Source organism: Maribacter sp. MAR_2009_72, assembly GCF_007827235.1.
Taxonomy (GTDB): Bacteria; Bacteroidota; Bacteroidia; order Flavobacteriales; family Flavobacteriaceae; genus Maribacter; species Maribacter sedimenticola.
This window is the reverse complement of record NZ_VISB01000001.1, coordinates 288,357-346,027: the sequence shown is the minus strand read 5'-3', so window position 1 is coordinate 346,027 and position 57,671 is coordinate 288,357. Positions and strand designations below refer to the sequence as shown.

At 37.9% G+C, this 57,671-nt stretch carries 39 protein-coding genes (2 of these 39 cut by a window edge); 29 read left to right on the top strand and 10 right to left on the bottom strand.

Features of this window, described 5'->3' with window-relative positions; genetic code table 11:
• A protein-coding gene (locus tag JM81_RS01295; protein WP_089261316.1) for a S24 family peptidase crosses the window boundary here: on the bottom strand, window positions 1-177 show its 5' end (the start). Its footprint begins 186 nt before the window's first position; 177 of the gene's 363 nt are visible here — the first part of the coding sequence; its start codon is at window positions 175-177; the stop codon falls past the left edge of the window.
• Between the two features lie 265 nt (window positions 178-442).
• Between JM81_RS01295 and JM81_RS01290 the strand changes: the two genes are divergently transcribed.
• From JM81_RS01290 to JM81_RS01240, 11 genes are all read left to right on the top strand, one after another.
• Window positions 443-784 (top strand): hypothetical protein, encoded by a 342-nt coding sequence (locus JM81_RS01290; RefSeq protein WP_144800381.1) that lies wholly within the window; start codon window positions 443-445, stop codon window positions 782-784.
• Window positions 785-858: 74 nt separating this feature from the next.
• Window positions 859-1,632 carry a Ku protein gene (locus tag JM81_RS01285; RefSeq protein WP_089261318.1) on the top strand — a complete coding sequence of 258 codons (774 nt, stop codon included), beginning with the start codon at window positions 859-861 and terminating at the stop codon, window positions 1,630-1,632.
• Window positions 1,633-1,635: 3 nt separating this feature from the next.
• Window positions 1,636-4,056, top strand: coding sequence for a DNA ligase D (gene ligD / locus JM81_RS01280; RefSeq protein WP_144800380.1), 2,421 nt, complete (start codon window positions 1,636-1,638; stop codon window positions 4,054-4,056).
• Between the two features lie 215 nt (window positions 4,057-4,271).
• Complete coding sequence (locus JM81_RS01275) at window positions 4,272-6,332, top strand: ATP-dependent helicase (protein WP_089261320.1); 2,061 nt, start codon at window positions 4,272-4,274, stop codon at window positions 6,330-6,332.
• 6 nt (window positions 6,333-6,338) lie between these two features.
• Window positions 6,339-7,721, top strand: a complete 1,383-nt coding sequence (locus JM81_RS01270) for an exonuclease domain-containing protein (protein ID WP_144800379.1) — start codon at window positions 6,339-6,341, stop codon at window positions 7,719-7,721.
• Between the two features lie 237 nt (window positions 7,722-7,958).
• Window positions 7,959-10,382, top strand: a complete 2,424-nt coding sequence (locus JM81_RS01265) for a TonB-dependent receptor (RefSeq protein WP_144800378.1) — start codon at window positions 7,959-7,961, stop codon at window positions 10,380-10,382.
• A gap of 61 nt (window positions 10,383-10,443) precedes the next feature.
• Entirely contained in the window at window positions 10,444-11,571 is a 1,128-nt protein-coding gene (locus JM81_RS01260) for a PepSY-associated TM helix domain-containing protein (RefSeq protein ID WP_144800377.1), read from the top strand.
• A gap of 162 nt (window positions 11,572-11,733) precedes the next feature.
• Complete coding sequence (gene uvrA, locus JM81_RS01255) at window positions 11,734-14,565, top strand: excinuclease ABC subunit UvrA (RefSeq protein WP_144800376.1); 2,832 nt, start codon at window positions 11,734-11,736, stop codon at window positions 14,563-14,565.
• 38 nt (window positions 14,566-14,603) lie between these two features.
• The gene (locus tag JM81_RS01250; protein ID WP_089261325.1) at window positions 14,604-15,290 is read left to right on the top strand and encodes a TIGR00730 family Rossman fold protein; all 687 of its coding nucleotides are present in this window, start codon (window positions 14,604-14,606) and stop codon (window positions 15,288-15,290) included.
• Window positions 15,291-15,352: 62 nt separating this feature from the next.
• The gene (locus JM81_RS01245; protein ID WP_261374927.1) at window positions 15,353-18,148 is read left to right on the top strand and encodes a metalloprotease; all 2,796 of its coding nucleotides are present in this window, start codon (window positions 15,353-15,355) and stop codon (window positions 18,146-18,148) included.
• 157 nt (window positions 18,149-18,305) lie between these two features.
• Window positions 18,306-20,717 carry a thiamine pyrophosphate-dependent enzyme gene (locus JM81_RS01240; RefSeq protein WP_144800375.1) on the top strand — a complete coding sequence of 804 codons (2,412 nt, stop codon included), beginning with the start codon at window positions 18,306-18,308 and terminating at the stop codon, window positions 20,715-20,717.
• A 68-nt stretch (window positions 20,718-20,785) separates the two neighbouring features.
• Here the strand turns inward: JM81_RS01240 and JM81_RS01235 are convergent, their stop codons facing one another.
• Window positions 20,786-23,566: a M16 family metallopeptidase gene (locus JM81_RS01235; RefSeq protein ID WP_144800374.1), complete on the bottom strand. Its 2,781-nt coding sequence runs from the start codon at window positions 23,564-23,566 to the stop codon at window positions 20,786-20,788.
• A gap of 119 nt (window positions 23,567-23,685) precedes the next feature.
• Here JM81_RS01235 and JM81_RS01230 point away from each other — a divergent pair, with 119 nt between their 5' ends.
• Window positions 23,686-25,971 carry an aminotransferase class III-fold pyridoxal phosphate-dependent enzyme gene (locus tag JM81_RS01230; protein ID WP_144800373.1) on the top strand — a complete coding sequence of 762 codons (2,286 nt, stop codon included), beginning with the start codon at window positions 23,686-23,688 and terminating at the stop codon, window positions 25,969-25,971.
• A 5-nt stretch (window positions 25,972-25,976) separates the two neighbouring features.
• On the top strand, window positions 25,977-26,354 hold the full coding sequence (locus tag JM81_RS01225; RefSeq protein ID WP_144800372.1) for a DoxX family protein: 378 nt from the start codon (window positions 25,977-25,979) through the stop codon (window positions 26,352-26,354).
• Between the two features lie 2 nt (window positions 26,355-26,356).
• On the opposite strand, the gene holA is transcribed toward JM81_RS01225, so the two are convergent.
• Window positions 26,357-27,358: a DNA polymerase III subunit delta gene (holA, locus tag JM81_RS01220; protein ID WP_144800371.1), complete on the bottom strand. Its 1,002-nt coding sequence runs from the start codon at window positions 27,356-27,358 to the stop codon at window positions 26,357-26,359.
• 26 nt (window positions 27,359-27,384) lie between these two features.
• On the opposite strand from holA, the gene JM81_RS01215 reads away from it, so the two are divergent.
• The 3 genes from JM81_RS01215 to JM81_RS01205 all read left to right on the top strand — a co-directional run bounded on the left by JM81_RS01215 (window position 27,385) and on the right by JM81_RS01205 (window position 29,798).
• Window positions 27,385-27,831: a type I restriction enzyme HsdR N-terminal domain-containing protein gene (locus tag JM81_RS01215; protein ID WP_144800370.1), complete on the top strand. Its 447-nt coding sequence runs from the start codon at window positions 27,385-27,387 to the stop codon at window positions 27,829-27,831.
• Between the two features lie 12 nt (window positions 27,832-27,843).
• Window positions 27,844-28,845, top strand: coding sequence for a glycosyltransferase family 2 protein (locus JM81_RS01210; RefSeq protein ID WP_144800369.1), 1,002 nt, complete (start codon window positions 27,844-27,846; stop codon window positions 28,843-28,845).
• 98 nt (window positions 28,846-28,943) lie between these two features.
• Window positions 28,944-29,798: a flagellar motor protein MotB gene (locus JM81_RS01205; protein WP_089261334.1), complete on the top strand. Its 855-nt coding sequence runs from the start codon at window positions 28,944-28,946 to the stop codon at window positions 29,796-29,798.
• A 75-nt stretch (window positions 29,799-29,873) separates the two neighbouring features.
• On the opposite strand, the gene JM81_RS01200 is transcribed toward JM81_RS01205, so the two are convergent.
• Together JM81_RS01200 and JM81_RS01195 are read right to left on the bottom strand one after the other, a co-directional pair.
• Window positions 29,874-30,494 (bottom strand): L-threonylcarbamoyladenylate synthase, encoded by a 621-nt coding sequence (locus JM81_RS01200; RefSeq protein ID WP_144800368.1) that lies wholly within the window; start codon window positions 30,492-30,494, stop codon window positions 29,874-29,876.
• A gap of 45 nt (window positions 30,495-30,539) precedes the next feature.
• Entirely contained in the window at window positions 30,540-32,867 is a 2,328-nt protein-coding gene (locus JM81_RS01195; RefSeq protein ID WP_144800367.1) for an ATP-dependent helicase, read from the bottom strand.
• 206 nt (window positions 32,868-33,073) lie between these two features.
• Between JM81_RS01195 and JM81_RS01190 the strand changes: the two genes are divergently transcribed.
• The 4 genes from JM81_RS01190 (at window position 33,074) to JM81_RS01175 (ending at window position 37,347) form a co-directional block, all read left to right on the top strand.
• Window positions 33,074-34,384 carry an amidohydrolase gene (locus JM81_RS01190; RefSeq protein ID WP_144800366.1) on the top strand — a complete coding sequence of 437 codons (1,311 nt, stop codon included), beginning with the start codon at window positions 33,074-33,076 and terminating at the stop codon, window positions 34,382-34,384.
• Window positions 34,385-34,389: 5 nt separating this feature from the next.
• On the top strand, window positions 34,390-35,967 hold the full coding sequence (locus JM81_RS01185; protein WP_144800365.1) for an FMN-binding glutamate synthase family protein: 1,578 nt from the start codon (window positions 34,390-34,392) through the stop codon (window positions 35,965-35,967).
• Window positions 35,968-35,972: 5 nt separating this feature from the next.
• On the top strand, window positions 35,973-36,743 hold the full coding sequence (locus JM81_RS01180) for a hypothetical protein (protein WP_143815210.1): 771 nt from the start codon (window positions 35,973-35,975) through the stop codon (window positions 36,741-36,743).
• An 85-nt stretch (window positions 36,744-36,828) separates the two neighbouring features.
• Window positions 36,829-37,347, top strand: a complete 519-nt coding sequence (locus JM81_RS01175; protein ID WP_144800364.1) for a hypothetical protein — start codon at window positions 36,829-36,831, stop codon at window positions 37,345-37,347.
• Between the two features lie 39 nt (window positions 37,348-37,386).
• On the opposite strand, the gene JM81_RS01170 is transcribed toward JM81_RS01175, so the two are convergent.
• The gene (locus tag JM81_RS01170) at window positions 37,387-38,301 is read right to left on the bottom strand and encodes a patatin family protein (RefSeq protein WP_089261341.1); all 915 of its coding nucleotides are present in this window, start codon (window positions 38,299-38,301) and stop codon (window positions 37,387-37,389) included.
• 1 nt (window position 38,302) lies between these two features.
• A complete protein-coding gene (locus JM81_RS01165) occupies window positions 38,303-40,381 on the bottom strand; it encodes a M1 family metallopeptidase (RefSeq protein WP_144800363.1) in 2,079 nt (692 codons plus the stop codon).
• Window positions 40,382-40,492: 111 nt separating this feature from the next.
• On the opposite strand from JM81_RS01165, the gene recG reads away from it, so the two are divergent.
• The 5 genes from recG to leuB all read left to right on the top strand — a co-directional run bounded on the left by recG (window position 40,493) and on the right by leuB (window position 47,474).
• Window positions 40,493-42,598: an ATP-dependent DNA helicase RecG gene (gene recG / locus JM81_RS01160; protein ID WP_144800362.1), complete on the top strand. Its 2,106-nt coding sequence runs from the start codon at window positions 40,493-40,495 to the stop codon at window positions 42,596-42,598.
• A gap of 105 nt (window positions 42,599-42,703) precedes the next feature.
• Entirely contained in the window at window positions 42,704-44,122 is a 1,419-nt protein-coding gene (gene leuC / locus JM81_RS01155) for a 3-isopropylmalate dehydratase large subunit (RefSeq protein ID WP_144800361.1), read from the top strand.
• Between the two features lie 83 nt (window positions 44,123-44,205).
• Window positions 44,206-44,802, top strand: a complete 597-nt coding sequence (leuD, locus tag JM81_RS01150) for a 3-isopropylmalate dehydratase small subunit (protein WP_089261345.1) — start codon at window positions 44,206-44,208, stop codon at window positions 44,800-44,802.
• Between the two features lie 26 nt (window positions 44,803-44,828).
• Window positions 44,829-46,343, top strand: a complete 1,515-nt coding sequence (locus JM81_RS01145) for an alpha-isopropylmalate synthase regulatory domain-containing protein (protein WP_144800360.1) — start codon at window positions 44,829-44,831, stop codon at window positions 46,341-46,343.
• 75 nt (window positions 46,344-46,418) lie between these two features.
• Window positions 46,419-47,474 carry a 3-isopropylmalate dehydrogenase gene (gene leuB, locus JM81_RS01140; RefSeq protein WP_089261347.1) on the top strand — a complete coding sequence of 352 codons (1,056 nt, stop codon included), beginning with the start codon at window positions 46,419-46,421 and terminating at the stop codon, window positions 47,472-47,474.
• Between the two features lie 74 nt (window positions 47,475-47,548).
• Here the strand turns inward: leuB and JM81_RS01135 are convergent, their stop codons facing one another.
• Window positions 47,549-48,817 (bottom strand): serine hydrolase domain-containing protein, encoded by a 1,269-nt coding sequence (locus JM81_RS01135; RefSeq protein WP_144800359.1) that lies wholly within the window; start codon window positions 48,815-48,817, stop codon window positions 47,549-47,551.
• Between the two features lie 347 nt (window positions 48,818-49,164).
• Between JM81_RS01135 and JM81_RS01130 the strand changes: the two genes are divergently transcribed.
• Together JM81_RS01130 and JM81_RS01125 are read left to right on the top strand one after the other, a co-directional pair.
• A complete protein-coding gene (locus JM81_RS01130; protein ID WP_144800358.1) occupies window positions 49,165-50,298 on the top strand; it encodes an FIST signal transduction protein in 1,134 nt (377 codons plus the stop codon).
• Window positions 50,295-52,070: a PAS domain-containing hybrid sensor histidine kinase/response regulator gene (locus JM81_RS01125; RefSeq protein WP_144800357.1), complete on the top strand. Its 1,776-nt coding sequence runs from the start codon at window positions 50,295-50,297 to the stop codon at window positions 52,068-52,070. Before JM81_RS01130 ends, JM81_RS01125 begins: the two co-directional genes overlap by 4 nt.
• 74 nt (window positions 52,071-52,144) lie before the next feature.
• On the opposite strand, the gene JM81_RS01120 is transcribed toward JM81_RS01125, so the two are convergent.
• Complete coding sequence (locus JM81_RS01120; RefSeq protein WP_089261351.1) at window positions 52,145-53,344, bottom strand: MFS transporter; 1,200 nt, start codon at window positions 53,342-53,344, stop codon at window positions 52,145-52,147.
• 251 nt (window positions 53,345-53,595) lie between these two features.
• Here JM81_RS01120 and JM81_RS01115 point away from each other — a divergent pair, with 251 nt between their 5' ends.
• The gene (locus JM81_RS01115; protein ID WP_144800356.1) at window positions 53,596-55,749 is read left to right on the top strand and encodes a TonB-dependent receptor; all 2,154 of its coding nucleotides are present in this window, start codon (window positions 53,596-53,598) and stop codon (window positions 55,747-55,749) included.
• A gap of 108 nt (window positions 55,750-55,857) precedes the next feature.
• Window positions 55,858-56,496 carry a hypothetical protein gene (locus JM81_RS01110; RefSeq protein WP_144800355.1) on the top strand — a complete coding sequence of 213 codons (639 nt, stop codon included), beginning with the start codon at window positions 55,858-55,860 and terminating at the stop codon, window positions 56,494-56,496.
• Window positions 56,497-56,526: 30 nt separating this feature from the next.
• Here JM81_RS01110 and JM81_RS01105 read toward each other — a convergent pair whose 3' ends face one another.
• Window positions 56,527-57,671 carry the 3' portion of an NADP-dependent glyceraldehyde-3-phosphate dehydrogenase gene (locus tag JM81_RS01105; RefSeq protein WP_089261354.1) on the bottom strand. It continues 442 nt past the right edge of the window, so the window shows 1,145 of its 1,587 coding nt (coding positions 443-1,587); its start codon lies off the right edge, out of view — the gene reads right to left on this strand; its stop codon occupies window positions 56,527-56,529.

Genomic DNA, 57,671 nt, shown 5'->3' with positions numbered 1-57,671 from the left:
ATCGTCTGCCACCCTAATAAAAAAGGTGGCGGACGAATTGCTTACCAGTGTTTCGTTCAAATCTATTCTGGGTTCATTATAATGCGTTGCAGGACTTGAAAATCCCGTTTGGGAAGGCCGCTGCACCCTATAACTTTTATCCGCTTTCTTAACTAACCGTAATTCTTCGTCCCTCATAAAAATTCCTGACTCATTAGCAAAATTTAAAATACTATCTAAATATTTGGATTTATTCCAAAATTAAGGATATATTCCAAATAATATAATTATTTTTATAAAGAGTTATTCACTAATCCTGATAAGGGAAACTAAAATAAATTGATTTTAATTAAAGTAGAACTATACAATCCCATAACGGATACGGTTAATTATTAAATAGTTAGAGGTAGTGTAATGCACGGTACAATAGTAACTTCACCGATAAAACATAAATAATAAAGTTATGGGTACTAAATATAAAAATGACGAATTAGGCTTAACCAATGAAGTTCAACAAAATCAAGGATTAAAAACAACTGAGGATGTGGACAGCACAAATAAAAAAGAGGTAGGTAATCCTGTAAATAATGGTGGAGTAAATATTGATGCTGATGATGTTCATCTAGAAAAACAATGGTTGGCGGTAAGAGATGAATACCTTGCCAAATTTCCGGAATTAAATGAAATGGAAGAGGAATTTAAAACGGAGAACATTGGTGCGCTCATTCAAAGTATAGCACAAAAAAGAAAACAATCTCCACAGGTCATTGCGGAAGAAATACGTTCTTGGGAATTATCTCACTAAACACTAAAATAATAAATGTTAGTTGTAAAAAAAGTTAGCAATACACTGCTTTCAATAGATAAAATATATGCTATATGAGATCAATTTGGAATGGTTCCATAAGTTTTGGACTGGTATCTATACCCATAAAATTATTTTCTGGGTCTGAGGACCGAAAATTGGATCTGGATATGTTGGACAGCCATGATGGTGCAAGGATACGATATAAAAGGGTCAATGAGGATACGGGAAAGGAAGTTGAGTGGAAAGATATAGTCAAAGGATATAAAAAGGATGATACCTATATCGTTTTGGAAAAGGAGGATTTTGAGAACGCCAATATGAAAAAAAGTAAGACTATTGATATTGAACAGTTCATCATGGAAGACGAAGTGTCCGATGTGCTTTTTAAAAAACCGTATTTCATTAAACCGCAAAAGGGAGGTGAAAAGTCTTATACACTATTGCGAAATGCATTGAAAAAAACAGAAAAATTAGGAGTGGCCACCTTTGTAATGCGCCAAAAGGAACACCTTTCCCTAATTGGGGTATATGAAGATGCGCTGGTACTACATGTAATTAGGTTCGAGGATGAAATAAGGGATACTGGGGAATTGGAGCTACCCAACACCAAAATTGCCAAAAAGGAATTGGACATGGCAATTTCATTAATAGACCAATATACGGAAGAGTTCAATTTTGCAAAGTTCAAGGATGTATACAACGAGCAACTTTTAAAAATCATTGAATCTAAAGCTACCGGTAAGACAAGTAAAGCAGAAAAATTCGAAGCAAAACCAACGCCTGCAAAAGATTTAATGGCACAATTAAAAGCAAGTTTGAAAAAACGTGAAAAACAAGCATCGTAACCTTTGAGTCTAAAGATATATAATGATAAAAGAGACTTTACCGCTACCCCCGAACCCAAAGGGGAAATAGTAAGTGGTGCCCACACCCAACGATTTGTAATACAACGACATCAAGCCTCTCATTTGCACTACGACTTACGATTGGAAATTGATGGCACCTTAAAAAGTTGGGCAATTCCCAAAGGGCCATCCATGAATCCGTCAGATAAACGATTGGCGGTAAGAACGGAGGATCACCCTATACCCTATCTTAAATTTCAAGGCACAATTCCAAAAGGTAATTATGGTGCAGGTATAATGAAAATATGGGATGATGGCATATTTGAGATTGATCACCTGGAAACTGATAAACCGCTTTTGGAACAATTGGCGTTAGGCAATCTTAAATTATTCTTCCATGGAAAAAAAATTAAAGGTCGCTTTGCTTTGGTACGTACTACCCCAAAGGGAAGCAGTGAGCAGTGGTTGTTATTAAAGAAAAAAGATGCGTATGCCATTGATGCTTTCTATAATGCAGAAACATTGGTTCCGGTAACGGAGCGCAATATAAAAGAATACCCACAAAATCTGCATCCTGGTCGCGTTGTACAACCCATGTTGGCTACAAGTACCAAAACCATTTTCAATAATCCCAATTTCATCTATGAACTTAAATGGGATGGCTATAGGGTTATTGCACATGTAGCTGAAAGTGGTATCCTTTTACAATCCAGAAACGGTATTAACTACAATACCAAATTCTCCAAATTATATGATGAACTTCAATTATTGGACAATGAAGTTATTTTAGATGGTGAAGTAGTTTTGGTTGATTACAACGGTGTGTCGCAATTTGGGGAACTTCAAAATTATCCTGATGCCAAAGGAGAATTAAGATATTATGTATTTGATATGCTGTATTTGAACGGACACAGTATGTTGGACTTAACGTTACGTGAACGAAAAAGCCTGATACCCGAAGTACTTGAAGATTTAAAGATCAGCAAGTATTGTGACCATGTGGAAGGAATGGGAACTGCATTGTACCAAAAGGCAATTGAAGTAGGTATGGAAGGAGTAATAGCTAAGGAAGCTAATTCTACATACACCCTTGGTTATAGAACGGACAAGTGGTTAAAGATAAAAGGAATTCAAAGCCTGGATGCCTTTATCTGCGGATATACGGAATCATCTAACAGTGCGGAACGTGTAGGCTCCCTTATTCTTGGAACAGAAGAGGATGGCAGGTTAATCTATGTTGGTAATTGTGGTTCTGGGTTTTCCACTGCACAGCGTAATGAATTATATAATGCACTTATACCACTGAAAACCTCTGAATATCCGTTTGATAAAAAAATATCTTTAAAGGGAAAAAAGGCACATTTTGTGCTACCGCTTGTAGAATGCGAGGTAAAATTTACGGAACGTACTAAAAATGGTTTATTGAGAAATCCGGTATTTAAGCGCCTAAAGAGCACAATATCAACAATGGGCCAGGAGCCAAAAGCCGTACATAGTTCAACTGGCCCCAAAACTGTTGGAAAGGAGACGATAGTAGTCGATGGCTTTAAAGTACCCATTAGTAATTTGGATAAAATATATTGGCCTAATTCCGGATTAAAAAAGTATGATCTAATTGATTACTATGTGCAGATTGCAACCTACATTCTACCACATTTGAAAGATAGGCCCCAAAGTCTACACAGGCATCCCAATGGCATACAACAAGAAAGTTTTTATCAAAAGGACAATGAAAATTTGCCAGATTGGATAGAAATTATCCCTATATATTCCAAATCATCCAATAGGGATATCAATTATCTATTATGCCAGAACACGGCTACATTGCTATATATGGCCAATTTAGGTTGTATTGAAATTAATCCTTGGAGTTCAAGAATACAGCATTTGGATTATCCAGATTATGGAATAATTGATTTGGACCCCCCTAGGGAAATGGATTTTAAGAAGGTGGTAAAGGTGGCAAGGGAATTTAAAAACCTACTTACCGGGATAGCCGCCCCAAGTTTTTGTAAAGTTTCGGGATCAAGGGGCATTCACATTTATATTCCCATGCAGGCTGCCTACACCTATGAAGAGGTGCGTAATTTCATAAAACTATTGTGCCATGTCATTGAAGAACGGTTGCCCTCATTGACTACCATGGAGCGTACCATAAAAAAACGTGAAGGAAAAATTTATTTGGACTATTTACAAAATAGAAAGGGACATACGATCGCCTCTGTACATTCCGTAAGGCCTATTGCCAATGCCCCTATTTCCGCACCTATTTATTGGGAAGAATTGAATGACAAATTAAACCCCCAACGCTATGTTATGAAGACCTACCCTAAACGACTAGAGCAAGAAGGAGACCTATTTAATCTTATAAACAATACTGAATTTGATATGGCAAAGGTATTGACGGAATTAGAATTTAGATAATGAGCAAATTAAAACTATATTATTAAGTCCATAGTTTGCCAAACCTTTAACCACTACCCCGTCATGTATATTTTAATTAATTTTGTAAACAAATCAACCTCACCAAAAAATTCACCAATTCTATTTAAACAGAGCACGTTTTCACTGTTTATGATAGCATTTTTTAACGTACGGGCATATTGCTCTGCGGTCATTTATGTACTGAACAAACTTAAATGCACTTAAAGGAAGAATTAAACAAGGGCCAATTAAAGGCCGTAACCTATGCAGGTAAACATTTACTTGTACTTGCCGGTGCAGGTACAGGAAAAACGCGCACCATAATTGCACGGGCATCCTATCTAATTGAGAATGGGGCCGATCCGTCAAAAATTCAAATTCTGACCTTTACAAAGAAAGCGGCCAATGAAATTGTTGAACGTGTAAAGGCCGGTCTGCCACAATCCAGTGGACGCACATTGAACGGAGCTACCTTTCATTCTTGGTGTAACCAATTGATCATTAAATACCCCAATCTATTTGGGGCGGCCAGTTTTACCGTAATAGATCCTGACGATCAATTGGGAGTCATGAAAATGGTTGCCGGTCATCATAATGAGGCTTACGGAAAACTACGCATAAAACCTCAACAATTACTGGATGTCTATTCCTATGCCCGGAATACTAAAAAAAATCTGACGGAATCATTACGCACTTTGATTTATAAGGGTAAACAGGACAAGGATACCGAATATGAGATTACGGCAATGAAGCCCAATGTAGAACTGTTGCTCCGAGCTTATCAAAAGAAAAAAATGGAGCAAAGGTATTTGGATTATGACGACCTGTTGCTGGTTGTGGCCACACAACTAAAAAAGAATCCCGAGGCAAGAAAACTACTTTCCCAAGATCTGGATTATCTCTTGGTAGATGAAATGCAGGATACCAATCCGCTGCAATGGGAACTGTTATCACCTTTTATTGAAATCTGCAGTTTGTTCTGTGTAGGAGACGATGCGCAGTCCATCTACTCTTTTCGAGGAGCTGACTTTAAGAACGTACATCAATTTAAAGAACGTGTAAAAGAATCTGAAGTCTATAAACTGGAGAAAAATTACAGGTCTACCCAAGAGATATTGGATATTTCCAATTGGTTATTGGATAAATCGCCAATTGCGTATGATAAAAGATTACAATCTATTAGAGGAAGCGGTGAACTGCCTATTTTATTAAATGTAAGTGATGAATGGCAAGAAGCCAATTGGGTTGCCGATGAGGTCTTAAAAAATTATACGGATGAGGACAGAAAATTTTCTGACCACCTCATTTTGTCCCGTTCACAATTTTACACCAAATCATTACAGGCCGTATTCATTAGACGAAAAATACCTTACATCACGTATGGGGGGCGTAAGTTTTTGCAGGCCGCCCACATAAAAGATTTAGTCTCCTTGCTACGTATTGTCAATAATCCATACGATGAGATTGCATGGGTTCGCTTTTTAACCTTTTGGGAAGGTATTGGCGAGGTAAGGGCATCTAGGATTATGGCCGTTATCATTGCAGATGAAGGTAAGACCGAAATACCAACTTTGTTGGAAAGTGCGATACCCGGTAAGGATGGACAAAAAATATCCCAATTGTATCATGCCGTACAAAAAGAAAAGGGCAAGGTGGGAAAAATGGTGGATATTGCATATGAGGCCATGTCATTGGGCCTAGCCTTTAGATATAGAAAAGATTGGGTGGAAAAACGAAAGGGTGATTTTCCTGTGTTAAAATTATTGGCGGATAGTTATGCAAGCCTTGGTGAGTTTATTGGCGAGGGCCTTCTGGACAATGCCGAAAAAATGAACGGTGCACCTGTGTTGAGCGAATCTCAATTGGCAACTTCCGAGAATAAGGACCATGTAATAATATCAACCATTCATTCTGCCAAAGGTCTTGAGGCAGATGTATGCATTGTATTGAACGTATCTCCAAAATCATTTCCGTCAGCATGGTCATTAGATGATACGGATGCCATTGAAGAAGACCGGCGGGTCTTATATGTAGCACTTACAAGAGCCAAAAACAGATTGATCATCACTAGAAATACGGCTTCCATTGCCGCTATTCACGGTAAATCAATTCCGTCCAATACAGGACAGGCTACAGATGATGCCGAAACCTATTTTCTTACCGGACTACCGGAAAAACTGGTTGAACAACAAACCATTGGCCAAGATTTCAATAAGGTAAAGGACGCACCGGAACCCAATCAAATAGATCTTTCCTCTGGAATGGATTTTAGTTAGTAAACAATGCCAGATAAAAATTTTGCCGTCATTTCCATGACCGTCTTTGGGAAAAAGCCTAACCCGCTACGAATAGTACAACTAGAAATACAAAAGGTAAACGGGGAACATGGTACAAAAACATTTTCCTCCTATATTAACCCAGAGCAAAAAATCCCTTTTTATATAGAACAAAGAACCGGCCTTACTGATGAAATATTGTTAAAGGCCCCTACTTTTAGGGAAGTATCGGAAACCATTCTGTTAGAATTGGAAGATTGTATCCTAGTAGGACATAACGTCTCTTTTCTACATTTTGCGTTACAATCAGAATTTAAATTTTTGGGTCATCTATTTAAAATGCCACAAATTTGTACGCAGCGACTTTCAAAAAAACTACTGCCCCATATGGTGAATTATGAGTTGCCATACCTCTGTAATGTACTCAACATTCCCTTTTTTGACAGGTTTGATATTCATGAAGAAAATGATGCGGTAACCACTTTGTTCCAAAGGCTGTTACGGTTAGATGAAGACGATAATTATATCGATACATTCTTATATCAGAAAAATAAAAAAGAAGTATTTGTTCCCAAGTCTACCGCATATAAGTATGTAGAACATTTACCCCCTTTACCTGGCGTTTATAAATTTCAAGATATACATGGGGAAGTAATTTATGTAGGGAAGGCCAAAAATATAAAAAAACGTGTGCAAAGCCATTTTTATAATTCTTCGGAAAAAGAATTGCAATTATGTACGGCCACACAAAGTATAGATTTTGAACTTACCGGCAGTGAATTACTGGCCTTGTTAAGAGAGGCAGATTTAATTCAAAAATTGGATCCTGAGCACAATTACATTCAAAAGAAAGCATATATAACCTATCATATTGTACCCCAAAAAGACAAAAAGGGGGTCTTACGTTTAAAGATAGAACGGCGCCCTTATCAACATACACCCACGGAAATCTTTTTAAAACGTGGGGATGCCATTAACCGATTAATTGAGCTTACTGAAAAATTTAACCTATGCCCTACCGCAACTGGTTTAACAAGTAAATTGGGCAAATGCTCGCCCATAAGTTATATTACTTGCAAAGGAATCTGTAAAGGACTGGAGGAACCCTCCGTATATAATGCCAGAGTATCCCAGGCTTTGGACTTTTTAAATAGGGAAAATGAAAATTATGCGATTTTTGAAAAAGGTAGAACGCGATCAGAACGTAGTTTTGTACTTGTACTCCATGGAGTGTATCAAGGCTTTGGTTTTTTGGACCCTTCCATGGCAATTGCATCCATCCAAGACTTAGAAGGGTTATTGATGCCCAAGCGCCATACGTACCATACCGCTAAAATTGTTATGGCCTATAAAAAGAAAAATCCCCATAAAATTACATATTTAAATTAGGCGTAAGAAGCTATATTCACCTAACTACAATAGAAAAAATTCCTTTTGACACCAATATATAAATCTATATTTCTCTGATATCCAAACTATTACTAGCATATAGACAGTGAATCAAAATATAATACATTATAATAAAGTATTTGCTTATTTAGATTTAATATAAATAATTTGGCAAAACAATTCCGTCCTAATATATTTGCCAAAATTATTATTTTTAATTAGTCTAAATAAAAATCAATGAACAAACTATACATATTACTCGGTATTATATTCATAACGCATAGTGCATATGGACAATCATCCAAAATTACTGGAACGATTACAGATATCAATTCAACACCCTTATTTGGTGTCAATGTTCTGGTAAAAAATAGCACTTTGGGTACGCAAACGGATGAAAACGGAAATTTTAGCATTCAACCTACATCCAACGAAAAAATCACCCTGCAATTTTCATATTTAGGTTTTAAAAGCAAAGAAATAAAGTTAGACTCCAACAGTAACCAACACATAGATTTGGGCAACATTATCCTCTATGAAGGAAATGAAATTTTGAACGAAGTAATTGTTGAAGGAGAACGACTAAATAAATTTTCTCGAAAAAAGACTGCATACGTATCCAAGTTACCTCTAAAGGATATAGAAAACACACAGGTATATAGCACAGTAACGACAGAACTTTTAAAATCCCAATTGGTCGTAAATTTTGACGATGCCCTTAAAAACGCAACTGGGGTAGAAAGTCTATGGTCGTCCACGGGTCGTGGAGGTGACGGTGCAGGATATTATTCCCTAAGGGGTTTTTCCATACAGCCCCAACTGGTTAATGGCCTGCCAGGGCTAACGAATGGTACCATAAATCCGGCCAATATAGAACGGATAGAAGTTTTAAAAGGTCCATCTGCAACATTGTTCGGGAATGCCGTTAGTTCTTATGGAGGCTTGATCAATGTAGTTACCAAAAAACCTTATGTAGGTACCGGTGGTGAACTTACCTTTACTTCCGGAACGTATGGTCTTAATCAAATTATTGGTGACTTTAACACTGCTCTAAGCAAGAAGGACGACATCTACTTTAGAATCAATACGGCATATACTACGGAACAAAGCTTTCAGGATGCAGGTTTTAGAAAATCCTTTTTTGTGGCCCCATCACTTTCCTATAAGGTGAACAATAAGCTTTCATTCTCGTTTTATGGTGAAATAACACAGGCCGAACAGACCAACCCTACCTTTTTATTCTTGAACAGGGCGGCACCGTCCGTAGCCACAAATCTTGAAGAACTTGGGTATAAGAATAAGCTATCGTTTACCAGTAATGACTTAAGTTTGGAAAATCCCACCCAGAATTATAGGGTTGAAATGGATTATAAACTTTCAGACACATGGCAATCCCAAAGTTTACTGTCCAAAAGCTCTACTTCTACCACAGGGTATTATACCTATCTTTATGATTACGGCATTTTAGAAGGAAATACCTTTTCCCGTTACTTGAACAAGCAAAACTCCAATACACAGACTACTGACATTCAACAGAATTTTATTGGCGATTTTAAGATAGCCTCTCTTCGTAATAGAATGGTCATAGGTGTAGATTATTTTAACCAGACCCAAACGGATAATAGTACGGGTTATGGGTTTTATGGCAACGTTACGCCAAATGGCGGTTCTAATGGTGATAATCCGTTCACGCCTGAGGTAGAGACAGATGCATACCCCCTTTCAACATCTGGCGTAGATGCCGTATTGGCTGCACAAGGGGTAAATAACATTAAGTCCAAGTTTCATATCTATAGCCTTTATGCTTCAGATGTTCTGAATTTAACCGACAATCTATCCGCAATGATCGGTTTACGATTAGACCATTTTGACAACGAAGGTAACCTCTCAAACGAAGAGGATGATTATAATCAAACCACAATCTCCCCCAAATTTGGTCTATTATACCAACCTATAAAGGATCGTTTGACTGTTTTTGGCAACTATCAAAATGGATTTACCAATGTTGCCCCCGTATTGGTTGGCGACCCCAATGATGGACAGCAGACACTAAAGACCTTTGACCCGGAGCAGGCCAATCAATTGGAGTTCGGCGTAAAGACCAATATGTTCAATGGCAGATTAAATGCAACGGTAAGTTATTATGATATAACGGTGAAGGACCGCGTAATAACCGACCCAGCTTCTCCTTTCAATAAAATTCAAGGCGGAGAAGTGGTGAGCAAAGGCATAGAAATTGAATTGAACGCAAATCCCGTAAAGGGATTGAACATAAGGGCCGGATATAGTAATAACGATAGTGAAACCACGGTCTCTGACAATACTGAAATTTTAAACAGAAGACCCTTGGAGGCAGGCCCGGAAACTTTATACAACCTTTGGGCCAATTATGAATTCCAATCAGGCCAATTTGATGGTTTTGGCCTAGGTTTTGGTTTAAATGGATCAAGCGAGCGTTTTGCAATTAATTATGCATCTACCGGTGAATTCATTTTGCCCAGTTACACCATTGCCAATGCATCCATCTTCTATCAAGCCAACAACTATAGGCTGGGGGTAAAATTGAACAACGCATTTAATAAGGAATATTATAAAGGATGGACCACTATTTCTCCACAGACACCTATAGCTTTACTGGCCAACCTTACCTATACCTTCTAAACGAAATGAATTTAACCAAGGGTAACTTTTATATAAAGTTGCCCTTTAATTTCTAAAAGAAATGTCAATTAGAAAATTCATATTGCAACTTCACAAAATTTTGGGTCTGGTCACGGGCGTTGTGGTTTTTATTGTGGCCATAACCGGTTGCTGTTGGTCATTTAGGGAAGAGATAGAAAGTTTTTATGATGGTTACAAAAAAGTAATGCCCCAAGAGCTTCCTATGCTTACCCCAAGCAAAGCTAGGGATATAGCCATGAAAGTATTGCCTGGACATCATGTACACGGTACCTTGTACCAACAAGGGGATGATGCCATAGAGGTTATTTTTTATGATCTTGAACCAGAATTTTATCAAAGTGTATTCCTTGATCCGTATACAGGAAAAGTTATAAAGGTTGTTGACCATTTTTCCGGTTTTTTTGCCTTTATCCTTGATGGCCATATGCACCTTTGGTTACCTAAAAAAATAGGCGCTCAAGTAGTAGGTATTTCTATACTGGTCTTTATGGTAATAATCATCTCCGGAATATTCCTGTGGCTTCCCAAAAAACAAAAAAACCTAAAACAGCGATTAACGTTAGATTGGAAACAAACCACCCGATGGAAGCGTAAGAATTTTGACTTACATACCGTTATTGGATTTTATATATGTTCACTGGCCCTACTACTTGCATTTACAGGTACCATAATGTCCTATACATGGTTTCATTATGCAGTATATAAGTCAATTGGCGGACAAAAAGATGTGGAGTTCATTATTCCCGCCAATAAAAGTAGCGGTCAGAAATTGGGCAACATATTGCCAATGGATGTACTGGTTACCAAATTAAGGCAAGAATCCCCAGATGCCAAAAGTATAGAACTGCATTATCCTGCTACGGAAAATGAAAGTATTTATGTTGAAATTTCTAATAGTGACGGTTTGTATTATAATGCCGACTATAGATTTTTTGACCAGCACACATTGGAAGAAATTGAAACTTCAAGCCTGTATGGAAAATATGAAAACGCCAAGGCCGCGGACAAATTACTTAGGATGAACTATGATATACATATTGGTGCCATAGGCGGACTTGCAGGAAAAACAATCGCATTTTTGATAAGCCTGTTAACGGCAACATTACCCGTAACGGGTGCATTCTTATGGTATGGCAGGCATTATAAAAAAAGGTCAACAAATACATAATGGTTTACATCAAATCACTTCATTGTTCCATAAAAAATCCAAACAATGGTAAGATGTAAGTTTATTAACACATTTATCTTTGCAATAAGGTCATTCAAAGAGTCTTATAGGGGTATTTAATTCGCACTCAAAATCGTACTTTTGCAACTTTGCTATGAATACATGATTGAATACGAAGAAAATATAGAGGTCAAGGGCGCACGTGTGCACAACCTTAAAAATATAGATGTTACCATACCCAGAAATAAGCTTGTAGTCATAACGGGGCTATCTGGCAGTGGAAAATCTTCCCTAGCTTTTGATACCATTTATGCCGAAGGACAACGACGGTACATAGAAACGTTCTCGGCTTATGCCAGACAATTTTTAGGAGGTCTTGAACGACCGGATGTAGATAAGATAGACGGTTTATCGCCTGTTATCGCCATTGAACAAAAAACCACTTCCAAATCTCCAAGATCAACCGTAGGTACCATTACGGAAGTCTATGATTTCTTACGCTTACTTTTTGCACGTGCTGCAGATGCGCATAGTTATAATACGGGCGAAAAAATGGTAAGTTATAGTGATGAGCAGATCAAGAATCTAATTATTGCATCCTATACCGATAAGAAAATCAATATTTTAGCACCTATAATTAAATCCAGAAAAGGACACTATAGGGAGCTATTTGAGCAAATTGCCAAACAGGGCTTTGTAAAAGTAAGGGTAGACGGGGAAATCAAGGACCTGGTCAAAGGTATGAAGGTTGACCGTTACAAAACACATGATATTGAAATAGTAATTGACCGCTTAAAGGTCGTTGAAAGCGAAGACTTTCATAAACGCCTTTCCGAAACCATCAATACCGCAATGTACAGTGGTAACAATGTATTAATGGTCTTGGAAGAAGGCACAGAGGTTCCAAGGTATTTTAGCAGGGACTTAATGTGCCCAACCACCGGCATCTCCTACCCTACACCTGAACCAAATACTTTTTCCTTCAATTCCCCAAAAGGCATGTGTCCCTACTGCAGTGGTCTTGGACATGTATATGAGGTCAATGAAAAGAAGATTTTTCCCAACAAGAAATTATCCATAAAGGCGGGAGGAATTGCTCCACTAGGAGAATTTAAAAAATCATGGGCCTTCAAACAGATAGAAACTATTGCCCAACGGTACAACTTTGAACTGACCGATGCAATTGCGGACATACCAAAAGACGCAATTGATGTCCTTTTGAACGGAGGCAAGGAAAGTTTTGAGGTAGATTCTAAAACCTTGGGGGTTAAAAGAACATACAAAATTGATTATGAAGGAATATCCAACTTCATAAAAAATCAATTTGAAGAAGCGGCATCAACTTCCATTAAACGCTGGGCCAAGGAATATATGGATAAAATAACCTGTCCGTCCTGCAATGAGTTTAGACTTAAAAAGGAGTCGCTTTATTTTAAATTGGAAGGTAAGAACATAGCGGAGTTGGCCAATTTGGATATAGTGGAGTTATCGGCATTCTTTTTAGGGTTGAACCAAAAACTAGAGGGCAACCAACAGAAGATAGCAGAGGAAATTATTAAGGAAATCAATACGCGAATACAGTTTTTATTGGATGTAGGGTTGGATTATTTATCCTTGAACCGTAGTTCCAAATCGCTTTCCGGTGGTGAGGCACAACGCATTAGGTTGGCAACCCAGATTGGTTCCCAGTTAGTAGGTGTGCTTTATATATTGGATGAACCAAGTATTGGTCTGCACCAAAGGGACAATGAACGTTTGATCAAATCCTTGGAGTCTCTAAGGGATATTGGAAACTCAGTAATCGTGGTGGAACATGACCGAGATATGATAGAACGGGCGGACCATGTGATAGACATTGGTCCAAAGGCCGGTAAAAATGGTGGAGAGATTATTTCACAAGGTACACCAGAGCAGCTGAAACATGTACATACATTGACTGCGGACTATATGACCGGTGTCAAGGAAATAAAGGTCCCTAAAAAAAGAAGGCCAGGAAATGGCAATGAAATAGTACTGTCCGGCTGCACTGGCAACAATTTAAAAAATATTACGGTCAAATTTCCATTGGGAAAAATGATAGGCGTAACCGGTGTTTCCGGAAGTGGTAAATCTACATTGATCAACGAGACGCTTTACCCGATAATGAACGCCCATTATTTTAATGGCGTAAAAAAACCAATGCCTTACAAGAAAATTACCGGACTGGAGCATATAGACAAGGTAATAGATATTAACCAATCGCCGATCGGCAGGACACCAAGATCAAACCCGGCAACATACACGGGAGTTTTTAGTGAAATAAGGTCCTTATTTGCAAAAACCACAGAAGCCTCCATAAGGGGATATAAACCCGGCAGGTTTAGTTTTAATGTTAAAGGTGGTCGTTGTGAAACCTGTCAAGGAGGTGGACTTCGGGTAATAGAAATGAATTTTTTACCTGATGTTTACGTAGAGTGTGAAACGTGTAACGGCAAACGTTTTAACAGGGAAACTTTGGAAATTAGGTATAAAGGTAAATCCATAAGCGATGTACTGGAAATGACGATCAATGAAGCGGTAGATTTTTTTGAACCTATTCCTAAAATATATCGTAAGTTGAAGACCATACAAGATGTTGGCCTAGGTTACATATCTTTGGGACAACAGTCTACCACCTTGTCGGGAGGTGAGGCCCAACGTATAAAATTGGCAACCGAACTATCTAAGCGAGATACGGGAAACACCTTTTATATATTGGATGAGCCCACCACAGGCCTACATTTTGAGGACATACGTGTATTAATGGATGTACTGAACAAGTTAGCCGATAAAGGAAATACCGTATTGGTCATAGAACACAATATGGATGTAATTAAAATGGTAGATTACATTATTGATATTGGGTATGAAGGAGGGCGTTCCGGTGGGCAATTGGTTGCAAAAGGAACACCAGAAGAAGTGGCAAAGAATAAGAAAAGCTATACAGCTACGTTCTTAAAAAGAGAATTGGCATAAGTTCAATTTAAATAAAAGGTAAGAATACATAAATATATATGAGATCAGAGAAACATCATAAAGGCTGGAATGAAATTAAGACAAATGACTCTTGGGCCATTTTTAAGATTATGGGCGAATTTGTCAACGGTTTTGAACGCATGAGTAAAATTGGGCCTTGTGTATCTATATTTGGATCGGCAAGAACCAAGGAAGAAGACCCATATTATGAATTGGCGGTATCTATTGCAAAATCAATAGCAGAAGCAGGTTATGGAGTTATAACAGGCGGTGGCCCAGGAATTATGGAGGCTGGTAACAAAGGCGCCAGCCTTGCGGGTGGCACCTCTGTAGGTCTAAATATAGATTTACCATTTGAACAGCATGACAATCCGTATATAGATGGCGATAAAAGTCTTGACTTTGATTATTTCTTCGTTAGAAAAGTAATGTTCGTGAAATATTCACAAGGTTTTGTGGTTATGCCAGGCGGCTTTGGTACGTTAGATGAACTCTTTGAGGCCATAACCTTAATACAGACCCATAAGATTGGCAAATTTCCAATTATTTTGGTAGGGAGCGATTTTTGGACAGGTTTAATGGACTGGGTAAAGAACACCATGCTGAAGGTAGGTAATATTAGTCCAGAGGATTTAAACTTGATAAAAATTGTTGATACTGAAGATGAAGTTGTAGAAATTATCGATTCTTTCTATAAAGGTCATTCTATGAGTCCTAATTTTTAATCCTAGCCTTGGCCCCTAAATTCAAATCTTTTTTTTATATCGTTGTTGTCCTTATGCTTATTATGGGCATAAAGTGTCATGCACAATATGAGACAAGTCTAACGGTAAACTTGAACGAGTATACCAAAGAATTGGAAATCAAACAAGAATTTACCTATTATAACAATTCCAATTATAATTTGGGAGTACTCTATTTTAACGATTGGGCCAATGCCTATTCGGATAAAAATACGGGGCTTGCTAAAAGATTTGCTCAGGAATTCAAAAAATCCCTACATCTAGCCAAAGCTGACGAAAGAGGAATTACTACAATAGTCAGCGTTGTAGATGATGCCTATAATGGGTTACAATGGGGCCGTACCGAAGGTAAGGATATCTTGAAAGTTACCCTGAACAAAATGTTACCGCCAAAGGAAACGACCAAAATTTTTATAACCTATAAAGTTAAATTACCTCCCAATAAATTTACACCTTATGGTTATGACCCTAAAGGTGGATATTATTTAAAGGATTGGTATTTGACCCCTGCGGTATATGATGGCAAATGGGCTTTATACTCCAATAAAAATCTTGAAGACCTCCATACCAATGTCACCAATACGGTAATTGATTTTAAATTTCCCGATAGTCTTTATTTGGCTTCAAATTTTAACGTTACCTCATCTTCTTCCTTTCCCAATGGACAATTTGCCCAACTACGGGGAAACTTGCAGAGAGGCGGTGAAATTATATTGAAGACCAATGATGAGTTTATCACCCATACCACGCCGTACATGACATTTTTGACCAATATCAAGGCTCCAAGATATAGTCCAATTGGTCAAGGTTTGTCTATCAATAAAGTAGCGGATTTTATCTACAACAACCTTGGGGAATATCCGCACGAAAAGGTTTTGGTCAGTGAGCTTGATTATAATAAGGACCCTTTGTATGGTCTAAACCAGCTTCCATCGTTCATAAGACCATATGAAGAGCAATTTCAGTTTGAGATGAAGTTCCTTAAAACTGCCCTGAACAGTATATTAAAGGAAACCATGTTCTTAAATCCAAGAAAGGAGCAATGGTTGAACAGTGCCATAGCAAATTATCTAATGATTGCCTATGTGGAGCAATACTACCCTGATCAAAAACTGTTGGGTAAATTATCCAGAATTTGGGGTGTTAGAAGTTTTGAGTTGGCCAAAATGGATTTTAATGATCAATATGCCTTTTTATATAACTTAACTGCACGCAAGAATTTAGATCAAGCTTTACAGACACCAAACGACTCTTTGATCAAGTTCAACCAAAAAATTGCGAATAAATATAAGGCAGGACTGGGATTAGCCTATTTGGCAGACTATATAGGAAAGAAAAAGGTAGATGAGAGCATTAAGACCTTTTATAAGTATTATAAATTAAATACGGTTAAGGTCCTTGATTTTGAATCTATTTTAAAACGTTCCACCACACAGGATATCAATTGGTTTTTTAAGGATTATGTATCTACGGATAGGAAGATAGATTTCAAAATAAAGAAAGTCAAAAAAACTGAAGATTCCCTTTTGGTGACGATCAAAAATAAGGAAGGTACCAATGTTCCTATATCAGTATTTGGCTTAAAGAACGATTCTGTAATATCTGAATATTGGTTCAGTGATATTGCGTTGGAAAAAACGTTTACCATAACCAACAATCAAGAGGATAAATTGGTTCTTAACTATGATCAAAAAATACCGGAATTTAACCAAAGGGATAACTGGAAATCCTTAAAAGGTTTCCTTTCAAGTAACAAAAAATTGAAATTTACTTTTTTTAAGGATGCTGAAAACCCGTATTTTAATCAGGTTTTTTATGTTCCGGTCTTAAATTTCAACGTGTATGACGGTTGGGTACCCGGCATGCGCCTTTACAACAAAACCTTGTTGGAAAGACCATTTGTCTATGATTTTTCCCCCTCCTACTCGTTTAAGGAAAAAGCCTTTGTAGGATATGGCAAATTCAGTTATAGAAAATACTTGAGCAAAAGTGGTCTCTATGTGGCCAACTACGCCATTGGCGCATCAACATCGCATTTTAATGTAAATTCCAGATATACCTCCATAACACCCTCTTTTAGTTTAGGTTTTAGGCCTGCGGATTTAATTAGTAATAAAAGGGAATTTTTATCTTTTAGGTATGTCAATATCTTAAGGGATTTTGACCCTTCATTACAAAATTTGGCCAATGACCCGGACAATCCGGATTATAGTGTCTTCAATGCGCGATATATAAACAGGAACAATGGTATTTTGGATTATAATTCCTGGTTCGTGGATTTTCAATTGGCAGGAAACTTTAGCAAACTTTCCTTTGAATACGAGTATCGTAAATTATTTGAGAGCAATAGACAGCTCAATCTTAGGTTCTTTGCAGGTAAATTTCTGAGTAATAGGACACAGACAGATTTCTTTAGTTTTGCCCTGGATAGACCTACGGATTATTTGTTTGACTACGGCTATTTAGGAAGGTCTGAAGATTCAGGTATTTATAGCCAACAGATTATTATTGCCGAAGGCGGATTCAAATCCTTTTTGGATAAGGAATATCGGTTTTCAAATAATTGGATGGCCACGGTGAACGGAAGCTTTAACCTTTGGAGATGGATTGAGTTGTATGGGGATGCAGGCTTGGTAAAAAATAATGGGTTTAGTGAAAAGTTTGTGTATGATTCCGGTGTACGTTTAAACCTGGTTACGGATTATTTTGAACTGTACCTTCCTTTATATTCCAACAACGGTTGGGAAGTATCCCAGCCCAATTACGGAGAAAAGATACGGTTCATTATTACCGTTAGTCCCAAAACCCTAACTGGGTTATTTACAAGAAAATGGTTTTAAACTATCAAATTTTAATTCAGAACCTTCTTTTTTGTTATTAAATTAAAAATTATACAGATTTCCACCTTTTTTGTTGACAAATATGGAATAAATTAACTAGCAACGACGTTGCTATAATCTACATGAATTGGTAGTTTTGTAAAAATCGGTAACACACATGGACGTTTCATCAAAAACAAGCAATGATATTTCTTTTGACGACTTTAAGGAGCAGATCATAAGTGATTATGAAATTGCTTTTTTAAGTAGGACCTGTAGTCTTTTGGGTAGAAAGGAAGTGCTTACCGGCAAAGCCAAATTCGGAATTTTCGGTGATGGTAAGGAACTGCCCCAATTGGCCATGGCCAGATCCTTCAAAAATGGGGATTTCAGAAGTGGATACTACAGGGACCAAACATTTATGATGGCTTTGGGCCTATTGAACCCAAAGCACTTTTTCCACGCGCTTTATGCTACAACGGATATAGAAAAAGAACCAATGAGCGCCGGTAGACAAATGGGCGGACATTATCTCACCCATAGTCTTAATGCAGATGGCAGCTGGAAAGACCTTACCAAACAAAAGAATAGTAGTGCAGACATATCGTGTACGGCAGGACAAATGCCCAGATTATTAGGATTGGCACAGGCATCTAAGGTATATAGAAATTTAGATGGATTGGATAGCGCCAAATTTTCCAACAACGGAAACGAAATAGCTTGGGGTACTATTGGCAATGCCAGTACTAGTGAAGGTATGTTCTTTGAAACCATTAATGCGGCCGGGGTGCTACAAGTACCTATGGTCATTAGCATATGGGACGACGAATATGGTATATCCGTACCGGCCAAATACCACACCACCAAAGAGGATATTTCAAAAGTCCTTTCAGGTTTTCAACGCACAGATACCGATAAGGGATTTGAGATATTCAAGGTCAATGGTTGGGATTATACAGCATTAATGCATGCCTATGAAAATGCTGCGGATATTGCACGTCAAGAACATGTCCCCGTATTGATCCATGTAAAGGAACTTACGCAACCACAAGGTCACTCCACCTCTGGTTCCCATGAACGATACAAGGATAACGCCAGATTGGAATGGGAGCGGGACAATGACTGTAACAAACGTTTTAAGGAATGGATATTGGAGTCTGGCATAGCAACCGTAGAGGAGCTGGAGACTATAGAAAAAAGAATAAAACGAACGGTCAGGGAAGCAAAAAAAGAAGCATGGAGCGAGTATCTACAAGGTCTACTCAATGCTAAAAAAAGTTTGATTCACTTAATTGACCAAGCGGCCTCAAAAAGTGCGAACAAGAATTTTTTAAATAAAATTAAGAATGACCTGATAGCTGTAGAGGAACCTATCAAAAAAGATTTGGCCATTGCCGCCCGTAAATCATTACGGTATCTATTAGGCGAACAAACTGCTGAAAAAAATGCGTTGAATACATGGACTACAAAGTTCCTAAATGATGCCCAACACGTTTACAGCGCACATCTTTATAATGAAAATGAAAACAAGGCTTCAAATATAAAAGCCATACTGCCTACCTATAAAAATGAAAACGAACAGGTTGATGGCCGTGTCATTTTAAGGGACAATTTTGATAAATTGTTTGAAAAATACCCAAATACTTTAATTTTTGGTGAAGATACCGGTGCCATTGGTGATGTCAACCAAGGATTGGAAGGCATGCAGGAGAAATATGGTAAAATTAGGGTAGCGGATACAGGAATACGAGAAACTACTATAATTGGCCAAGGTATAGGTATGGCATTAAGAGGCCTTAGGCCCATTGCCGAAATTCAATATCTGGACTATATCTTTTACGCGCTCCCAACGTTAACCGATGATTTGGCGTCACTGCTTTACCGTACCGCCGGTAAGCAAAAAGCTCCGTTGATCATTAGGACCAGAGGGCATAGACTTGAAGGTATTTGGCATTCTGGTTCCGAAATGGGAGGATTGATCCACTTGCTGAGGGGAATTTATATTTTGGCACCAAGGAATATGACCCAAGCGGCAGGGTTTTACAATACACTACTTAAAAGCGATGAACCTGCTTTGGTCATTGAAAGTTTAAACGGATATCGACTAAAGGAACCTAAACCCAGTAATCTTGGAGAATTCTGTACACCTATTGGTAAAGTAGAGACCATTAGGGAAGGTAATGATGTTACTATTGTCTCCTATGGATCAACCTTAAGAATTGTTGAAAAAGCGGCAAAAGAGCTTCTTGAAGTTGGTATTGATGTGGAAATCATTGACGCGCAGTCCTTACTACCTTTTGATATTGAAAAAGATGTACTTAAAAGTATCAAAAAAACGAACAGGATATTGGTTGTAGATGAAGATGTACCGGGTGGCTGTTCCGCGTATCTAATGAATGAGATTATAGAAAAGCAAGGAGCTTTTAATTATTTGGACAGTGCACCCCAAACGCTGAGCGCCAAGGCCCACAGACCCGCATACGGTACCGATGGTGATTATTTTTCAAAACCAAATAGGGAAGATATATTTGAAAAGGTATATGCTATTATGCACGAGGCAAATCCCAAGGGTTTTCCTAAATTGAGATAAGTATTCCTTTAAAATAAAAAGAGCGCCCATCAATACTTGATGGGCGCTCTTTTTAAAAATTATTTAAATTAATTTTTAATATCGGTTTTGGTCGTTTTTACCGCAGGCATTTTTGGGTTACCATCCGCATCAATTTCAATAATAGCATCAAAACCAAGGGCATCTAAATTTTCGGCTATTTTTGCCCTATCCCCTACCATGAACCAATTTACTTTTTCAGGGTGTACAACTTTTTTGCTAACATCCCTTACTTCTGCCAAGGAAAGGTTACGAACATTACTGTCATAGGTTTGATAATAATCGTCCGCTAAATCATACTTTACAATATTGACAATAGATTGGTTTACCGCACTGTTGGTTTCCCATTGCCCTGGTAAACTTAAAATTTGATTGGTCTTTACTTTGTCCAGTTCCTCCTGGGTTACCGGCCTGGTTGAAATAAATTCTGATATTTCCTTTCTAAGTTCAGTAACCGATTCTGCAGACTTGTCCGTTTGCACGGGTGCGTACATAATGAACGGTCTTTCTGCCTTAGCGCCCATTACAAATCCACTTGCTCCATAAGCCCAATGTTTATCTTCCCTAAGGTTCATGTTTATTCTAGATGTAAAATCGCCCCCAAGAATACTCACCATTTGTTCCAGTGCAATTTGTGATACATCCCCATATTTTTCTGTCAAATGCCCAGCAAGGATTACGGACTGTTCTGACTCTGGCCTATCCATGAGATATAAGGTGTTCTTAGAATTTACCTTAGGTGTAACAAAGTTTATGGTAGGCACATCTGCCTTTTTCCATTTACCCAATGCTTTTTCCAACTTAGATTTTAAATCTATCATCTCCACATCTCCCGTAACTACCAATGTTGCGTTGTTAGGCCTGATCCAGGTAGTATAAAATGACTCTATATCACTCTTGGTCAACTTATTAACCGTTTCCACATAACCCGTTCCCGTATATGGATTACTGTACGGATGACCTTCACCATATAAATATTTGTTCATTACCCTTAATGCCATGGAAATTGGTTGCGATTTTTCTTGGTTTATTGTGTTGATTTGTTCCTCTTTAAGCCTTTCAAATTCCTTTTCCGGAAAGGCAGGGTTCAAAATTACATCCGCAAATAAATCTATACTGGCGTTAAGACTTGGTTTCAACGTATTTAAATAGACATTGGAATTATCCTGACTGGAATAACTATATAAACTTGCGCCCAACAATTGTAGGCGTTCATTAATTTCCAATGAATTCAATTCCTTTGTTCCCTCATCCAATAGATTCATGGCCAATTCCGCTGTACCCGGACTGGACAGATAATCGGTCTTATAACCGGCATCGAACATAAGGTTCATGACTACGGTAGGAACACCGGTCCTTTTTGCCAATACAATGTTTAATCCATTAGACAATTTATCTCTTTGCAATTCTGGAAATACCGAACTTTTTGCTTCGCCTACCTCTGGCAACTTACTACGATCCACCGTCCTTTCAGTAACGGTATATTCTGGAAATGGTTTGCACAATAATACATGTTTACCTTTGGTCAGCCATTTTTTAGCGGTTGCCTGTACATCTGCCGTTGTGGCCTCTTCCACATATTTCAAGACCGTTTTATAGTATCCTGCGTCACCGAAGTAGGTCTGGTTGGAGGCAAGAATATCTGACACGCCACCAAAACCACCAATCCGCTCAAGCCCCTTGATAAAATTTGCAAAATAGGATGCTTTTACCCTCTTCAATTCCTTTTCCGTAGGACCTTCAGCAATGAGTCTGGCCAATTCCTCTTCCATGATTTCCTGAACCCGCTTTTCATCGCCCCCAGGTTTTACATTGGCCCAGGTTACAAAATTACTGGCAATTTCACTAGAGGATTGAAAAGACACAACAGAACTTGCCAATTGTTCGTCATATACCAAACGTTTAAAAAGTCTGGAATTTTTACCGCTGGTCAAAATGGCCGAAATCAAATCAAAATGGATATCCTCTTTATTCCCAAATTCAGGTGTGTTCCAAGTAAGTAATATACGCGCTTCTGGCACCCTGTCTTCATAGACTTGATACGAATCGGTAGATTTTACGGGAATATTGACCTCTTGCCTCATAATCGTTGGTCCGGCGGGTATATCCCCAAAATAACTCAACACTTTCTTATAGACCTCTTGTGGCTCCACATCCCCTGCAATTGCAATAACCGCATTGGCGGCACCATAATATGCCTTAAACCATTCCTGTACATCTTCTAAGGAAGCTGCGTTTAAATCCTCCATTTCTCCAATAACGGTCCACGAATAAGGATGACCTTTAGGATATAGCGCTTTGGTTAGCAATTCCCACTGTTTGCCATAAGGCTGGTTCTCCCCTTGCCGCTTTTCATTTTGGACGACCCCACGTTGTTCGTCCAGTTTTGCTTGGTCAATAGCCCCTAACAAATGACCCATACGATCAGATTCCAAAAACAGCACTTGATCAAGTGCCGATGTAGGTACATTTTGAAAATAGTTTGTGCGATCAGAATTTGTAGTACCGTTCAAGTCCGTTCCCCCAATACGTTCCAATGCTTGAAAATAGTCATCGTTGAAATTTTCACTACCATTGAACATGAGGTGTTCAAACAAATGAGCAAAGCCACTCTTGCCCAGTTTTTCATTTTTGGACCCTACATGATACCAGACATTGACCGCAGCAATAGGTGCCTTATGGTCTTCATGCACCAAAAGTGTCAATCCATTGGGCAAAACAAAGCGTTCATATTTTAGGTCGATTTGGTCTGTTGTGAACTGAAAATCCTGTGCAACGTTTTTACCTGCCATAAAAACCACAAGAGAAATACATAAAATAAGTTTTTTCATGATGAATGTTTTTTTGATTATCGTAAATATAATAGATTATGTTTGGATAGGACTATGAATATCTTTCATTAAATTTCTAATTATCAAGAGCATACTTCAAAAAACCTAATCTACTTTGAATGAACACTAAAGAGATAACATCTGTATTACGACATGAATATGAAATTAAAGAACCTTCTATTATACCTTTAGAAGGATATGATAGTATAAATTTTAAGATTATTGCCAGTGGCCATATGTATGTATTAAAGGTATACGAAAACCAATCTCAGAACGTACATTCAATTAATGTGGAAAATGAAGTTTTATCGTTATTGAATGAACAAGGAATAAAGAGTTCCAAACCTGTACCCACCCTAACTGGCAGTTTATTTTGTTGGACCGATAAATGGATCTATAGACTACTCACTTATTTGGACGGAAATTTCTTGGCCGAGTCTCACCACACTAAGGAACTATATATTTCATTTGGTACCATGTTGGCCAAACTTGACAAATGCTTAGCAACCTATGAACATCCACAAATAAAAGCGAAAGTAACGCAATGGGACCTTAAGCATTTTCAAAAGAATTGGAAATACTTAGAAGAAATTACAATAGCCAGACATAGAAGTTTGGTACATTATTATTGTGTGCAGTATAAGGAACATGTTATGCCTTTACAATATGAGTTAAGACAAAGCTGCATACATAACGATGCAAACGATTGGAATATATTGGTAAATAACGACCATATCTCCGGTATAATAGATTTTGGAGACATGTGCCATTCATGGCTGATCAATGAGCTTGTCATAGGTCTTACCTATATATTAATGAACAAAGAACATCCATTGCAAGTTGCCTCAACGGTAATAAAAGCATATCATAAAATTTTACCCTTAGAAGAAAGAGAAATTGATATAATATATTACTTAATTGCGGCTAGATTATGCACTAGCGTTCTAAATTCCGCTCATACAAAAAAACAAAAACCTGATTCTGCATACATTACCATAAGTGAAAAAGCTGCATGGAAGTTGCTTCACAAATGGATTACCATAAACCCTTTATTGGCCATCAATGTTTTTAGGGATGCATGTGGTTTTGAAAAAAACAAAACAAAACCATTACAAACTCAATTAGAAAGGCGAAAGAACAATTTAAGCGATGCTCTTTCTTTGAGCTACACAAAACCAATTCAAATGTATGGCGCTGCATTTCAGTATATGTATGATACAGATGGCAATACGTTTCTGGATGCGTACAACAATATCATTCAAGTAGGTCATTGTCACCCAGATGTGGTTAGGGCCGGACAACGGGCTATGGGAAAACTAAATACCAATACGCGCTATATCTATGACGAACTATTGTCCTATACGGACAAGCTATTGAACAAATTTCCACCAGAATTGAACAAAGTATTTTTGGTCAATTCAGGAAGTGCCGCATCTGATCTTGCCATACGCCTTGCAAAAACACATACCAAAAAACATAAAACATTGGTATTGGAGCACGGGTATCATGGAAATACGCAGAATGCTATTGAAATCAGTCACTATAAGTATCATCATAAGGGAGGAAACGGTAGACAGGAAAATGTTTTACAAACAATGCTTCCTAAACTCTTTAATGCCAAATTAGGAAATGATAAAAAAGCGGCAGCGTATTATATAGCAGATGCCATACAAATCATTAATGAAAATAAAGGTCAAATTGCCGCTTTTATTGCTGAACCAATTGTAGGTTGCGGAGGCCAGGTACCATTACCCCAAAATTACTTGATGGAAGTATATAAAGGCATTAGACAACAAGGAGGGGTTTGCATAAGTGATGAAGTACAGGTAGGTTTTGGAAGGATGGGCAAGTATTTTTGGGGATTTCAAATGTATGACGTAATACCGGACATTGTTGTATTGGGAAAACCTATTGGCAACGGCCATCCCATGGCTGCCGTAGTGACCACAACTGAAATTGCCCAAAGTTTTGATAATGGTATGGAGTTTTTCAGTTCATTTGGCGGTAATCCGGTTTCATGTGCTATTGGCGAGGCGGTATTACATGTCTTGGACAATGAAGAATTACCGGAAAATGCCCATAAAGTAGGGCAATATCTTAAAAATGGCCTAAAAAAATTAAAAGTGGAATTTCCTGAACTGGCTGACATACGTGGGGAAGGGCTGTTTTTAGGTGTAGAGCTTTTGGACCACAAAAACCTACCGAATACGGTTTTGGCAAAAAATATTAAAAATGAACTACGTGAAAAACATATTCTTATAAGTACGGACGGGCCGTATGACAATGTATTGAAAATTAAGCCTCCCATGTATTTCACTATGGAAAATGCAAATTTGTTATTGAGTGAATTACGTATTATTTTAGAAAATCAAAAAAAAATCGATACTTTTAAGGTATATAATTAAAACGCATGAAAAACCCCCTATTTAAAGATGTAGGCCTGGCTTTTTTTAGAATAGCCGTTTCTGCAATGATGTTGACTCACGGTCTACCAAAATTTCTAAAACTTATATCTGGAAACTTTGAATTTGGTGACCCCATAGGTATAGGTGCCGCCCCATCATTATTTTTGGCGGTTATTGGAGAATTTATTTGTCCTTTACTTATTATTATTGGTTTTAAAACCCGTTTATCTGCGATTCCTGCCGCTATTACAATGGCCGTTGCTGCTTTCATAGCTCACGGTGCAGATCCTTTTGGCACAAAAGAAAAGGCCTTGTTATACCTTGTGGCCTTTATTACCCTTGCATTGGTTGGCCCTGGAAAATACAGTATTGACAAAAAATAAAATTAAACGATTTTATAGAGCAATTCCTTTAACAGGTCTGCGTCGTTCATATTAGTGGTGCCCACACCTTTACCCTTTAAATCCATTTCACGTAAATTGGAAATAATGGCACTTACCTTTTTCATAGGGTAATTTCTGGCCGCAGTCTGTATCTCACTTACAAAGTAAGGATTGATTCCTAAGGTTGAAGCTACATTTTTGGGAGAATGGTCGCTGAGACCGTGATATTGCAAAAGTTGGGTAAAAAATGAATTCAATAACGTTACCGTCAACACAAATGGGTTATCCTTTGGGTTATGGGCAAAATAAGTGATGATCTTGGCAGCTTTTACAATATCGCGCTCACCAATGGCTTTTTTTAATTCAAAATTGTTATAATCCTTACTTATACCAATATGCTCCTCTATATGTTGTGGAGAAATATCGGTCTGTGGCGGTAGGGCCAATTTCAACTTATCCAACTCTTTACTTATTTTGCTTAAATCGGTTCCTAAATATTCCACCAAAAGAACTGCCGCCTTATGGGTAATAGTGAAACCATTGCTTAACAAATTCTTTCTGATCCAATCTGCCACTTTATTCTCATAAAGTTTTTTACTTTCAAAAATGACACCGGACTTTTTTACAATCTTATATAATTTTTTACGCTTGTCAAGCTTTTTATATTTATAACAAATTACCAATACCGTAGTCTGCTGTGGGTTTTCCGAATAACTACATAATTGCTCTATGGTCCTGGAAAGGTGCTGTGCCTCTTTCACGATAACTACTTGTCTTTCTGCCATCATAGGATAACGCTTGGCATTGCCAATGATGTCATCAATAGAGACATCCCTACCATAGAGTATGGTTTGGTTAAAATCCCTTTCCTCCTCCGCCAAGACCTTATTACCAATGTAATCGGATATTTTATCTATAAAATAGGGCTCTTCCCCAAATAAAAAATAGATCGGACTTATCTGCCCTTTCTTAATTGCATTGACTATTTGTATTGCTTCATCCATTCAGAAAAATTCATCAACTTTGTACCATGCAGCCATTAAATTTTCCCAGCTACACCTTTAGGGTCAAAAATAGCGAAAATAGAACCTTGATCTTTGACGATGTACGTAAAAAATTTGTGGTCCTTACACCAGAAGAATGGGTTAGGCAACATGTGGTTCAATTTTTATTGCAGGAAAAAAACTATCCGTTAAGCCATATCAACGTAGAAAAACAGATAAAGATGAACGGTTTGGTCAAAAGATATGACGTCGTTGTTTTCAACCCTACCGGGGAACTGCATTTACTGGTTGAGTGCAAAGCTCCTGAAGTGAGCATATCCCAAAATACGTTTGACCAAATTGCACAATACAATATACAATTAAACGCCAGCTACTTAATGGTAACGAACGGCATATCCCATTTTTACTGCCAAACAGATGCCCAAGCGGAAAAATATGAATTTATGCGGGAGATTCCTGATTTTAGCCGTTAATTTGCCTTCGTTTTGAAAATTGCAATAGTCATATTAAACTGGAATGGGGAAGTGCTGCTAGAGCGTTACTTGCCGTCTGTCGTTGAACATTCTGGGGATGCGGCCATTTATGTAGCGGACAATGCATCTACAGACGATTCGGTCGCCTATGTACGAGCAAATTTTCCTACCGTACATATTATTCAAAACAAAGAGAACGGAGGGTTCGCCAAAGGATATAATGATGCTCTGGCACAAGTGGATGCAGATATTTTTTGTTTATTGAATTCTGATGTAGAAGTTACGCCCCATTGGATCACTCCTATAAAAAAAGCTTTTTTGGAAAGGCCGGAAATTGCGATCGTTCAACCCAAAATACTTGATCTTCTAAAAAGGGACTATTTTGAATATGCGGGTGCCGCAGGCGGTTTTATTGATCAGTTGGGATACCCTTTCTGTAGGGGACGTATATTTCAGACCTTGGAACGTGACCATGGTCAATATGATGATATTAAGGAAATATTTTGGGCAACCGGCGCATGCATGTTCGTAAGAAAAAAAGTATTTAATGAACTAAATGGTTTTGATCCAGATTATTTTGCCCATCAAGAAGAAGTTGATTTTTGTTGGCGCGCCAAAAATCATGGGTATAAAATTTTTTACATAGGTACCTCTAAGGTGTTTCATTTGGGTGGATCCACCTTAAGCAATATGAACCCTAAAAAAACATACTTGAATTTTAGAAATTCATTGTTTTCCATTACCAAAAACCTACCCTTAGGAAAAGCATTTATCATTATTTTTTTAAGATTGCTCTTAGATGGCATTGCAGCATTACGTTTTATCTTTCAATTTCGTTTTAAACATTTTCTGGCCATCTTTAGGGCGCATTTAAGCTTTTATAGGCAATTCAAAAAAATGTATACTAAGCGTGAAAAAACAAAATTTATAAGAAAATATTACCTTACGACATCTATAGTATGGTCATATTTCGTACATAACATTAGAAATTTTAACATTTTAGTAAAAGATTAACTATGCAGCTTTATAAGTGAGTTGGTAATTATATAATTTTGGACTCGCTTAGATGCGAAAATTAAGTAAATAACTAAATATTAATATAGATTAAAATTATGAAGAAAATATTTTTAGGATGTCTTGGAGTAACGCTTTTATTATCTTCATGTGTTTCACAGAAGAAATATGCAGATCTTGAAGCAAAACATAAGAACACTCAAGATTTATTGAATTCTGCAACCGTAAAATTAAATGACTGTTTGGAAGAAAAAGCTACAGCTTCTTCAAGACTTCAAACATTAGAAGATCAAAATGCATTTTTAAAGGCGAACAATCAAGATTTGATCAATAATATGGGGAACTTGACAACCTTGACTACCAAGGGTGCCGAGAACTTGGAAAAATCTTTGGAAAGTTTACAGGAAAAAGATTTGACCATTCGTAAATTAAACGATGCAATTACCCGTAGGGATTCTGTAAACCTTTCTTTGGTACAAAGCTTAAAAGGTGTATTGGGCAATATGGATGACGATGATATTGAAATCAGCGTTGAAAAAGGTGTTGTATTCGTATCTATATCAGATAAATTATTGTTTAGCAGTGGTAGTTATAATGTAACTAGCAGAGCTAAGGAAGTTTTAGGTAAAGTTGCCAAAGTGGTAAACAACAAACCTGATTTTGAATTTATGGTTGAAGGTCATACAGATAATGTTCCTTATAGAGGTAACGGTTCTTTATTGGACAACTGGGATTTAAGTGTTAAGCGTGCTACTGCAGTTGTGCGTATCTTACAAAATGATTTCAACGTTGATCCTAAGCGTATGACAGCAGCAGGTAGGTCAGAGTATGTTCCTGTTTCAGCTACGGAAAAATCTAAGAACAGAAGAACGCGTATTGTTGTTCTTCCAAAAATTGATCAATTCTACAGCATGATCGAAGAAGGAATGAAAGATCCTGCAATCAATAAATAATTCTAATTTTAGAATATAGGAAAAGCGGTCCAATTGGACCGCTTTTTTTTATGCGCATAATCTTCAATGGTATAATTAAAGGATATCCAAGCTACCCTTGCCTTCCCTTATGATTTCCGGCTCTCCTGTAGACAGGTCTATAATGGTAGAACCTATGTTGCCACCATATCCACCATCTATGACGATATCCACTAAATTATCCCACTTTTCAAAAATCAATTCTGGATCGGTAGTATATTCCAATACATCATCGTCATCACGAATAGAAGTGGATACTATAGGATTACCCAAAGCCTCTACCAAGGTTTTTACAATTGTATTATCGGGCACACGGATACCTACTGTTTTCTTTTTCTTAAATTCTTTGGGCAAATTATTGTTACCCGGCAAAATAAAGGTATAAGGCCCAGGTAATGCCCTTTTTAGTATTTTGAAGGTTGCAGTGTCTATTTGACGTACATAATCAGATAGGTTGCTTAAATCGGTACAGATAAACGACCAATTGGCCTTTGCTAATTTTATACCTTTGATCCGTGCAATTTTTTCCAAAGCACGGGTATTGGTAATATCACATCCAAGGCCATAAACGGTATCGGTAGGATAAATGACCAAGCCCCCTTTGCGTAATACTTCCACTACCCTTTTAATCTCTTTAGGGTTAGGATTTTCCTCGTAAATTTTTATAAACTCGGCCATTACCTTTTAAATTATAGATAGTTATGTACTATTAAATATACCAAACTATCCCAATACTTCTAATTTGGCAAAGCGCAATAACAATTTTTTAATATCACCTTTGTCAAATAATATTTCTGCTTTTCTATCATTGCCCACTCCTTCTAACTTTACCACTTTACCACGGCCAAATCTACTATGGTTTACCAGGGAACCTACCGCCAAATTGGGATCTATATTATTGGTGTTCCCAACTGGAACGGCCAATTGCGGCTTTATTTTTCTCAGTTTTTTTAGTTGATTTGTATTAGGCTGGCCAATACTTGGTGGTGTGCCCCTAGTGGGTTTAACCTGCCTTAACCTACTCTTGTCCACCTCACCAAATATATCTGCATTGATGAGGGACTTATAACGGTACCCCCCTTCTATAGGAGTTAAATTCTCAACATATTTTTCATCAATTTCCTCTAAAAATCTACTAGGTTCCGCATCTATCAACTTACCCCAACGATATCTGTTTTGGGTATAGGTAAGATAAGCCTGTTTTTCTGCCCTGGTAAGCGCTACGTAAAATAGGCGTCTTTCTTCTTCCAATTCGCTTCGTGTACTCATGCTCATCCCGGACGGAAAGAGATCTTCTTCCATACCTACGATATATACGTAAGGAAATTCCAGTCCCTTTGCCAAGTGTATGGTCATGAGGGCCACCCTATCATCATCTCCAGTATCATTGTCCAAATCGGTAGCCAAGGCAACATCTTCAAGAAATTCAGTAATACTGCCAGTTGCTTCATCTATCTCTTTTTGTCCTTCTACAAAATCCTTGATACCGTTCAACAACTCTTCTATATTCTCCATTTTACCGATCCCCTCTGGTGTACCGTCTTTTTTAAATTCCAAAAGTATACCGGTTTTCTTAGCTACATGTTCGGCCAAGGTAAAAGCATCTGCAGATTCGCTCATGACTTGAAAACTCTTGACCATAGTTACAAAATCAGTAAGTTTACGTTTGGTGCCCGCATTTATCTTAAGGTCAATTTTATCAATATTTTCCATCACCTCAAAAATTGAGCGATTGTAATGGTTAGCGGCGACAACAAGTTTGTCCAACGTTGTACCCCCAATACCTCTAGCAGGAAAATTTATGACCCTTTTTAAGGCCTCTTCATCTTTCTGATTAATGACCAATCTTAAGTAGGACAACACATCCTTGATTTCCTTTCTTTGATAAAATGACAATCCGCCATAAATACGATAAGGGATATCGCGTTTTCTTAAAGCATCCTCTATGGCCCTGGATTGTGAATTGGTTCTATATAAAACGGCAAATTCACCATTGGACATTTGCTCTTGCATTCTATGCTCCCATATAGAATTGGCCACAAACCTCCCCTCTTCTGCATCCGTTGGGCTTCTATGTATTTTTATGGCAGCGCCGTCATCGTTATCCGTCCAAACTACTTTTTCTATTTGATTTTGATTTTTGCCAATAATAGAGTTTGCCGCATTTACGATATTACGTGTAGAACGGTAATTCTGTTCCAAACGGTACATGCCCACATTCTCGTAATCTTTTTGAAAATTTAAAATATTACTGATATTGGCCCCTCTAAATGAATAAATACTCTGGGCATCATCGCCCACTACGCAAATATTCTGAAAACGGTCTGCCAAGGCCTTTACGATCAAATATTGGGAGTGGTTGGTATCTTGGTACTCATCTACCAGAATGTACCTGAACCGATCTTGATATTTCATAAGAACATCTGGGTAGCGTGTCAACAGCTCATTGGTCCGTAAAAGCAAATCATCAAAATCCATAGCTCCTGCCTTAAAACAGCGATCTACATAATTTTCATATATATCTCCTGTCCTGGGTTTTTTGGCCATGGCATCCTGCTCTACCAACTCGGGATTATTACGATAGGCCTTTACTGTTATTAAACTATTCTTGAAAGACGATATCCTGTTTTGAATCTGCTTGTATTTATAGATGTCCTTGTCAAGCCCCATTTCCTTTATGATCGAAGAAATTAGTCGTTGTGAATCCTGAGTATCATAGATGGTAAAATTTGCAGGGTACCCCAACTTATTACCATCTATACGTAACAATTTTGCAAAAACAGAATGAAATGTACCCATCCAAAGGTTTTTTGCTTCACTTGCACCAACTATTGTTGCAATACGCGCTTTCATTTCACGAGCGGCCTTGTTGGTAAATGTCAATGCCAAAATATTAAAGGAATCTACACCTTGCGCCATTAAGTGTGCAATTCTATAGGTAAGAACACGTGTTTTTCCGGATCCTGCACCCGCAATTACCATTAAAGGTCCGTCCTTATGTAAAACAGGGGCTTTTTGTGCCTCGTTCAATTCATCTATAAATGAGCTCAAATCTACTTGTATTTAGAGCGTGAATTTAGCCATTATTGGGGGATACTAAAAGTGAACGCATTTAGAATTATAAACAATGGATGGTATTTCTTTTCAATTTGAATATATTTAAACTTTTATTACCTATTATCAGGTTAAGGGTCGGTAAAAATGATGTCGACACCCCACATGATGAAGGAACCATCATTAATATTTAAATACTGATTATGAGAAAACTAGGATTATTGGCCCTCATACTATTTGGTTATTCTGCCTATGCACAAGGACCAAATTTGGACAAGGACTACAAAGCCATTGAGGACAAGGTTATAGAATGGAGAAGGGAAATCCATCAAAATCCAGAATTGGGCAACCGGGAATTTAAAACTGCAGAAAAAATTGCAAAGCATTTAAAGGCACTGGGCATTAAAGTACAAACTGGTATTGCCCATACCGGAGTAGTCGGTATTTTAAAGGGAGATTTGCCAGGAAAGGTAGTTGCCTTAAGGGCAGATATAGATGCCTTGCCCGTAACGGAAAGGAACGACCTACCTTATAAGTCTAATGTAACCTCTGAATTCATGGGCGAAAAAGTGGGTGTTATGCACGCTTGTGGCCATGATACCCATACGGCTATCTTAATGGGCGTTGCGGAGGTTATGTCCAAGAACAAGGATAAGATCAAAGGAACCGTAAAGTTTATTTTCCAACCTGCGGAGGAAGGTCCGCCGCCAGGTGAGGAAGGTGGTGCACTATTAATGGTAAAGGAAGGTGTTATGAACAATCCTAAAGTAGATGCCATATTTGGTTTGCACATTAACTCCCAAACACCCGTAAATACCATTAAATATAAGTCTGGGGGAACAATGGCCGCTGCACAAAGTTTTACGATAAAGGTTATGGGCAAGCAATCTCACGGCTCCCAGCCATGGTCAGGTGTTGACCCTATTTTGATCAGTGCCAAAATTATTGACGGCTTACAGACCATCATCAGTAGAGAAACCGACCTTACCAATGAAGCCGCCGTTATTACGGTTGGCAAAATAAAAAGTGGTGTACGCTTTAATATCATTCCAGAATCAGCTGAAATGATAGGTACGATCAGAACCTTGGACTATGATATGAAAGATAAATTGAACAAGCGTATGGTTGAAATGGTTAGCACAATAGCCAAAGCATATGGTGGTGAAGCTACCTGTGAAATAAAAGATGCTACCGATATTACTTATAACAACCCTGAATTAGTAGAACAAATGCTTCCTACCATTAAACGCGTTGCGGGAGAACCCAATGTAAGTATACAAAAGGCAGTTACCGGTGCAGAAGATTTTTCCTATTTTCAGCGAGAGGCTCCAGGGTTTTTCTTTTTTCTTGGAGGAATGACTCCAGGTAATACGAAATCTTACCCACACCATACTCCAGATTTCTTGATAGATGATAGTGGATTATTATTAGGCGTACGTACACTGACGGAAATGAGTTTAGATTATTTAAATAGTGACAAAACCCCTCGTTTGGACATAAAACCAAAAGGATAATATTGATGCGTAATTTTATAAACTATATTCCAAGTCTACCCTGGTGGACTTGGATTTTTTTGTTTCTTTTCATCGTTGCTATTTGGGATATCTTTATTCAAAAGCGACATACCATAAAACATAATTTTCCCATAGTAGGCCATTTAAGATATTGGTTAGAAAGTATTGGTCCGGAAATGCGCCAGTATTTTGTAGCGAACAACAGGGAAGAACTACCGTTCAACAGAATTGAAAGAGGTTGGATCTATGCCTCTGCAAAAAAGGAGAACAATTATGAAGGTTTTGGTTCTGACCGCGACCTTTATGCTCATCAACATATTTTTATTAAAAATAGAATGATGGCCTTTTCAGTGCCTAATGGTCACCCAAATGCATTAGAGCCAACTTTTATTCCTTGCGCTAAGGTAATGGGACTATACAACAAACGTAAAAAACCGTTTAGGCCAGCAAGCGTGGTCAATGTATCGGCCATGAGTTTTGGCTCCCTATCCGCAGCGGCAGTAGAGGCTATGAACAGAGGGGTCAAAAAAGCAGGTGCTTACCACAATACGGGTGAAGGCGGTTTGTCTCCCTATCATAAACATGGAGGTGATATTGTATTCCATTTTGGTACCGGTTACTTTGGGGTTAGGACGCCAGATGGTAATTTCTCCATGGAGAAGATGAAAAAGTTGGTTGCGGACAATCCTTGCATTAAAGCTATTGAAATTAAGCTTTCCCAAGGGGCAAAGCCCGGAAAAGGCGGTGTGCTACCCGGTGCAAAAATTACTCCAGAACTTTCTGAAATAAGAGGTGTTGAAGTAGGTAAGGATGTGCTCTCCCCTGCTACCCACAAAGCTTTTTCAACCGTAGAAGAACTGTTGGCATTAATAGAGGCCATTGCAAATGAAACAGGATTACCCGTAGGGATCAAAGGGGCAATAGGAAAATTGGATCAATGGGAAGAACTTGCGGATTTAATGATAAAAACCGGTAAGGGACCCGACTTTATTACCGTAGATGGTGGCGAAGGTGGAACGGGTGCCGCACCACCATCATTTGCAGACCATGTTTCCCTACCATGGGTGTATGGTTTCTCCAGTCTTTATAAAGTATTTTTGAATAGAAGCCTGACCGATAGAATTGTATTCATAGGATCGGGTAAACTAGGCTTTCCCGCCAAAGCGGCCATGGCATTTGCCATGGGAGTTGACTGCATTAATGTGGCACGTGAGGCAATGATGAGCATTGGCTGTATTCAAGCACAGGTATGTCATACCAACAGATGCCCAACAGGGATCGCCACACAAAGCAAATGGTTGCAGAAAGGAATAGATGTCCCCCTTAAATCTGACCGATTGGCACAATATTTCAATACGTTCCGAAAAGAATTGTTAGAAATAACACATGCGGCAGGCTATGAACATCCTAGCCAATTTACAATGGACGATGTACAGGTAAACGTTGATGACAACGACCTTAATAGAAGTCTGGCGTCTACCTATGGATATAATAAAGCCAAAGTAGCCTTTACAAGTGTTCAGGAATTAAAAGACTGTTCGTATCTTGGCGGCAAATTTGAAGACAAAACAATTAAAGCATAATACAGATGATGAAACTATATGTATGTTCACTACTTTTTTTGGTTGGTCTAAGCAACCTACAAGCCCAAAAAAAAAGTGACCTAATAGCACAAAACCAAGAACTTAAATTTCAGCTAGATTCCATAAAAAGAATTGTGAACACTGCACAGCGCAATGAAAAATTAGGATTGTTAAGGGCAGAGGAAATGCAAGTTCAGGTAAAGGAACTACAGGATGCGAATGCCACCCTTATGAAAAATCTGAACAGTTTTGCCACCCTTTCCAGTCAAAACTCGGAAAACATTACTAAAACCTTGGCCACCTTAAAAAGAAAAGAGGAACAGATTAAAGGTATTGTTGACGGCATTGCAAGTAATGACTCCACCGCAATCATGGTACTAACCCATGCAAAACAGACTTTAGGCGAAAATGCCAATGTAAATGTTGCCAATGGAACAGTTATCATTTCAGAAAAATTGGATTTTTTCTTTGCGGACGGATTGGGAAACAAAGTCTCTACGGAAGCCAGTGCCTGGCTAGAAAATATTGCCAATCTCATTAAAGCCAATCCTAAGAGCATGATAACCGTTGCTAGCATGAATATTACAGGAGAATTGGACCTTGCCCTACAACAGGCAACATCAGTAGCAAGTATTCTAATAAAGGATTATGGTGTTCAAGGTGATCGTATAAACACAGTTGGTGCGGATGGTAATTTACGGGAAGCCATACAGATTAAATTTCAACCGGATTACAAGGCATTTTATGATATGGCAAAGGGAGATGTAAAAAATTAATCACTTGCATTTCATCGATTAGCCTTTATACTAATTGAACATATTCACCGTTTAATAGGGGTATTAAATTTAAATAACACTAAAAATGACCTCAGACCAAATATTTCAACTTTTTGCTTATTTATTGCCTTCAGTAGTAACAGGTGCAATTGCATTTTATTTCTTTAGGATGCATACCAATAACGAGGAAGGCAGAAGGCGTTTTCTGCTTCATAAAGATTCACAAAAAGATACATTACCTATTAGGCTGCAGGCATATGAAAGAATGGCCCTGTTTTTAGAACGCATTTCCATACCTAACCTAGTAGTTCGTGTTGCCCCACATTCCAAGGATAAAGCCGCTTATGAAAGTTTATTGATAAAAAGTATAGAAACGGAATTTGATCATAATCTTTCTCAGCAGATCTATATGACAGATGAATGTTGGAACATTATAAAGGCCGCTAAAAGTGCCACTATTCAAATGATACGTAAAGCGGCAATGAGCGAAACGGATTCTGCTCATAAATTAAGGGAGGATATTTTAAATGAAACTATGGAAAAATCCTCTCCATCTGCAACTGCTCTTTCATTCGTTAAAAAGGAAATCAATGATTTATGGTAATTGCCCAAAGCGGCAATTGTTCATTTTTCCTTAAACCAATTACTCATTGACATTTGGCTCAATGGGGTTGGTTTCCTCATTTTTGTTCTTGGCGTACAAATATCCCCTTTTCCACCATAAGGTCATTTTTTGCTTGTCGAAAATTAGGGAATTGGTCGTTAGAATTGTAGGCGTATAATAAAGGTTAATAATGGCATTTTTTTGATTGGCCACCAATTTTCCAATTCTGATATTTTGGTTTTCTATACGATCAAGGATAAAGCTCATCATCGTCGTTATCAACTCAAACGGATTTCTAGAGGCTACACGGTTTAAATAATTTACCTCGGTATGTAACACCACCACATCTACCTCTGTGGCCCCTCTTTTAATTGCCTCCTCTATAGGGACAATACTACCAAGCCCCCCATCTGCATATTCACATCCATTTTTACGCACCAAGCTCATAAAGGGTGTGTAATTGGCCGAAATCCATATCCAATCACAATATTCATCGTATGTGCAATCCTTTATAGACTTATATTCCACTTGGTTCAAAGAAAGGTTAGATACGGTAATGACCACATCCTTAGGGCCATTTTTTAGGGTTTCAAATTCTTCTACGGTAAGACTTTTTCTAATGAGTTTTCGTAAGTTCTCACTTTCGCCAAACGTTTTTTTCCCCTTTAAAAAATTTCCCAAAACCTTCCAGTGGTTTATAGAAATTTCTTCATTGCCATGTATTTTCTTTATTAAGAATGGGCAATTATTAAATATACTTTGTTGATTGACATTGGAATATATTTCCTTAATCTTTTCTAATTTTCCTAGTGCTAGATGGGATATTAAAAGACTACCGGTAGAAGTACCTACAAATAGGTCATAGGTCTTACCCCCTTCTTGTATTAGGTATTGGGCCACGCCCCCAGCAAAAGCCCCTTTACTACCACCACCAGAAATTACTAAAGCCCTCATGCTATTTCATTTTTTTCTTAAGGTACTGCAAATCCTTTGTATCCATCCTCATTGATAAAGAATCTATTCTTTGTCGTTGATCTTCATCCTGTAATTCCTCATCAAGCATTCTTCTTGCAAATGTCCTAAATTGCCAAGAATGATGATTGGTGGCCTTTATTAGATTTTCCAAAGCTTCCCCTTCCAAAACTTTTAAATTGGACAGATACATAAATGCATTCTGCCTAACCTCTGTATTGTAACGGGAAGAAGTATAACTTTTAAGCTCTTTTAAATAACCAGATTTTTTAACCAAATTATAACTTGGTGTAACCATTGCCAAAGCTAACCAAAGCGTACGTATATTTTTACTTGGTAAACCAATTTCATCTTTGAGTATATTTAAATATTTACTCCTTTTCTCAGGAAACTCAACCCATAATTTATAAAAGACAGTTTCTTTAGTCACATAACTATCGTCCGTTAACATAGATTCGAACAAAGGTTTTAAAGTTTTAAAGATAGGGTCTCGTGAAATGGCCAAATATTGTCTGGGCTTTATTTCATTTTCCTGCAACAATTCACTTAAAGTAGCATCACTGATTTTGGAATGAAAATCTAAAATAAACTGTTTTTTTAAATGAACTGAGGTAGAATCGTTCCAGAATGAAGTCATTATGGAATCTTTATAATAGGTTTCCGTTGTACCAATTGTATCTGCTATAGCATGATATCTCTGTATTGAGGCACTTTTTTCATATAAAAAAGCCATGGCTTTTTCATACGGAAAGTCAGTATTAACCAGCCATTCCTCTTTAAAGGAATTTAAATTTTGTCCACTTACAGCCTCCATTTCCTTTAAAAAATCAGTAACGGTAGCGTTACTAAAACTATACTTTTTCAAATAGGAAGTTATACCCTGCCTAAAAGCCTGGTCTCCCAACTGTTCCCTTAACATCAACAATGCCCAAGCGCCCTTTTCATAAAAGGTTAAACTATCTGCATTAGGATCAAGTAATGATTGTCCTTTGCCATCTTCTGACTGATTTCTTAACGAGGCAGCCGTATCGTAATACTTCCAATAAAATTTATCCTCCCCAAAAATGGACCGTTCGGCCAAATAAGCGTAGTAGGTAGCAAAACCTTCCTGAAGCCAATGGTGGTTACCACTTTCTTCCGTAACTAAATTACCGAACCACTGGTGCGCAAGCTCATGGGCATTGACATTTACATAATTACTATCTTTAAAGGCCACACTATCTATCAAATAACTATCAGAAAATAATGTTGCACCCGTATTTTCCATTCCTGCATATAGAAAATCATGTACAGGAACCTGTTTATAGTTTTGCCAAGGGTAGTCAAATTCTATTTCTTTTTCCAAGAAATCAAATATCCTTTTAGTATATCTATATGTGGGTTCTACTTTTAATTCCTCTTTAGGGTAATAATAATTCTCTATAGGAATACCGCTCTCTGACCTTAATACTTGTTTTTTATACTTACCAATTGCAAAAGCGATCAAATAGCTACTCATTGGTCTCTCCATATCAAAGCTCCATGCCAATTTACCGTCAATGGGAGTCTTATCTACCAATAAACCATTCGCAATAACTTCGTTGTTTTTAAAATATATTATTTTAAGGTCAACCTCTACCTTCTCGTTCATATCGTCAAAAGAAGGTAACCAATGACTGGTATATTTTCCTTGTCCCTGTGTCCATATTTGTTCATTACCACTTATGGCATCATTGAATCCTACAAAATATAAGGCTTGTACGGGCTGAGCTACATAGTCTAGTTCTACATGATGCTCCCCGTTCTTTTTAGGGGCCCTAAATCCAATTTTTTTACCATTATTGAACACTTGCCGCTTACGACCATTAAGCCTAAATTCAATGACATTGATGTTTACACCATCAATAAATATAGAATCTGTTTCCGAATGTTGATGAAAAGTATAACGGACCTTTCCTTGTATTTCCTTAGCTAGCGTATCTGGACTAATGGTTGCGGAAATCCTAACAAAATCCACATTCCTGTTCTGGGCATTACCCAAAGCAAAAGTGAAAATCAAGAAAAGAAAAACAACAGGTTTCATAATGTAAATATATTTGGCTTTAGCTATATAAAAAAATGTAATTCAAAAGACCTTTTCAGCAAAAATGCATAGCTACTTGTACTTAAACGTGTTTAGATCTAAATTCGTGTTATGAACAACAGTTTTCTGCAAACGCCAATAGTATATTTAAAAGGGGTTGGACCCAATAGGGCAGAAATTTTGGCTTCAGAAATTGGCGTATCCACATACCAAGACCTTTTAAACCTTTTCCCCAACAGATATATTGATAAGACCCAATATTATAAAATTGGTCAATTACAACGTAGCAATGCAGATGTACAGGTAATTGGCAAAATCGTTCATATAAAAACCTTAGAGCAAAAAAAGGGCTCTAGATTGGTTGCGCGCTTTATAGATGAGACCGGTGAAATGGAACTGGTTTGGTTTAGGGGACAAAAATGGATTCGCGAAAATCTTAAGTTGAACATACCCTATGTCATCTTTGGGAAATGTAATTGGTATAACGGTACTTTTTCTATGGCCCATCCGGAAATGGAACCTTTAAAGGAACATCAACAAGGTACTAAAGTGTATATACAGCCTGTATATCCTTCCTCAGAAAAATTAAGCAACAAGGGAATTACAAATAAGGTTGTCAGTAAACTCATGCAGCAACTGTTTATGGAAATTGGTGGTAGATTCTCAGAAAGCCTGTCCAACAAACTGTTAGATGAGCTTAAATTATTGCCCAAACCAGAAGCAATGTTCAATATCCATTTTCCTAAAAGTCAAGAGCTTCTGGCCAAGGCACAGTTTAGGCTAAAATTTGAGGAACTCTTCTATATCCAATTACAGTTAATCGGAAAAAATGTTTCACGTAAAAAGAAAATTAAAGGATTTCCCTTTCATGAAGTCGGTGAATATTTTAATGATTTCTACACCAATAAATTACCTTTTGAGCTAACCGGAGCACAGAAACGGGTAATCAAGGAAATACGGGCAGACCTTGGCAGTAATGCCCAAATGAATAGATTATTACAGGGCGATGTGGGCTCGGGAAAGACTATTGTGGCGGTAATGACCATGCTTTTGGCCATTGATAACGGATTTCAAGCCTGTTTAATGGCGCCTACCGAAATTTTGGCCAATCAACATTTTCAAGGCATTTCAGATTTATTGAAAGGAACCGAAATTACATGTTCCCTACTTACGGGATCGGTTAAAAAGTCGGCTAGAAAACCTATTCATGAGCAACTTGAAAATGGGGAACTGAACATTCTTATAGGTACCCATGCACTCTTGGAAGATAAGGTCAGGTATAAAAACCTGGGTATGGCCATAATTGACGAACAACACCGTTTTGGCGTTGCCCAACGCTCCAAACTCTGGCATAAAAATGAATTTCCGCCACACATTCTGGTCATGACAGCTACACCAATACCAAGAACATTGGCCATGAGTTTATACGGCGATTTGGATATTTCCGTCATTGACGAACTGCCTCCTGGCCGTAAACCTATCAAGACCGTTCATCGTTATGATGGCAACAGGTTAAAGGTATTCCGCTTTATACGGGATGAAATTGACAAAGGACGTCAAGTTTATGTAGTATATCCATTAATACAAGAATCCGAAGCAATGGATTATAAAGACCTTATGGATGGCTATGAAAGTATTGTGCGCGATTTTCCACAACCAAAATATCAGATAAGCATTGTACACGGGCAAATGAAACCGGCGGACAAGGATTATGAGATGGAACGTTTTGTAAAAGGTGAGACACAAATTATGGTGGCAACGACCGTTATTGAAGTTGGGGTCAACGTACCAAATGCATCTGTTATGATAATTGAGAGCGCAGAACGTTTTGGTCTATCACAGTTACATCAGTTACGAGGTCGTGTAGGGCGAGGTGCCGATCAAAGTTATTGTATTCTAATGACCGGACATAAGTTATCCAATGATTCCAAAACCCGATTGGAAACAATGGTGGCCACCAATGATGGGTTCGAAATTGCAGAAGTAGATCTTAAACTCCGTGGTCCGGGTGATATTATGGGCACCCAACAAAGCGGACTGCTAAACCTAAAGATTGCGGATATCGTAAAAGATAATGACATCCTTAAAACTGCACGTTACCATGCGCTTCAATTATTAAAGGAAGACCCTACGCTAAGTAAACCTGAAAATCTAATTATCAGACATATGTATGCCCAATTGGTAAAGCATAAAAATATCTGGACATATATCAGTTAGTTTTATTTTTAACACTTTTACCGTTGAACATCGTAATTTAGGATGGTGTTAATTTCCAAAAAACCCTTGGTTTTAATAGATTTGTGCACTTAGATTATATAGAATATGAGCGCAACAAAAACATTATTTGACAAAGTGTGGGATTCCCACGTAGTACATAAAATACAAGATGGTCCAGATGTGCTGTTCATTGACAGACATATGGTACATGAAGTAACCAGCCCGGTTGCTTTTCTAGGCATTAAGAACAGAAACATTCCTGTTATGCACCCAGAGAAAACGTTTGCAACGGCTGACCATAATACTCCTACGATCAACCAACATCTACCTGTTGCAGATCCACTTTCTGCAAACCAATTAAAAATGTTGGAGGAAAATGCCAATGAATATGGTATTTCCTATTGGGGATTGGGGCATGCAAAAAATGGTATTGTACATGTTGTAGGACCTGAATATGGTATTACCCAGCCGGGCGCTACCATAGTTTGTGGAGATTCACACACCTCTACCCATGGTGCTTTTGGAGCAATTGCTTTTGGTATTGGTACATCTGAAGTTGAAATGGTATTGGCTACACAGTGTATTATGCAGCCCAAGCCAAAGAGAATGCGTATCAATATCAACGGGAAAATGAGTAAAGGGGTTACACCTAAAGATATTGCTCTATTCATTATCTCTCAACTGACTACTTCTGGTGCAACAGGTTATTTTGTAGAATATGCAGGTGAAATTTTCAGGGAAATGAGTATGGAAGGTCGTATGACCGTTTGTAACCTAAGTATTGAAATGGGTGCCCGTGGCGGTATGATCGCTCCTGACGAAAAAACGTTTGAATATATAAAAGGTCGTGAGTTTACACCAAAAGGTGCGGATTGGGACAAGGCAATGGCCTATTGGGAAACGTTGTATACAGATGAGGATGCTATTTTTGATAAGGAATTGACTTTTGACGGCTCATTGATCGAACCTATGATTACCTACGGTACCAACCCAGGTATGGGAATGGGTATCTCTAACGATATTCCAATGGCAAGTGCTGTACAAGGTGGTGCTACTACCTACCAAAAATCATTGAAATATATGGATTTCAATGAAGGAGACAGCATGATGGGCAAACCAATAGATTTTGTGTTCCTAGGAAGTTGCACCAATGGCCGTATTGAGGATTTTAGGGCTTTTGCCTCTATTGTAAAAGGTAGAAAAAAAGCGAGCAACGTAACCGCTTGGCTCGTACCCGGATCGCATAAAGTAGAAACCGCCATTAAGGAAGAGGGTATATTGGATATTTTGACAGAAGCCGGATTTGAGCTTCGTGAGCCTGGTTGTTCAGCATGTTTGGCTATGAATGATGATAAGGTACCTGCCGGTAAATTGGCAGTAAGTACATCCAACAGAAATTTTGAAGGAAGACAAGGCCCAGGATCAAGAACATTATTGGCAAGTCCGTTAGTTGCAGCAGCAGCGGCCGTAACCGGTAAAGTAACAGACCCTAGAGAATTAATGGAAGAAATGGTTGCAGGTTAACGGTTGTTGGTCAATTGTAGATTTTTACAATACTAAACCAGCTCACCAACAACAAATAACTATCAACGAAAAATTAAAGAAAAATGGCATACGATAAATTCAACATATTAACTTCAACAGCAGTCCCCCTACCTATTGAAAATGTAGATACGGATCAAATTATACCTGCACGATTTTTAAAGGCAACTGAGCGTGTTGGTTTTGGTGATAATCTTTTCAGAGACTGGAGATATAATCAAGATAATACCTTAAAGGAAGATTTTGTCCTTAACCAAGATAAATACAGTGGTAAAATATTGATTGGCGGCAAAAACTTTGGTTCGGGTTCATCTCGTGAACATGCTGCTTGGGCGGTTTATGATTATGGTTTCAGATGTGTAGTATCTAGTTTCTTTGCAGATATTTTCAGAAACAACTGTTTAAATATTGGAGTTTTACCCGTACAGGTAAGCGCAGAGTTTTTACAGAAAATCTTTGACGCCATAGAGGCAGACCCTTCTACCCAATTAGAAATCAATTTGCCAGAACAAAAAATAACATTGTTGCCAACAGGGGAAAGCGAGTCTTTTGACATCAATGACTACAAGAAGAACAATATGTTAAATGGTTTTGATGATATCGATTACCTTTTAAACATTAAAAAGGATATTGAGACCTTTGCAGAAAACACCCCGCTATAATCCAATTTTCATAACGGAACACACTAATGAAAAGAAAATTGGAAATCATGGATACCACCCTAAGGGATGGTGAACAAACCTCGGGCGTTTCCTTTTCTGCATCGGAAAAATTGACCTTGGCAAAACTTCTATTGGAAGAATTAAAGGTTGATCGTATTGAAATTGCATCTGCACGTGTATCTGATGGTGAGTTGGAAGCCGTACAGAAAATTACGGAATGGGCTGCCGCTAGTGGATATCTAGAGCGTGTTGAGGTCCTAACCTTTGTTGATGGTGGCATATCATTGGATTGGATGCAGAAATCTGGCGCAATATCCCAGAATTTGTTGACCAAAGGATCAATGAACCATTTAAAATATCAATTAAAGAAAACACCTGAACAACATTTTGCCGAAATTGAGGAAATCTTCAATCAAGCTACGGAAAGAGGTATTATAAACAATATCTACCTAGAGGATTGGAGCAACGGCATGCGCAACTCAAAGGAATATGTATTTCAGTTTTTGGATTTTCTATCCACACAAAACGTAAAAAGAATTCTTTTACCGGATACTTTGGGTATATTGACACATACTGAAACGTATGCGTTTTTAACGGAAATTGTACAAAAATATCCAGATTTACATTTTGATTTTCATGGCCATAACGATTATGACCTAGGAGTAGCCAATATTATGGAGGCCGTTAAAGCAGGCTGCCATGGGCTTCACCTTACCGTAAACGGTATGGGAGAACGAGCAGGCAATGCCCCTATGGCAAGTGCCATTGCCGTAATCAACGATTTTTTACCAGAGGTTACCATCAATGTAAATGAAACCTCATTATATAAAGTGAGTAAATTGGTTTCAGCCTTCACCGGTTTTACCATACCTGCGAATAAGCCTATTGTGGGCGATAATGTATTTACACAAACCGCCGGAATTCATGCAGATGGAGACAGTAAAAAGAATTTATACTTTAGCGACCTTATGCCTGAGCGTTTTGGAAGAAAGCGTAAATATGCATTAGGGAAAATGTCCGGTAAGGCAAATATTCAAAAGAATTTACAGGAATTAGGTTTGACCTTGAACAATGAAGAGTTAAAAAAGGTTACCGCTAGAATTATTGAATTGGGCGATAAAAAAGAGCGTGTTACCAAAGACGATCTTCCTTTTATCATATCTGATGTGTTGGATACAGCAGATTATAAGCAAAAAGTATTTATAAAATCATATGTGCTCACCCACGCCAAAGGACTTATGCCCTCCACTACCCTTTCCGTTGAAATTGACGGAAAAATTATTGAGGCACATGCCCAAGGTGATGGACAATATGATGCTTTTATGAATGCTCTTAAAAAAGTATACATTGCAAAAAAAATACCCCTTCCAAAATTAACGGATTACGCAGTAAGAATACCACCTGGAAGTACTTCAGATGCATTATGCGAAACAGTGATCACCTGGGAACTGGACGGGAAGGAATTCACCTCTAGAGGGTTGGATTCCGACCAAACGGTGAGTGCCATTAAAGCCACCGAAAAAATGTTGAATATAATTTAATAATAAATAGCTTAAACGTAATACGATGACCGTATAACGTGTAGCGCATAGCGAAAAGCGAAAAGCAATTAGACCATGAAATTAAATATTGCCTTATTGGCCGGTGATGGTATCGGTCCGGAAGTTATTGATCAAGCAGTAAAGGTATGTGATGCCATTGCAAAAAAATACGACCATGAAATCAGCTGGAAACCTGCTTTGACAGGAGCTGCAGCTATCGATGCCGTAGGTGAACCTTACCCAGATGAGACCCATGAAATTTGCGCCAGTGCAGATGCGGTTTTGTTTGGCGCAATTGGCCATCCACGTTTTGACAATGATCCATCGGCAAAAGTGCGTCCGGAACAAGGATTGTTAAAAATGAGGCAAAAATTAGGGCTGTTTGCCAATGTTAGGCCTACGTTTACATTTCCTTCGTTAATAGACAAATCGCCTTTAAAAAGAGATCGTATTGAAGGAACGGATTTAATTATCCTAAGGGAATTGACCGGTGGAATCTATTTTGGGGAACGTGGACGAAAAGATGATGGAAATACCGCCTTTGATACCATGACCTATCAACGTTTTGAAATAGAACGTTTGGCTAGGAAAGGTTTTGATATGGCCATGAAACGTTCCAAAAAATTATGTTGTGTGGACAAGGCCAATGTATTGGAATCCTCTAGACTTTGGAGAGAAACCGTACAAGGTTTGGAAAAAGAATATCCAGAAGTTGAAGTTTCCTATGAATTTATTGATGCCGTAGCCATGAGATTGATCCAATGGCCAAAAGGATATGATGTAATCATTACCGCAAATCTATTTGGTGATATCCTAACGGATGAAGCTTCTGTCATTGCGGGCTCCATGGGTCTTATGCCCTCTTCTTCCGTAGGAAGTAAAGTATCTCTATATGAGCCTATACATGGTTCTTACCCACAAGCAGCTGGTAAGGATATTGCCAACCCATTGGCAACTGTTCTTTCTGCCGCTATGTTGTTCGAAGATTTAGAACTTGTAACCGAAGCAGAAGAGATCAGGCGCGTAGTCAATAAATCTTTGGCCGAGGGTTATGTAACAGAAGATCTTGCAGATGGTGGCAAGAGCTATAAGACCAGTGAAGTTGGTGACTGGTTGGCAAGCAACATTTAAATTAAATACCCACATAATAAAAAAATCCCTTTGAAAATTTCAAAGGGATTTTTTTATTAATAGTAATGAATATCTTAAATACTGGAAGCATTCTCTATTTTTTGCTCGTAAATACCTTTAACTATAGCGCGTAAATCCGGCACCACGGTTTTGACCAATTTAGACGGTCCATTGATCAATACACAAATACCCAAATCAGCATCAGGAAAAAGAGCAATTTCATTTCTATAATTATTTACGCTACCACCGTGATGCCAAATGGTTTCTTCGGGAGCATTATCCTTTTCTTTAACGGTATGTATTCTCCAACCAAATCCATAAGCAGATTTTACATGTCCAGGCCATTTCTGATAATATTTATGATGCCCTTTTAACTCAATGAAAGGTGTAAATGCCGCTTTAATCTGTGCTTTGGTCATTACATTTGGGTTATGTCCCAACAAAAATCGCATCCACTTTGCCATATCCTTGGAATTGGCATTGATTCCACCAGCCGCTATAGCATTGTAATAATTATCCTTGGGAGTTAAGGTTTTCCATTTTTGTCCTCTTTTAACATGTGGAAAAGCAATATTATTGGTATAGATCAACGTTTCATGATCCATGGATATGGCATTCATGCCAAGAGGTTCAAAAAATTTATTGGTCAACAACGTTTGTATATCATTACCTGTTGCTTTCAGCATCACTTCTTGAGCTACAGAGAACATGGCATTCTGGTAACTATACTGCGTACCAGGTACATTAATAGGATCAATGGAACTGAATTTTTTACTAATTGATGACATGGGCAGACCCGCTTCGACCAAATCTGTGTAACTATGATATGGTGTACCCGTTGTATGGGAAAGCAAATGTGCAATTTTAATTCGTTGTGTATTCTGTTGATTTCCAAACTTAAAGTCAGGCAGGTATGTGGTTACCCTATCATCTAATTGCAATATACCCTCATTGTCCAAATTCGCTGCAAGAATGCCGGTAAAGCCTTTGGAAATGGAACCTAGCCTAAATAAGGTTTCCCCATCCACTTCTTTGGAATCATCTACCTTTCGTTTTCCAAAACCATCAGAAATGATAATGGAATCTCCTCTTACAATACTTACGCCGACCCCAACAATATCCCCTGATCGGATAGCTTCTTTAAAATAATCTTTTAAAGCCTGCTTCAATGCATTTTTTTGAAACGTATAAAGTTCTATTTCATGCTTTTCCGCTAAGGTTTTAACAGATTTATCAATGGGAACAATCACTTCTACATTGCTTGGTTGTACCGATGAAGAGGTCAAAAGCATTAGAATAATTACGAAGGTCAAAACGCCTAAAAACAGTTTGGTTTGTTTCACTATAGTAAAGATTTGGTTTTTTAAGAACGTAAAAATTTACTTTTAAGTACCGTTATAGTTAGCTAATTGAAAATTTTAACAGGTTTTGCCATAACCATACTTCTTATATTTTATTGGTCGCAATTGCATAGACCTACATAAACACGCAGTATTAAGTTTTCCAATTACATTAAAATTTTAATAAGAAAAATTTCTAGATACAAACACAAAACAAAGTTCAATGCTATGTATTTTAATTAAAACAGCTATCCTTAAATCAACATGCTAGAATTTCAAAAAAAACGAGTGTTACATATTATTTTTAAAAATGTTACGTTATATAAATTGTAGTCATTTTCTTACAAAATATGAGAATATTTCAACAACTTATAACTTCCCAAGCGCAAATAGAGGCGCTTTCCCTAACATTTGTTCCAGATGTAATCTTCCTATTTGCTTCATTGAAGTTTGAGGATATAGATAAGGCACTAACCAGTATTCAGCAAAAATATACTCAGGCCATAATCATTGGTGGCACTACTGCAGGAGAAATAATAGACCAGCAAGTAATAGATGATAGTATTGTATTATCGGCAGTGAAGTTTAATGGCACTAAGGTAAAACTTTATGCCAAAGACCTACCAACGGATGTAAGTCAGTATTTTGATGTGGGCAATAAGTTCGTACAGGACATAGACCAAGAAGACTTAAAACATATTTTTCTCATTTCAGATGTGCAGACCTTACATGCCTCTAACCTACTAAAGGGTATTAATCATAAATTAAAATCGCACATAAGCGTTACCGGAGGATTAGCGGGTAGGGAATCCTATATCGGTTCCAACTATATTATAGATCAGGGCTCATTAAAACGAAATAGGGTAATTGCCCTTGCCATGTATGGTGACCGGTTACAAGTAAATTACAATGCACAGGGCGGTTGGGACAGTTATGGAGTTGAGTGTCTGGTCACTAAATCAGAAAAGAACCAAATCCTGGAAATAGACGGCCTACCAGCCCTTGACTTTTACAAATCTGTGGTAGAGCCTAATATATTATCCGATGTAAAACAATTTGGTTTTAAACATCCTATAAAAGTTAGGAACAAAGATCATTCCAATCCTGTAATCAGAGCATTATTGGATATTGACGAATCCAATAAAAGTTTGATAATGGCAGAGGAGATTCCTATAGGCTCCTATGTGCGTATTATGAAAGCCAATGTTGATCGGCTAATCCTAGGTGCGGAAAATGCAGCAAAAACAATTGCGCAACAAAACAAACATGAGCATGAACTGGCCATCCTTATAAGTTGTGCCGGCAGAAGAAAGGTCTTGGGCAAATTGGCCAAAGAAGAAGTGGAGGCCGTTGTTCAGCAATTTCCTTCCACTACAAAATCTATTGGATTTTATTCTTATGGTGAGATATCACCCTTTTTTGAAAAACCAAAAACCTCTTTACATAACTTGACCATGTGTGTCACTACATTTTCTGAACTATGAAGTACCATAGAAGACTACAAAGACAATTATGTGAACTGAATCTTGACCAAAAGGTTCTTGACATAATAGCACCATTACTTCATATGGTTGATAACAGCTATAAAGTAATGGATGCAGATATGCAGCATGCAGAAACCATTCTTGAAGAAAGTTCAAAAGAATTGTATCTAAGAAACTTACAATTAAAAAATAATGTTGAAGAAGTTACCAGTCAGTTGACCAAGGTGGCAAGCAACATTAAGGATGTCATCTTTGAAATTGATCTTTCCGGACGATGGTCCTATCTAAATTCCGCTTGGGAAGAGATGACCGGTTTAAGCGTAAAGGAATCTATTGGTAAATCCATCGAGGAATGTTTAAAGAATGTAAACGGTAAACCATATTCCAATTTGTTGGACCTTCATAATCCAGAAGCAAATACATTTAATAGAACATTGGAATCCCTAGGTAAAAATGGTGATAGAATTTGGTTGGAATTTACTATAAAGGGAATTAAATCTGACTCCGGAAAAGTAGAAGGATACATAGGCACCATCGTAAATATTACCAATCTTAAGTTAACGGAATATGAACTGATCAAGGCTAGGGAAAAAGAAGTAAAGGCCAATAAGGCTAAAAGCGAATTTTTGTCCACCATGTCCCATGAAATCAGGACACCTCTTAATGCGGTTATAGGTATTGCCCATTTATTGCTCATTGAAAATCCAAAACAAGAACAGATAGAAAATTTGAGCACCCTAAAATATTCTTCTGAACACCTATTAGGGGTTGTAAACGATATTCTTGATTACGATAAAATTGCCGCAGGTTCCCTAGAACTGGAAAAAGCTAATTTTAGCTTAAAACAAGTATTGAATACGGTACAAAGTATTTTTACCAATAAGGCATCCAAAAAAGGAATTTCATTTCAAATTAAAAAAGATTCCCTATTGCAGGATACCATGATCGGTGACAGTACCCGCTTGTCACAAATACTGACCAATTTGGTAAGCAATGCAATAAAGTTTACGGAACATGGAACCGTTTCTTTGGAAGTTGAAGTACTTAACGAAACGGAGAATAATACAAAACTTTTATTTTCTGTGAACGATACGGGTATTGGGATCGAAAGCGATAAAATTGATAAAATCTTTGAATCCTTTGCACAGGCACATGTAAGTACAACTAGAATATATGGAGGTACAGGTCTGGGCCTAGCCATCTGCCAACGCCTATTACAACTTATGGGCACATCCATTAAGGTAGAGAGCACACCAAATGTGGGCTCTTGTTTTAGTTTTGAATTGGACTTTAGAAAAGGAAATCCTATTGCTTCTATTCTTCAGGAAGAAAACAATTCCGCTTTAGGAACAAATGACTTGGAAGATTCTAAAAAACTGCAAGGTTATAAGATATTGGTAGTTGAGGACAATAAGATCAATATCTTTTTAATTGAAAAATTCCTCAAAAAATGGGGGGTTGATTATGATGTGGCAATAGATGGTAAAGTTGCGGTACAATACGCATTCAAAAAGGAATACGACCTTATTCTTATGGACCTTCAGATGCCTGTAATGAATGGTTATGATGCTAGTTTGGCCATTAGGGCTTCGGAAAGTATTCACAATCAGACCATACCAATTTATGCACTATCCGCATCTACAGGAGAAAGTATTAAAAAGGATTTACTTAGTCATGGAATGAACGGTCTAATTTGCAAACCCTTTAATCCTAATGAACTATACCATACCATTTCTGAAATCTTGATAGGTAATGTTAAAGAAAATACATAAAATTTATAAATGATCGAGCATAAAAAAAGGAACTTATATTTTAAGTTCCTTTTTCTTCTTCGCATTATATTATATCAACAGCTAATAGCCATTTTTCTATATTTAATTGCCCTTCTTTTTCTTACTAGTAGAATTGCCACTGCAATCATCACCCCGGAAAAGGCTAGCAAAGCCCCAACCAAACTACTATATAAAATGCCGTAACCAAATGCCATTGGAAGCCCCGCTAAATAGGCACCGGATGCATTTCCCATATTAAAAGCACTCTGGTTCATAGAAGAACCCAACATTTCCGACCCTTTAGAAGTATTAATGATCGCCATTTGTATAGGGGTTGCCACGGTAAACGAAATTGCACCTATTACAAAGGTCATTACCATTAACAAATACGGATTGGTAGCAATGACCATATTGGCCAATAAAATGGCGCACATCATAGAAAGGCTTATTATAACCGCTCTTAAAGGGGAAAGCAGCTCTGCCATTTTAGCACCTAAAAAATTTCCTGCCACCATTCCCAGACCGGCCAACATCATGGCATACCCTACAAAATGTTCAGGTAATCCGGCCACATTGGTGATAAGGGGAGCAACATAACTGTACCATGCAAAAAATCCTCCGGTACCAATAGTGGTAAGCGCTATTAAAGCCCAAAGTTCCGTATTTTTCAATCCTTGTGCTACAGTAACCTTTTCACTTGATTCCTCAACCTCAATTTTGGGCATCCATAAGTATATACTGCCCAAAGCTAACAAGCCCACAAAACCAACAAGGTAAAATGATACGCTCCAGCTAAACTGTTGTCCTAAGTAAGTTCCTATGGGAACACCAATGACATTGGCCACCGTTAAACCTGAAAACATTATGGATATGGCCTGTGCCGCTTTTCCTTTTTTCGCAAGCTTTGTAGCTACTACTGCTCCTATTCCAAAAAAAGCACCATGGGGAATACCGGACAAAAATCTTAAAAACAGTAGACTTGAATAACCGGAAGCCAGTCCAGAAAGTGTATTGAATACCGTAAACCAAATCATCAATAAAAACAGCATTTTCTTTGGGCTAAGTTTGGCACCCATACCTGTAAGCAGCGGCGCCCCTACCACCACCCCTAAGGCATAGGCCGCAATAAAGTGACCGGCTTGCGGTATAGTAATACCTAAAGAACCGGAAACCTCCGTCAAAATTCCCATAATCACAAATTCGGTAAGTCCTATTCCAAAACCTCCGATGGCCAAAGCGAACAATGCTTTCTTGTTTGATTTTATTGTTTCCATACTTTTAATTTTAGTTCTTACTTCAACAATCTAATTAAAGCTCATAATTAAAAGGACAAAGTTAGAACGCATATGTCGGCAAGAAATCATATTAATTACCACATTTATGTAAATAATTACCCTTACCTGAGTATTACATACCTCCCCTAACTACAATTCAGCCCAAAATTTCTACAACTGGGAAAATCATTTTCCAGAAAATATCCATTGCGACACATATTTGCGGTATCAATCAAAAAAAAACAATCAACATGAAAACACTATTATTATGTGTACTAACACTAGTCCATATTAGCTTAGCCGCACAGACTACGGTATCCGGAAGAGTGCTGGACCATAACGAAACGCCCATAATGGGTGTAAATATTTATCTAAGTGGCACCTATGATGGTACAGCCACCAATGAATCTGGCATATTCTCCTTTAATACCAATGCTACAGGTATGCAGACACTGATCGCTTCGTCCATATCCTATGAGACCTTTTCAAAAACAGCGGATGTAACCACATTTACAAACATCACCATTAAATTAAGGGATGATGTAAACACATTGGATGCCGTTACCGTAAATGCCGGAACGTTCAAGGCCGGGGACAATGCAAAGGTTACCGCGTTAAAACCATTGGATATAGTAACCACGGCAGGTGCCCTTGGGGATTTTGTGGGGGCATTACAAACATTACCAGGAACCTCTAATGTTGCCGAAGACGGCAGACTCTTTGTACGAGGTGGCGATGCCGAAGAAACCCAAATATTTGTAGACGGTATGCGTGTATTTACACCCTACTCCCCATCTGCAAACAATATTCCTGCAAGGGGTAGACTTTCCCCTTTTCTTTTTAAGGGGATTACATTTTCCACTGGGGGCTATTCTGCAGAATACGGACAAGCCTTGTCCAGTGTATTACTTTTAAATAGTATCAATGAACCGCAAGAGGAAAAAACGGAAATTTCATTGATGACAGTAGGCGCAGGTCTTGGAAATACGCAAAAATGGAAGAAAAGTGCATTAAGCATAAATACAAACTACATTAATCTAGCGCCATATCAACATTTATATCCAGACAATAACGAATGGCACAAACCAGTTGAATCTTTTGGTGGGGAAGCTGTTTACCGGTATAGATTTCAAAACGAGGGACTATTAAAAGTATACGGAGCCTACAGTGCTTCAAATTTTGAATTGACGCAAGCGGATATCAATGAGGTTAACGGTGTTAGGTTTGGTCTTAAAAATAATAACCTCTACATTAATTCATCATATCAAGACTTTCTGGAAAAAGAGTGGAGCTTTTCTTCTGGGGTAAGCTTTGCCAACGATCAAACTGATATAACCTTAAACTCGTCTAATATTACGGATATAGAAAATTCCGCGCATTTAAAGATTGCATTGCAAAAATATTTTTCCAGTAGATATAAATTAAATTTTGGAGCAGAATATTTTATAACGGATTTCAAGGAAAATTATAGAGACAACACCGTAAATACAGGCTATACATTCAACAACAACCTTTTGGCCAGTTTTGTGGAAACGGATATTTTTTTCTCTAAAAGATTAGCTACCAAAATTGGTTTACGTGCTGAATACTCATCATTATTACAAGAATTTAATTTATCACCTAGAGTATCATTAGCTTATAAATCTGGAGAAAATGCACAGTTCTCTTTGGCCTACGGTGAATTTTTCCAGAACCCAAAAAATGGGTATCTCATATACAACGCTGATTTTACTGCGGAAAAAACGTCTCATTATATTGCCAACTACCAATATGTAAAAAACAAACAAATATTCAGGGCCGAAGCCTATTATAAAGATTATGGCAATTTGGTAAAATATAATACGGAGTTTGCCTTGCCTTCATCTATTTTTAATAACAATGGTAATGGCTTTGCCAAGGGTCTAGATCTCTTTTGGAGGGACAATAAAACAATTAAAAACACAGAATATTGGATGTCCTACTCATTTTTGGACACAGAAAGGAACTACCAAAACTACCCCAATACCGCAACTCCAAATTTTGCCAGCAAACACAATGCATCCCTTGTAGTGAAAAGATGGGTAGAAAAATGGAAAAGTCAGATTGGGTTCAGTTATAATTTTGCATCGGGCCGTACATATACCGACCCCAATAAAGGAGGATTCTTATTGGAGAAGGCTAAAAGCTTTAATTCATTAAATGTGAATTATGCCTATTTAATTGACCAACAGAAGATACTTTTCCTATCCGTAAGTAATGTATTGGGCACCAAAAATATTAATGGATATCAATATACCGATCAACCAAATACGAACGGCATTTTTGAAAGAAGAACAATTACGCCTGCAGCAGACCGCTTCTTTTTCGTAGGATTCTTCTGGACCATTAGCAAGAATAAAAATGATAATCAACTTGATAATCTGTAATAATTACAATTCAATACCATTAATCAACAACTGGGTCAACGTTATTATTAAACAGCTTTGAATACCTGGATATTTGAATAACAAAACAATAATTAAACATTAAATATTATGAGAACTTTATTAGTAATTAGCGCATTCGTCCTTACTCTTCAATTAACGGCACAAACGCCTTATGAAACAGGGATGAACAATGCCTTTGCCCTTTGGCAGGATCAAAAGAATACCGAAGCCGTTCAACTCTTTGAACGAATTGCAGCCGCTGAAAGCGACAATTGGTTACCCCCTTACTATGCTGGCCTTATTGAGATAGTCAGTAGTTTTGGATTAAAGGACGAAGCTTTACTGACCACAAAACTTACAAGGGCCAAAACTTTTTTGGATGCTGCTTCTGAAATATCTGAAAACAATCCTGAAATACTCATTTCCTATGCCCTGTTAAATACAGCTTACATTGCATTTGATGGCGCAAAATACGGAATGACGCTTTCAGCAGAAAATGCCGCCATTTATGATAAAACACAAAAGATAGCTCCAAATAACCCAAGGGTAGTCCTAAGCAAAGCTGAATGGGATATGGGGTCGGCAAGATTCTTTGGAAAATCAATTGCTCCCTTCTGTGCGGATATTGAACGGGCAATTGGGTTGTTTCAAGAAGAAGAGCAGACCATTAAGTATTATCCATACTCTGGCTTGGACAGAGCAAAGGAAATAAGTGCCAATTGTAAAAAAGAAACCTCTCCCGAATAGGAGAGGTTTTTATATTCAATTTTGAAATGGCTATAAGATATAGTCCGTACTTACAAAATTAGAAAGCTTTGCTTCCAATAATTGTTCTACGATTTCCGTATTCAGTTCATTATCCTTAAAGGCCACGAAAGTCCGTATAGAGAATGAACGCAAGGCATCATGAACACTAAGGGTAGCTTGGGCAGAATCTTTACGGCCCGTAAACGGATAAACATCCGGACCTCTTTGACAAGAACTGTTCAAGTTTACCCTACAAACAAGGTTTACCAAAGTATCTATCAGTGGAGACAATGCATACACATCTTTTCCAAAAAGACTTACCTGTTGCCCATAATTGCTGGCTGCCATATCGTCCAAAGGTTCTTCAATATCCGAAAAAGGTACAATTGGAATAATAGGACCAAACTGCTCCTCCTTATATACGCGCATATCTTTGGTTACCGGATATAAAACGGCTGGCCATATATAGTTATCATATCGTTTACCACCTTTCTTGTTTAGAATTTTGGCTCCTTTAGATAGCGCGTCATCAATCAATTCCTGTATATAATCTGGTTTTCCGGGTTCTGGTAGTGGCGTTAATTTTACACCATTCTCCCAAGGGTTTCCAAATTTAAGCTCATCGACTTTTTTGGCAAAGCTATCATTGAACTTTTCACGAATATCCTCATGAACATAGACCACTTTTAATGCGGTACAACGTTGACCGTTAAAAGATAGCGTACCGGCCAAACATTCATTTATGGTCAGTTCCAAATCTGCATCAGGCAATATTATGGCAGGGTTTTTAGCTTCCAGTCCAAGTACCAGTCTCAACCTATTACTTTTTGGGTGTTGCTCTTGTAGAGCATTTGCAGATTTACTATTACCGATCAAAGCAAGCACATCTACCTTTCCGGTTTGCATTATAGGAGCCGCAACGGTTCTACCACGGCCAAATAGTACATTGACCACACCTTTGGGAAAACTTGTTTGGAACGCTTCTAGTAGTGGGGTGATTAAAAGTACGCCGTGCTTTGCCGGTTTAAAGATGGTTGTATTACCCATGATAATTGCGGGAATAAGCAAAGCAAAGGTTTCGTTTAACGGATAGTTGTAAGGCCCAAGACAAAGGACTACGCCCAACGGTCCCCTTTTTATATGTGCATAAACCCCGTCATGCTTGGTGAACTTTG

Coding starts and splice junctions, on each gene's coding strand:
- JM81_RS01265 (WP_144800378.1), top strand. CDS start 7,959: ATGAACAAACTATACATATTACTCGGTATTATATTCATAACGCATAGT.
- JM81_RS01125 (WP_144800357.1), top strand. CDS start 50,295: ATGAAGTACCATAGAAGACTACAAAGACAATTATGTGAACTGAATCTT.
- JM81_RS01270 (WP_144800379.1), top strand. CDS start 6,339: ATGCCAGATAAAAATTTTGCCGTCATTTCCATGACCGTCTTTGGGAAA.
- JM81_RS01175 (WP_144800364.1), top strand. CDS start 36,829: ATGACCTCAGACCAAATATTTCAACTTTTTGCTTATTTATTGCCTTCA.
- JM81_RS01145 (WP_144800360.1), top strand. CDS start 44,829: ATGAAAAGAAAATTGGAAATCATGGATACCACCCTAAGGGATGGTGAA.
- JM81_RS01260 (WP_144800377.1), top strand. CDS start 10,444: ATGTCAATTAGAAAATTCATATTGCAACTTCACAAAATTTTGGGTCTG.
- JM81_RS01115 (WP_144800356.1), top strand. CDS start 53,596: ATGAAAACACTATTATTATGTGTACTAACACTAGTCCATATTAGCTTA.
- JM81_RS01290 (WP_144800381.1), top strand. CDS start 443: ATGGGTACTAAATATAAAAATGACGAATTAGGCTTAACCAATGAAGTT.
- holA (WP_144800371.1), bottom strand. CDS start 27,358: ATGGATGAAGCAATACAAATAGTCAATGCAATTAAGAAAGGGCAGATA.
- JM81_RS01250 (WP_089261325.1), top strand. CDS start 14,604: ATGAGATCAGAGAAACATCATAAAGGCTGGAATGAAATTAAGACAAAT.
- recG (WP_144800362.1), top strand. CDS start 40,493: ATGAACAACAGTTTTCTGCAAACGCCAATAGTATATTTAAAAGGGGTT.
- JM81_RS01215 (WP_144800370.1), top strand. CDS start 27,385: ATGCAGCCATTAAATTTTCCCAGCTACACCTTTAGGGTCAAAAATAGC.
- JM81_RS01200 (WP_144800368.1), bottom strand. CDS start 30,494: ATGGCCGAGTTTATAAAAATTTACGAGGAAAATCCTAACCCTAAAGAG.
- leuC (WP_144800361.1), top strand. CDS start 42,704: ATGAGCGCAACAAAAACATTATTTGACAAAGTGTGGGATTCCCACGTA.
- JM81_RS01185 (WP_144800365.1), top strand. CDS start 34,390: ATGCGTAATTTTATAAACTATATTCCAAGTCTACCCTGGTGGACTTGG.
- JM81_RS01205 (WP_089261334.1), top strand. CDS start 28,944: ATGAAGAAAATATTTTTAGGATGTCTTGGAGTAACGCTTTTATTATCT.
- JM81_RS01110 (WP_144800355.1), top strand. CDS start 55,858: ATGAGAACTTTATTAGTAATTAGCGCATTCGTCCTTACTCTTCAATTA.
- leuD (WP_089261345.1), top strand. CDS start 44,206: ATGGCATACGATAAATTCAACATATTAACTTCAACAGCAGTCCCCCTA.
- JM81_RS01225 (WP_144800372.1), top strand. CDS start 25,977: ATGAAAAACCCCCTATTTAAAGATGTAGGCCTGGCTTTTTTTAGAATA.
- leuB (WP_089261347.1), top strand. CDS start 46,419: ATGAAATTAAATATTGCCTTATTGGCCGGTGATGGTATCGGTCCGGAA.
- JM81_RS01235 (WP_144800374.1), bottom strand. CDS start 23,566: ATGAAAAAACTTATTTTATGTATTTCTCTTGTGGTTTTTATGGCAGGT.
- JM81_RS01245 (WP_261374927.1), top strand. CDS start 15,353: ATGGGCATAAAGTGTCATGCACAATATGAGACAAGTCTAACGGTAAAC.
- JM81_RS01170 (WP_089261341.1), bottom strand. CDS start 38,301: ATGAGGGCTTTAGTAATTTCTGGTGGTGGTAGTAAAGGGGCTTTTGCT.
- JM81_RS01285 (WP_089261318.1), top strand. CDS start 859: ATGAGATCAATTTGGAATGGTTCCATAAGTTTTGGACTGGTATCTATA.
- JM81_RS01240 (WP_144800375.1), top strand. CDS start 18,306: ATGGACGTTTCATCAAAAACAAGCAATGATATTTCTTTTGACGACTTT.
- JM81_RS01180 (WP_143815210.1), top strand. CDS start 35,973: ATGATGAAACTATATGTATGTTCACTACTTTTTTTGGTTGGTCTAAGC.
- JM81_RS01165 (WP_144800363.1), bottom strand. CDS start 40,381: ATGAAACCTGTTGTTTTTCTTTTCTTGATTTTCACTTTTGCTTTGGGT.
- JM81_RS01230 (WP_144800373.1), top strand. CDS start 23,686: ATGAACACTAAAGAGATAACATCTGTATTACGACATGAATATGAAATT.
- JM81_RS01130 (WP_144800358.1), top strand. CDS start 49,165: ATGAGAATATTTCAACAACTTATAACTTCCCAAGCGCAAATAGAGGCG.
- JM81_RS01275 (WP_089261320.1), top strand. CDS start 4,272: ATGCACTTAAAGGAAGAATTAAACAAGGGCCAATTAAAGGCCGTAACC.
- JM81_RS01120 (WP_089261351.1), bottom strand. CDS start 53,344: ATGGAAACAATAAAATCAAACAAGAAAGCATTGTTCGCTTTGGCCATC.
- JM81_RS01190 (WP_144800366.1), top strand. CDS start 33,074: ATGAGAAAACTAGGATTATTGGCCCTCATACTATTTGGTTATTCTGCC.
- uvrA (WP_144800376.1), top strand. CDS start 11,734: ATGATTGAATACGAAGAAAATATAGAGGTCAAGGGCGCACGTGTGCAC.